This is a genomic window from Phenylobacterium sp. (assembly GCF_024508875.1).
In the GTDB taxonomy this organism is placed as follows: Bacteria; Pseudomonadota; Alphaproteobacteria; order Caulobacterales; family Caulobacteraceae; genus Phenylobacterium.
In genome coordinates, this window is record NZ_JANINU010000071.1 from 1 (window position 1) to 46,831 (window position 46,831).

The window sequence follows — 46,831 nt, forward strand, 5'->3', positions numbered from 1 at the left end:
ATCCAGCCGGCCGTCAGGCTGCTCATCTGCACGCCGACCAGGACCATCTGCCCGCCGCCGGTCATGTCGATGACGGTGTCGGCGCCGACCTGGCTCACCGTGTATTGGGTGCCCGGGTCGAGCTGCACGCGGTCGCCCTGGGCCAGACTGAAGTCGAGAACCCGGTCGACGCCCGCGTCGCCGAAGGTGTGGAAGATGTCGGCCCCCGCGCCGCCGGTGACGGTGTCCGAGCCCTTGTCGCCCGAGACGTAGTCGTCGCCCGCCCCGCCGTTCAGGACGTCGTTGTCCTGCCCGCCGCGGACGATGTCGGTCCCGTCCCCGCCCTCGCAGGTGTCGTTCCCGAGGTTGCCGTAGACCAGGTTCTGGCCCGCCGAGCCCACCAGGCTGTCGTTGTCCCGGCCGCCGACCACCCAGTCGTCCCCGCCACCCGACACGCAGGTGTCGTTGCCGGCGTTGCCGTTGATGTCGTCGAAGCCTGACCCGCCGGTGATGCTGTCGTCGCCCTCGTCGCCGCGCAGGTAGTTGGTTCCGTCGCCGCCCGTCATGGTGTCGTTGCCGGCATAGCCGCGCAGGTTGTCGGCCGCGGCCGAGCCCCGGATCGTGTCGGCCCCGCCCAGGATCGTGCTGCGAGCGGCCTCGTTGTCGTTCGTGTTCGCCCAGTTCACGAACGTCGCGACCGGGACCGAGAAGCCCGACACCTCGAAGACGACGTTCCCCTTGAAGCTCTCCTTCCAGCCCGTGACCGTCCCCCCGGCCAGCTCATTGCCGGCGTAGGTGAACTGGCCCTGGAACTCCTCCAGCCAGTCCCCGTCCTTGAGGGTGAAGGCGCTGGAGGTCGCGACGGTCGCGGTCCCCAGCAGAAGGTCGTCGATCTTGAGCGTGTCGACGCTGATGCCGGCGGCGCCGGCGACGAGCAAAGCCATGACTGTAAGCCCCCATACGCAACTTTCGCGGGAGGCTAGGGGCGGCGTCGGCGTGCTGCCTCCCCAATCTGGGGGAGGCCTTCGGCTATTTTTTCGCCAACCTTAACAAAGGTTTATTCGTCGGATTCGGGAATTCCGGGCCGCGTTTGCAGGAGGGACGCCAGTTGCGCCTGTCGCGTTCGGCCGGTCTTGGCGAAGACGGCCTTCACATGGGTGCGGATCGTGCTCTCGGCCACGCCCAGGTCGGCTGAGCAGTCGGCCACGGTGGCGCCGTCGATGAGCCGCAGCGCCACCCGCGCCTCCTGCGCGCTGAGGCCCCAGGCGTCGCGAAGCTGCCGCGCCCTCTGCCCCTCGGCCTGGGTCATGGCGGCCTGCATCGACTGCACCAGGGCGCGCAGACCGGGGTTTCCCGCCTCCAGCGCCGCCTTCAGGCGCGGCAGGATGCTGGGGTACAGCCGGCTGTAGGCCTCGGCCTGTCGCAGGAGACGGTGGTCCAAGGCGTCGTCGTCGCTCATGATTTCCATCGTAGCGTGCGAGTCGGTGCCAGTATGAGTCTAGTGGGAAGTCTCGGCGAGGCCAGCGTGGGCCGCGCCCAGGTGGTGGAGATGGACCGGCCGGCGCCGGTATGGCGCGGCTGGCTGCGCCGGCTGGCCAACCGCGCCATGCAGCGGATCGTCACCGCCTCCATGCGCGCCTGCCTCCGCGCCGAGGCTAAGGGCCCCGAGGCGCTGGCCCGCTACACCGCCCGGCAGCGCCGGATCCACATGCGCTTCGACGCGCCGGTCATGGCGCGGGTCGAGGCCGAGGCGATCCGCCAGGCGGGCCCCGGCGCGGGCCTCTCGTCGCCGCCCTCGCCGTCGGAGTGGTTCGCCCCGAAGGCCGCCGAGCCGCGCGGCTTCGTCTTCTACGTCCACGGCGGCTCGTTCATCGCCGAGCGCTCGCCGCGGATCACCCAGCTCGTGGCGCGGTTCGCCGCCTCGGCCCAGGCGCGGGTCTTCGCCCCCAGCTACCGCCTCGCCCCCGAACACCCCTGCCCCGCCGCGGTCGAGGACATCCTGGCCGCCTGGACCTGGTTCCAGGAGACGTGGCCGGAAGAGCCCGTCGTCGCGATGGCCGAATCCGCCGGCGCTGCGATCCTCCTTTCGGCCCTGCAGCAGGCGCGCAGCCGCGGCATGACCCTGCCCTGCGGCGTGGTGCTGCTGTCGCCCTGGGCCGACCTGTCGCTGCAGAGCTGGTCCGTCACCGCCGCCTCGCTGCTCGGCACCACGCCCTACACCATGGAGAGCCTGGCGCTGGTGGCGCGGTTCTACCTGGACGGACGACCCGCCACCGACCCGCTGGCCTCGCCGATGTTCGGCGGGTTCGACGGCTTCCCGCCCGTGCTGATCCACGCCAGCAAGGGCGACATCCTCTACGACGACGCCGTGCGCCTGGCCGACGCCGTGCGCGAGGCGGGCGGGGACCTGACCGTCCGGCTCTGGTCGGAAGAGACCCACGTCTGGGAGCGGATGGGCACGCCAAAGGCCCGACAGTCGATCAAGCTGGCGGCCGACTTCATCCGCCGGCGGCTGGACGAGGGCGCCCCCCACCGGGGCTGACGCTACGTCCGATTGCTGCGGCGCCGCAGGACGGCTAAGCCCGTACCCATTCTTCAGGGTCCCTCTTCGGGAGATTTCATGAGCATCAAGGGCCAGGCCTATCTGATGGGGGCCTTCGAGCACCCCACCCGCGACGCCCCCGACAAGACCACCGCCCAGCTCCACACCGAGTGCGCCAAGGGCGCCCTTGAGGACGCGGGGCTCGGGTTCGACGACGTCGACGGCTACTTCTGCGCCGGCGACGCGCCCGGCTTCGGCGCCATGTCGATGATCGACTACATGGGCCTGAAGAACGTCCGCCACATGGACACCACCGAGACCGGCGGCTCGTCCTACATCCTGCACGTGGGCCACGCCGCCCAGGCCATCGCCGCGGGCAAGTGCAACGTGGCGCTGATCACCCTGGCCGGCCGGCCGCGCAACGGCGGCAACCGTCCCGGCGCCGGCGGCGGTCCCCGCGCCCCGCAGGGCCTGAGCGACGGCCCGCCCGAGGCCGGCTTCGAGCACATCTACGGCGGCTCCACCCACAACACCTACGGCATGTGCGCCATGCGCCACATGTACGAGTACGGCACCACCTCGGAACAGCTCGCCTGGATCAAGGTCGCCGCCAGCCACCACGCCCAATGGAACGAGCACGCCTTCCTCAAGAACGTGGTCACGGTCGAGGAGGTGGTGAACTCAAGGATGATCTCCGACCCGCTGCACCTGCTGGACTGCTGCGTGGTCACCGACGGCGGCGGCGCCCTGATCGTCGTCTCGCCCGAGATCGCCAAGTCGCTGAAGCGCCCCAAGGTGCGCGTCCTGGGCGCCGGCGAGGCCCCCAAGGTGCAGCAGGGCGGCAAGCTCGACCTCACCTATTCCGGCGCGGTCTGGTCCGGTCCGCGGGCGTTCGAGGAGGCGGGCGTCACGCCGGCCGACATCAAGTACGCCTCGATCTACGACAGCTTCACCATCACGGTGCTGATGCAGCTCGAGGACCTGGGCTTCTGCAAGAAGGGCGAGGGCGGCAAGTTCGTCGCCGACGGCAACCTGATCTCCGGCGTCGGCAAGCTGCCGTTCAACACCGACGGCGGCGGCCTCTGCAACAACCACCCCACCAACCGCGGCGGCATCACCAAGGTGATCGAGGCGGTGCGCCAGCTCCGCGGCGAGGCCCACCCCAAGGTCCAGGTGCCGAACTGCGACCTCGCCCTGGCCCACGGCACCGGCGGCTCGCTGGGCGTGCGCCACGGCGCCGCGACGCTCATCATGGAACGGGAGGCCTGAAGATGTCCGAACTGATGACCCGGCCGGTCCCCGCGCCCCCCGTCACCGTCGAGAGCAAGCCGTTCTTCGACGCCGCCGAGCAGGGCAAGTTCCTGATCAAGCGCTGCACCGCCTGCGGCGAGGCCCACTGGTACCCGCGCTCCATGTGCCCCTTCTGCCACTCGGACCAGACGGTCTGGGAGGAGAGCCCCGGCGAGGGCGTGGTCTACAGCTTCTCGATCATGCGCAAGTCGCCCACCGGCCCCTACGCCCTGGCCTACGTGACCCTGAACGAGGGCCCGAACGTGCTGACCAACGTCGTCGACGTGGCGCCCGACGACCTTAAGATCGGCATGAAGGTGAAGGTGAAGCTCCAGCCCACCGAAGGCGGCCCGCCGGTCCCAGTGTTCACGCCGGCGTAGGTTGCGGCGGGTCTTCGCCGAACAGGTGTCGGTATACGGCGGCGACCCTGGCCCGCTCGATTGGGCTGATCTTATTCGGAGCGCCGGAGAGCAGGCTTCGGGCTTCGTCAACCCGTCCCTGTTCGGCCAGGAGGATGGCGAGTTCCAGGCGCGGCGTGACCAGCGTCCACCGTTGACCGTAGTATTTCGTGAGATGGTCGATGTACGGCCCGCCGGTTCGCATCTGATCGAAGTACGGCAGCAGATGCCCTTGGATAAGGCTCCGGATTGCGGGAGGCCCATCTGGATCGTCCTCGCCCCACGACAAGCTCATCGGACCAAGCAAGGAGCCGATCCGTTCGTTGATAGGGAAGTCGAGGCCAAAGTTGCCGGGACCCGTGATCTCGATGAGACGCGAGCGTGCAAGTTGATGACGGATCGAGAAATTTACCGTCCAGACGGGTTCCCAACGGAACTTCTGGAGGTCGACCTCCTCAAGGTATCCGTCACGTTCGCGGCGCCACTCCCTCCGGCTCTTGAACCGAACGAAGCCCACGGGGTGGAGCACCTCGACGATCGCTCTCTCGAGATCCTTTGCGCTCATTTTGGCGGCCGGTAGTAGACGACCCGGGTCTTGCCGAGATCCTTGTACTTCTCAAGCGCCTTCTCGCCTGCGCGACGACCGGGTGGCGTGTCGGGCTTCAGTTCAAGAAACCTCTGCTGTCCCGTCGAACGAACCGGGGCCTTCGCATCCGGAATCTTCAGCCTGCCATCCACCCTCACTCGGGGCTGAGCCTCCCACCCCGGCTTGGCTCGGACCTTCTCCCGGAACGCCATATCCTCCCGCCGACCATTGCGCGCATAGTAAGTGTCGCCCTTCTTCAGCAGAGGCGCTCGGCCAGGAAGCTGCAGCGGTTGGCCCGGCGGATTTGACGCGATCTCGCGGGCGATCGCATACGGAACCGCCTCCAGCCCGCCGACCGCCGCGATGGGAGCTAGGGCGATAGCGGCCATCCACCGGTTGTCGTGATCGAGTTGCCGCGTCACCCCCTTGAAGGCGGCCTGCTGCCGACGCAGCTCCTGCATCTCAGGGCTGAGTGCGGGAGCTGGGGTGGAAGCACGCTTCGGCGCCATGCCGAGCGCGGTCACATCGCCGGGCCGCGCCGCAGTGATGTTGCCGCCGGCCCGGGTCGATTCCGACCACAGCCTCCGCCCTGCCTCGTAGGCGCCATCGGCAATGCGGTCCAAGTGCGCAAACCGATCACCCATCCAGTCGTCAATGTCTCCGGCGCCCCGCGCGGCGCCGGCAGACTGTGTGCCCGCCATACGGCTCCTCGTTTGCTTGAACCGCCAGGCCACCCCTCCCAGCGCGATCGAGCCTCTCACAGCAGAGCTTTAGAGTTGAGAACAAAAGAAGAACATCTGGAGCCGCCTTCCCCTACGGGAAAGAACTCTTGGCTTCCGCCGTCAGCTTCGCGATCAGCGGCGCTGCCTCGCGCGGATGCGTCAGCCGGTGCTTTGACAGGTGGGCCAGGGCCGGGTCGGCCATCTCGGCGTCGATGCGCTCGCGGCGGCGCGCATAGGTGTCCCACGCCCAGCGGATCGGGTGCTCCGGGTCCAGCCACTTGGCGAAGTTCTCGGTGTTGCCCGTCCCCGGCCACAGCTCCTGGCCGGTCCACGACCGGTGGAACGAGCGGCGGAACACCCGGCTCATCACCACCCATTTCGGATAGTCCAGCCATACCGCGTGCGTCGCCCGCGCCAGCAGGATCGGCCGCACCTTCGAATAGTTGCCGCAGCTCACCCACGCGTCCTCGGCCGCCACGGCCGCGACCCGCCGCTTGAATTCCTCGGGGTCGCCCCGATGCAGGTCCTGCCAGTTCGGCTGCCAGTTGATGGCGTCGAGGTCGATGTGCCGCGCGCCGATCGCCTTCGCCAGCGTCCTGGCGAAGGTGGTCTTCCCCGACCCCGACGTTCCGCTGACCGTGACCCGCATGGCCTGTTCCCGACCTTCTCCCGGCGCGCGTCCTCGCGGAACCGGGCGGCCGGGTCAACCTTGGCCCTGCCTTCGCGAGCGCTCCCTTGCTCCGGACGGATCCTCCTTCAAGACTGGGGCGTGGGTCGGGTCGACGGTCGCCATCCGTCCGCCCGGCGGCGGAGCAGGGGGCCTCGGTGACGGGCGGCGTACCTTATCTCACCTTCGACAGCGAGGAGGTCCCCGCAGGTGAAGCCAGGGCGCGCTGGGCGGCCCTGATCGGCGCCTACGACGTCGACCTGCCGGAGGGCGAGGCCGAGGAGGAGTTCGCCGTATCCTCGGAATCCTGGCTGGTGGGCGACCTGCTGGTCACGCACGGGCGCCTCACGCCGGTCGAGCTGCACCGTTCCCGGTCGCGGATCGAGAACGACGGGCGCGACAGCTTCACGTTCGGCCTGGTCACGCGGGGTCACCTGGCCGGGGACTTCGACGGCCGGGCATGCGACCTGCGGCCCGGCCAGGTCTGCGCGATCGACTTCGCGCGGCCGTGGCGGGCCGATGCGGGGCCGACCGAATTCATTCTGGTGGCGGCGCCGCGGGCGGCCGTCTCCGCGATGGGACCTCATCCGGTCGACCTGCACGGGCGACGCCTGGACGGGGCCACGGCCCGCATCCTCGTCGAGCACTTCGTCGCCCTGGTGCGTCACCTGCCGGAGGCGCGGGCCGAGGATGCGGCGGTGATCCGTCGCTCCACCCTGCGGATGATCGCCGAGAGCCTTGCGTCCCTCCCGCCGGCCGAGCCGTTGGCCGACGGGCGCGTGGCGTACCGGGCCCGCCGCCACATCGAGGCGAACCTCGGATCGGCCGCGCTGACGCCCGCGGCGATCGGCGAGGCGCTCGGCGTCAGCCGCGCGACGCTCTATCGCGCCTTCCGGGGCAGCGGCGGCCTCGCCAACTACATCCAGCGCCGGCGGCTGGAGGCGGCGCACATGCTGCTGTCGGACCCGCGGGAAACGCGCAGCCTGGCCGAGCTCTCGCTCGCCTACTGCTTCTCCAGCCACGCGCACTTTAGCACCGCCTTCCGCCGGCGCTTCGGCTATTCGCCGCGGGACGCCCGGGATGGAACCCCGCTGGGCGGCGCCGGCCCGGAGTTTCGAAGCTGGGTGCTCAGCTTGGCGGGCGGCGGCGCCTGAGACGCGGTCCAGCCGGCTTCCCTTCACGTCAAAAGCGGACGCACATGCCGGCGTGAAAGCTTGCGCTCAGCCGCCCTATGTGTTCCCTTTTTGTTCATGTCCATCTCGCCCGACATGGCCGAACGGCACGCGCGCACCCTGGCTCGGCTGGCCGAGCTGGGCCTGGCGCTGGCCGAGCAGACGTTCGCCGACGCGGACGCCGCGGCGACGCCGGCCGAGCGGAACGACGCCGTGAAGGCTTTCCATACGGTATCGCGCTCGGTGCGCCAGTGCGTGGCGCTGGAGGCTCGGCTGGTCCGCCAGCAGGCGCTCGACGCCCGCGAGGCCGCACGGGCGAAGGCGGGCGAGCCGCCGCGCAAGCCCGGCGGCGTGGAGATTTCACGCCGGGTCTCGGCCGTGCGTGGCGCGGTGACCCGCGTCATCTGGCACGAGGCCGAGGACGACGACACCGCCGCCTGGCTGGAAGACGCCCTGAACGAAGACCTCGCCACGGCCTGCCTGCGCGACGACTTCTGCGCCGAGACCCTGGACGACCACATCGCCAATCTCTGCCAGGCCCTGGGCCTGCCCGAAGCCGCCGCCCGCCGCTGGCGCGACCTGCCCGATGCCCAGGCGCCCGACCGGCCCGAATGGGACGACGATCCGCCGGGTGCGACCAACGCGGCGGCGCCCGAACCCCCGGCTCAAAGCTCGGCGTAGCGGCCTGCCCTCGTGGCCTTCTCCCGCAAGGGGAGAAGGCCCGCCCAACTATGCCTCCGCGCCCAGTTCCCCCAGCACCTCGTCGGTGTGCTCGCCCAGCTTGGGCGGATGGCGGCGGATGTTCGACGGCGTCTTGGCGAACTTCACCGGCGGCTTCATCAGCCGATAGGTCCCGAGGTCCGGATGCTCGTACGCCTCGAAGAAGCCCACCGCCTTCAGGTGCTCATCGTCCGGCAGTTCGTCGAGCGTGTTGGTCTTCACCACCGGGATGGACAGCGGCTTCAGGATGTCGAGCCATTCCTGCGTGGTCTTGGTCGCCGCCGCCTTCTCGATCATCCCGTACAGTTCCTGGATGTGCTTGGCGCGGGTCCCGTAGTCGGCGAAGCGCGGGTCGGACTGGATCAGGTCGCCGTAGCCCGCCGCCTGGAAGAACTGGTCCCACTGTTTGTCGGTGTAGGGCAGCAGCCCGATGTAGCCGTCCTTGGTCCTGTACGGCTTGCGGTTCGGGTTGATCACCCGCTGGTAGCCCCACTGGCCGGTCGGCGGCTGGAAGGTGTGATCGTAAAGGTGCTCGACAAGCAGGAAGCTGGTCACGCACTCGAACATCGGCACCTCCACGAACTGGCCCTCGCCGGTCCGCGCCTTGTGCAGCAGCGCCGCCGTTACCGCCTGCGACAGGAAGAGGCCCGAGACCTTGTCGGCCACCAGCGTCGGCAGGATGCGCGGGGTCGGGTTTCCGTCGGTGCGGCCCAGGATGTCGGCGCAGCCGGACGCCGACTGGATCAGGTCGTCGTAGGCCGGCTCGCCCGCGTAGGGGCCGTCCGAGCCGTAGCCGGCGGCGTGGACGAAGACGATGTCCGGCTTTATCGCCGCCACCTCCTCGTAGCTGAGGCCCAGCCGCTTCATCCCCTCGTAGCGCACCGAGGAGGCCAGCACGTCGCACGACTTGATCAGCCGGCGCATGGCGCGCTTGCCGCTCTCGGACTTCATGTCGATCAGGATCGAGCGCTTGTTGCGGTTGATGGTCAGGAAGATCGGGCCCATGCCCCTTGGGCAACCCTCCGGGAGATGGCCCGCCCATCTCATGATGTCGCCGCCATCGCCGCGGCCCGAGCCCGGGTCCTCGACCTTGATCACGTCGGCGCCCTGGTCGGCCAGGATCTGGGTGCCATAGGCGCCGTTGACCACGCTGGTCAGGTCCAGGATGCGGATGCCGCTCAGCGGGCCGGTGGGCTTCTGGGCCATGGTCTTGGCGGTCATGCGTTTCCCCTACGTGTGTTCGACCCGATGGATCATGGCCTGGAGCTCCTCCACGATCGCATCCTGTTTCTCTTCCAGCCGCCCGACCCGCCCGGCGACGCCCACCGCCGCCACCCGGCCGAACGGGCCCTTGGGCAGCGCCGCCGCGATGATGCCGAGGCCCGGCGAGATGCTGTTCTTGGAGAAGGCGTATCCCCTCGCCCGCACCTCGTTGACCCGCGTCATCAGCTCCTCCCGCGACTGCATGGCGCCGTCGCCCGAGGCGTTGATCCGCCGGCGCAGACGCTCGATCTCGGCGTCCTTCTTGGCCGACAGCAGGACCAGGCCCATGCCCGAACGGGCCAGGGGCCGCAGGGTGCCGGGCGGCGCCCGGAACTGCAGCGGCTCTGCGGAATGTATGACGTGGACATACTGCGCCTGCAGGTCGCTCTGCACTGCGAGTACGACCGTCTCGCCGACCTTGCGGTGCAGTTCCTCCAGCGACGCCAGCAGCGGCCCCTCGCCGAACAGCGCGGCCGGGACCCAGCTCCCCAGCACCGCGATCCGCATGGTCGGGAAATAGGTCCGCCGCTCGCGGTCGTAGTCGAGGTAGCCCAGGGCCACGAGCGACTTCATCAGCGCCGATCCGCTGGACGTGGGATAGCCCAGCTCCTCCAGGATCTCCTTCAGCGCCAGCGGGCGCCGATGACGCGCGAAGACCTCCAGGATCTCCAGCGCCCGCTGCGCCGACTTCACCGCCCCTTCGGCCACGCGCCCTCCAAAATCGGCTTCGATTTCAGGAATGAAGCTCAACATAACACATATGTGGAAATTCAATCTACATATGGGCGAATTCAGTCAGAGCTAGTATCCGTTCGTTCGGGCCTGTTCAATGGCCGGAAAACAGGATCGGGAGGGAGGCGCGATGCATTTCGAGCTCTCGGAAGAGCACCGGATGCTCAAGGACCTGGTGCAGAAGTTCGTCCGCGACGAGCTGATGCCCCTCGAGACGGGCGTCATGGCCCGCGAGGCCGAGGGCAAGGGTCTCGGCATCTCGCCCGACGACCACGCGCGCCTGGATAAGAAGGCCCACGAGCTGGGCCTGTTCGGCCTGGACGCGCCGGAGGACGTGGGCGGGTCGGACCTGCCGATGGTCGCCATGGTGGGCGTCGAGGAGGAGATCGGCCGCTGCATCACCCCCTACACCCTGCCGCCGGACAGCCCGAACCTGCGGATGCTGATGGCCACCGTGAACGAGCGGCAGCGCGAGGCCTACCTGGCGCCCTACGTCGCTGGGAAAATCAGCTCGGCGATCGGTATTTCCGAGCCGGGCGCCGGGTCTGACCCGGCCGGTATGACCACGTCCGCCGTCCGCGACGGCGACGACTGGGTCATCAACGGCCGGAAGATCTGGATCACGCGCGCCGCGGAGTCGGACTTCACCATCCTGATGGCGGTGACCGACAAGGCGAAGGGCGCCCGCGGCGGCATGTCGGCCTTCCTGGTCGACAAGGGCACGCCGGGCTTCAACATCCTGCGCCGCATCCCGATGCTGGGCGGGCAGTACAGCTACGAGATCGCCCTGGAGGACTGCCGGGTCGAGGGCTGGAAGCTGCTGGGCCAGGAAGGCGCGGGCTTTGCGCCCATGCAGGTGCGGCTGGGCACGCGGCGGATCCAGATGGCGGCGTGGTCCATCGGCATGGCCCAGCGAGCGATGGAGATGGTGGTCGAGTACGCCCCGCAGCGGAAGACCTTCGGCTTGCCGCTCAGCGAGCGCCAGGCGATCCAGTTCTGGGTGGCCGAGGCGGCGACCAAGATCCACGCCACGCGCCTGATGGTCTACGACTGCGCCTGGAAGCTGGACAACGGCCGTGACGTCCGCTCCGAGATCAGCATGATCAAGTGGTACGCCACCGAGATGGCCTATGAGACCGTCGACCGGGCCATGCAGGCCTTCGGCGCCATGGGTATGACCAAGGAACTACCGCTGCAGCTCATGCAGGCGAAGCTGCGGACGATGCGCATCTATGACGGCCCGACCGAAGTGCATAAGTGGGTCGTGGCCAGGAACCTGTTGGGGACGAGACGATGAAAGACGCTTACGGCGACCACGTGAAGGTCGCGCTGGACGGGCATGTGGCCGTGGTCACTCTGGACCGGCCGCCGCACAACTTCGTCTCGGTCGAGTTCATGGCCGACCTGGCCGACGCCATGGAGGCGGCGGATTGCGCGAACGGCGTGCGGGCCATTGTCCTGCAGAGCGAGGGCCGCACGTTCTCGGGCGGCGCCGACTTCTCCTCCCCCACCGACAAGGTGGCCAGCGGCATGGGCGGCGTGGGCGACCTCTACACCCAGGCGGTGCGGCTGTTCTCGATCGAGAAGCCGATCGTTGCGGCGGTCCAGGGCTCGGCCGTGGGCGCGGGCCTCGGCTTGGCGCTCGTGGCCGACTTCCGCGTGGCCTCGCCCGAGGCGCGCTTCGTGGCGAACTTCGTGAAGCTGGCCTTCCACCCGGGCTTCGGCCTGACCCACACCCTGCCCCGTGTTGTCGGGCAGCAGCGGGCCAGCCTGATGTTCCTCACCGGCCGCCGCATCAAGGCTGAGGAGGCCCTGGGCTGGGGCCTCGTCGACGAGCTGGTCCCGGCCGAGGACCTGCGGGGGGCCGCCCTCGCCCTCGCCAAGGAGATCGCCGAGAACGCGCCCCTGGCCGTGGTCTCCACGCGCAAGACCCTGCGCGCCCAGCTCGCGGCCGACGTGAAGGCCCAGACCGCCATCGAGCACGAGGCCCAGTCGATCCTGCGCGCCACCGAGGACTTCCAGGAGGGCGTCCGCTCGGTGGCCGAGCGGCGGGCCGGGAACTTCCAGGGGCGCTAAAGGTGCGCGCCCTCCGGCTCGCCCTGGCGGTCGCCGCGCTCGCAGGTCCGGCGACCGCACAGGCGACGCTGGACGCGGCCGGCCGCGAGACCGTGCAGGTGCGCACGCGGCCGGACGTGGCGGGCGACGTCTATCGCTATCGCAGCGAAACGCGCTTCGTGCAGAAGGACGACCAGGGCGGCCAGAGCCAGACCAACGCCATGGTCTTCGACCTGCAGGTGCTGGGGGTCGGTCCCGAGGGGCCGCGCATGCGCTACACCCTGCGCGAAGCCAGCCTGCAGGACAGCGGCGGCGCGTCGATGGGCGCGGCCATGAACGCGGCCGTCGGCGGCAGCCTGGACTTCCGCCTCGGGCCGCAGGGCCAGGTCGTGGGCGTGGAAAACTGGCCGGCCTACCGTACGCGGCTGCTGGCGCGGGTCGACGCCGCCCTGCCTCCGTCCGACCCGGTGCGCGGCCTGATCCATGAACGGATGTCCGGCCCCCCGCTGGAGACCGCCCAGGACATGGTGCTGGGCGATGTCGTGATCATGGCGCTCATGGAGCCCCGCGGCGGTCTACCCCTCGGGCTGAGCGACCTGAAGGATCCCGACGCCGGCAAGGCGACGCTCGCCGTCAGCGTCCGCAAGCCCGGCTGCGTCGTGGCCCTGGAGCGGGAGACGAACCGCACCGCGGGCGGAGCCGTCCGGGCGGTGGTGAGCAAGGCCGAGCTGGCCGTCGGCGACGGCCGCATCCTGACCCTTGAGGAACGCCGCGTGACCCGCGCGCCCGGCGGATCGCAGGAGGAGACGGTGACCATCCGCCGCCTGGACGCCCCTTCCTGTTAGCCCTCGGCGAACCTCGCGCCGGCCGCGCCCGCGCCGGGATGCCTGTCGAGCGCCATGTCGAAGGCCAGTTCCGCGATCAGCGCGTGGCGCCCCAGCACGCCGACCACCGCAGCGCCCGGTTCGGACGGCCGCGCGGCGGCGGCCACGGTCAGCGGAGCTGGTCGGTCGGGCCGGTTACAGGCGCTCCAGTTGCTCGAGCTCGCGGGCGGCGCCCACGATGGCCGGGTAGGGATGCAGCACGAGATAGGTCGGGATGGTCGCCACGTAGTCGGCCAGCCGCCCCTTGTCCTCGAACCGCTTGCGGAAGCGGCCCGACGCCAGCCGCTCGGCGATTCGCGGGGCGATACCGCCCGAGATGAAGACGCCGCCGCGCGCCCCGAACGTCAGCGCCAGGTCGCCGGCCACCGCCCCCAGGATGCCGCCGAAGCGGTCCAGCGCCTCCCCGGCCAGCGGATCGCCCACCATGCCTTCCTTGGTGACCGCCATCTCGTCGGCAAGCGCGGCCGCCTGGCCCTTGATGTCGGCCAGCGCCGCGTAGAGGTCGTAGAGCCCCTGGCCCGACAGCAGCCGTTCGACCGAGACCCGGCCGTACCGGGCCATCATCCGCCGCAGCACCTCGATCTCGACCTCGTCGGTGGGGGCGAACGCCGCGTGGCCGCCCTCGGTGGCGATGGCGATGTCCCCGCGGTCGCTGCGGGCGAGGCCCGCCACGCCGAAACCCGTGCCCGCGCCCAGCGCCACGATCGGGCAATCGTGCGGCCCCTTCGGCAGGGCGGGACCGATCGGCCGAAGGTCGGCGCCTTCCAGCAGCGGACACGCCAGCGCCTGGGCGGCGAAATCGTTGATCAGCTCGACCGCCTCGAACTCGAAGTGCGCCAGGAGGTCGCCCTCGGACACCCGCCAGTCCAGGTTGGTGAACTCGATCTCGCCGTCCAGCACCGGACCGGCGACGGCGATCACCGCCTTGGGCGGCCGCTTCTTGCCGACGGTCGTCTCGATGTACTCGGCGACGATCGCATCGAGGCTGGGATAGTCCTTGCAGGGGAAGCTGCGCGGATTGCGGATGTGACCCTGGCTGTCCACCAGGGCGAAGCGCGCGTTGGTGCCGCCGACGTCGCCGACGAGCCCGGTCCACTGAGGCTTCATCAAGCGGCCTCGAACAGGGCGCAGGCGCCGGTGTCGGCCGGACCCGCCGCGCGGCGCATCCAGCCGAACAGCTCGCGGCCATACCCCTGGCCGGACGGCGGGCATACCGCCCGCGGCCTGCGCATCAGCTCGGCCGGGTCGACCTTGATCTCCAGCGTGCCCGCCTCCGCGTCGAGGCGGATGACGTCGCCATCACGCACGTGGGCGAGCGGGCCGCCGACCGCCGCCTCGGGCGTCACGTGGATCGCCGCCGGCACCTTCCCGCTGGCGCCGGACATGCGACCGTCCGTGACCAAGGCCACCTGGAAGCCCTTGTCCAGCAGCACGCCGAGGGTAGGGGTGAGCGAATGCAGTTCGGGCATCCCGTTGGCTTGGGGCCCCTGGAAGCGGACGACGGCGATGAAGTCGCGGCTGAGTTCGCCGCGCTTGTGGGCGGCCAGCAGCTCCTCCTGGTCCTCGAACACGATGGCGGGGGCTTCGACGATTCGATGCTGCGGCTTCACGGCCGACGTCTTGATCACCGCGCGGCCGAGCCCGCCGGTCAGGACGCGGATGCCGCCCTCGCTCTCGAACGGATCGTCGGCGGGACGCAAGAGGTCGCGGTTCAGGCTGGCCGCGGGGCCTTCGCGCCAGACCAGCCGCCCGCCGTCCAGGAACGGCTCCTGCTGATAGCGGCGCAGGCCCTCGCCGGCGACGGTGCGCACGTCCTCGTGCGCCAGGCCGTGGTCCAGCAGGGTGCGGGTGACGAAGGCCATGCCGCCCGCGGCGTGGAACGCGTTCACGTCCTCCGACCCGTTGGGATAGACGCGCGCGATGAGCGGCGTGACCCGCGAAAGGTCGTGGAAATCCTCCCACGTGACCAGCACGCCCGCCGCCCGCGCCATGGCCAGGATGTGCAGGGTGTGGTTGGTCGAGCCGCCGGTGGCCAGCAGGCCCGCCATCGCATTGACGAGGCTCTTCTCGTCGATCACCGCCGAGAACGGCGTGTAGGCGTTGCCGCCGTCGCGGATCTCCACCGCACGCTTCGGCGCATGGGCCGTCAGGGCGTCGCGCAGCGGCGTGTTGGGGCTGATGAAGGCCGCGCCGGGCAGGTGCAGGCCGGTCATCTCCATCATCATCTGGTTGGAATTGGCGGTGCCGTAGAAGGTGCAGGTGCCCGGTCCGTGATAGCTCTTCATCTCGGACGTAAGCAGCTCGTCGCGGGTGGCCTTGCCCTCGGCGTACAGCGCGCGCACCCGGGCCTTCTCCGAGTTGGAGATGCCCGAGGTCATCGGGCCACCGGGCACGAAGATGGTCGGCAGATGCCCGAAGGCGGCCGCGCCGATGAACAGGCCCGGCACGATCTTGTCGCAGATGCCCAGCATCAGGGCCGCGTCGAAGGCGTCGTGGGTCAGCGCCACGGCGGTCGACATGGCGATCACGTCGCGGCTGAACAGCGACAGCTCCATGCCAGGCCGCCCCTGGGTGACGCCGTCGCACATGGCAGGCACGCCGCCGGCGAACTGGGCCGTCGCCTGAACCTCGTGCGCCGCCTTGCGGATGATATCGGGGAACCGTTCGTACGGCTGATGGGCCGAGAGCATGTCGTTGTACGCCGAGACGATGGCGACGTTGGGCGCTGTAGGATCGCGCATCCGCTGCTTGTCGCCGTCCGGGCTGGCGGCGAACGCGTGGGCCCAGTTGGCGCAGGACAGCTTGCCGCGCCCGGGCCCGGACTGACGGGCGGCCTCCATGCGGGAGAGATAGTCGGCGCGGGTCTCGCGGCTTCGCTCGACGATCCGCTGGGTGACCTCGGCGGTGACTGGATGAATCTGTGCCATGGGGGCTCAACCTCCGTCCGGGGTCCACAAGATGCGTATCCGCGGCCGGCATCGCGAGAGCAGCCGGCCGACCGGCAGGTCCTCGCCCGCCAGCGCGCGCTCTATGACCCCGCGCTTAGCCTCCCCCGCGATCAGAAGGAAGATGGCCCGCGCATCGGCGAGCGCGGAAAGGGTTAGGGTCACCCGCGCGACCGGCGGCTTGCCGAGGCCGGCGGGCGCCGGACGCAGCAGGTCGGCGGTGGTCAGCGCGTCCTCCAGGTCCGGATCGCCGGGAATCAGCGACGCCACGTGGCCGTCCTCCCCCATGCCCAACATGACCACATCGAACGGCTGCAGCCCCGCAAGGGCCGCCGGCTCGGGCGTCGGCCAGAGGGAGAGCAGGTGCGCCTTGGCCGCCGGCCCGGTGAGCAACCGCTCGCGCACCGCCTTGGCATTGCTGGCGGGATCGTCGGGAGGCACGCACCGTTCGTCCGACAACGTCACGACGACGCGGCTCCAATCGACCGCGGTCGAACGCGCGAGCCGGTCGAAGACGGGGCCCGGCGAGCGGCCACCGGTGGCCACCAGACTGGCGCGGCCGTGCGTCCGGAGGGCGGCCGCCAGTTCGGCTTCCATCGCCAAGGCCGCGACGTCGGCGAGGACGCCCCCGGTTGGATAGGTCTCGATCATGCCTGCCTCATAACGCGCCTGGACCGCCGGCGGCGCCAGCCAGCGGCGCCATTTCGCACATCGCATGGAACCGCATAGGGCCCGACTGCGTCCTAGTCACCGGATGCCGGGCGTCGCGGCGGAAGACGACGCCGAGGGAGTTTCTGCATGCGTATCGCCCAGGTGGCCCCCCTGTATGAAGCCGTGCCGCCCCGGCTCTACGGCGGGACGGAGCGCGTGGTTGCGCACCTCACCGACGCTTTGGTGACCCTGGGCCACGACGTCACCCTGTTCAGCAGCGCCGACGCGAAGACCCTCGGGCGGCTCGCCCCGGTCCGCGACCAGGCGATACGGCTGGATCCAGCGCCGTTGAAATCCGACCTCGCCGCGCATCTCAGCCAGCTCGCGGAGGTGCGTCGCAGAGCCGACGAGTTCGACGTAATCCACTTCCATACCGACATGGTCCAGTTTCCGATGTTCGAGGACATGGCGGAGCGCACCCTGACCACGCTGCACGGTCGGCTGGACCTGAAAGACCTCGCCGGAGTCTACAGGCGGTGGCCGCAATTCCCGCTGGTGTCGATCAGCGACGACCAGCGCCGTCCGCTGCCGTTCGCGAACTGGGCGGCGACTGTCCACCACGGCATGTCGCAGGACCTCTACGCGTTCACCCCGCAAAGTCATGGATACCTCGCCTTCCTGGGCCGCATCTCTCCCGAGAAGCGGCCAGACCGGGCCATCGCCATCGCCAAGGCCTCGGGCCGGCGGCTGAAGATCGCGGCCAAGGTGGACGCGGCCGACCGCGCCTACTTCGAGGACGTCGTCGCGCCGCTGATGGAGCATCCGCTGGTGGAATTCGTGGGCGAGATCGGCGACGGCGAGAAGTCCGCCTTCCTCGGCGGCGCGGACGCGCTCTTGTTCCCCATCGACTGGCCCGAGCCGTTCGGCCTGGTGATGATCGAAGCCATGGCCTGCGGCACGCCGGTCATAGCGTGGGGAAACGGCTCGGTGCCCGAGGTGGTCGAGGATGGCCTCACCGGCCTGATCGTGAGTTCGGAGGCGGAGGCGTGCGCCGCCGTGGTCAGCCTGGCCCGGCTGGATCGGGCGGCGGTGCGGGCGCGGTTCGAGGAGCGCTTCTCGGCCTTGGCCATGGCCCGCCGCTATCTCGATATCTACGCCAAGCTCCCCCAGGGCTCGTCGCTGACGGAGGCCGCCTGACGGGAAACAACGCTGCGGGGAAGCCATGAACGACCTTGCGCCGTCGCATACGACGCCCGTCGAGTGGGGCGAGATCGAGGAACCGCGGGTTCCCCAGCGGCTCTTCGCGCTCAAGGACCGCGACACCTTCATGGTCGCCGACAGCCATGGCGACATCGCCGGCGCGGCCGACGGCCTCTTCCATGACGACACGCGGATCCTATCGCGCTGGGAAGTCACGTTGGGCGACCGCTCACCCACCCTGCTGTCCGGTGCGGTGAGCCAGGACAACGTCTACTTCACCTCTCACGGCCTGAACCGGGCGATCCCGGTGCCGAGCGGCCCCGTCGCCCCCCCGGGCGTGGTGCATTTGGAGCGCAAGCGGTTCCTTTGGAACGAGCGGCTCTACGAGCGGATTCGGCTGACCAACTACAGCCCCAACGCGATGGAGCTCCCGCTGGTGCTCCGGTTCGCCGCCGACTTCCGGGACATGTTCGAGGTGCGGGGCGCCATTCGCCCGGCCCGAGGCCGGCTCGCGCCGCCCGAGATCGGCGCGCAGGAGGTGCGGTTCGGCTACGAGGGCCTCGACGGCGTGCCGCGCGCGAGCATCGTCGGCTTCTCGGCCGCACCCGACGCCCTAACGGCCGACGAGGCCCGGTTCAACGTCCTGCTGCAGACCGACGCGCGCTGGGAAGTCTATGTGGAGGTCTGCGGAACACAGGAGGAAGCTCCGGGCCGCGAGCGGTTCCGGGCCGCCGCAGCGCGGGCTCGCTTCGCCATGCGGGAGCGCCGGCGCCGCGGGGCGCGCCTTTCGACCAACGGGCGGCTCTTCAACGGCTGGATCGACAAGTCGCGCGCCGACCTAGCGCTGCTCACCACGCCCATGCGGACCGGCCCCTACCCTTACGCCGGCATCCCCTGGTTCTCGACCGCGTTCGGCCGCGACGGGATCATCACCGCCTGGCAGATCCTGTGGTTCGAGCCCGGGCTGGCGAAGGGGGTGCTCTCATACCTGGCCGAACACCAGGCGCAGGAGACCTCCGCCTTCCGCGACAGCGACCCCGGCAAGATCATGCACGAGACCCGGCGGGGCGAAATGTCGGCGCTCGGGGAGGTGCCCTTCGGGCGCTATTACGGCGGAGTCGATACCACACCGCTGTTTGTCGCCCTGGCCGGCGCCTATGCCGCGAGGACCGGCGACTACGCCCAGCTCGACCGCTGGTGGCCTGCGCTGGAGAAGGCGGCCGGGTGGATCGTGGCCAAGGCCGCCCAGCATCCTCTCGGACTGATCTCCTACGCCCGCGCCATGGACGGCGGCCTCACCAACCAGGGCTGGAAAGATTCCGGCGATTCCATCTTCCATTTGGACGGACGGTTTCCCGAGGGGCCCGTGGCTCTGGTCGAGGTGCAGGGATACGCCTATGCCGCCTATCGGACGATGGCCGAACTGACAGCGCGGCGCGGCGACTCCTCGGCCGCCGAGCGCTGGAGCGGCCGGGCGGCGGCGCTCCGCAAGGTGGTGGAAGAACGCTTCTGGATGCCTGAGGAGGGCTTCTACGGGATCGCGCTCGACGGCCAGGGCGAGCTGTGCCGCGTCGTGGCGTCGAACCCGGGGCACCTGCTGTTCACGGGCCTGCCGCGTGCGGACCGGGCGCAGAAGGTGGCCCAGCGCCTGTTTTCCAGCGACTTTTTCTCGGGGTGGGGCCTGCGCACGCTGGCCGACGGCGAACCGCGCTTCAATCCGATGTCGTACCACAACGGCTCGATCTGGCCGCACGACACGGCCCTGGCGGCCCTGGGCCTGTCCTACTACGGCGAGCGCGCCGGCGTGGTGAAGCTGACCGCGGCCATGTTCGAGGCGGCGTCCCAGCTCGAAATGCGCCTGCCCGAGCTGTTCTGCGGCTTCCCCCGGGCGGCGGGCGAGCCGCCGGTGGCCTACCCGGTCGCCTGCCTGCCGCAGGCTTGGGCCGCCGGATCGGTGTTCATGCTGCTGCAGGCGTGCCTCGGGCTTTCGATACAGGGCGAGACGGCCGAGGTGGAAATCCGCGATCCGGCCCTGCCGATCGGCATCGATCGGCTGAGCGTGGCGGGGCTGGAGATCGGCGATGGCTCGATCGACCTGACGTTCGAGCGCCAGGGCAGCCGGGTAGCCGTGCATTCCAACAGCCGGGGGCCGCGCCTGCGCGTGCGCTACGGCTGCTAGCGGCGCGATCGGGAGCCAATTCGTCCGCGCCGAGTTTTGAACGTCGGGAAGCAGACCGAGGGGCCTGCTCGAAAGTCATGCGCATTATCGGAATGGAGGGAACTTGAGCCAGAACTTGGACCTGTTCCCCATCGGAAACTGCGCCGCCAGCGCGCTCATCGACCGCCAAGGCCGCTTCGTCTGGGCCTGCGCCCCCCGCGTGGACGGCGACCCGTTTTTCTGCGGCCTGCTGACGGGCCAGGACGCCGGTGCGCCGGACGCGTGCGGCGTGTGGGCGATAGAGGTGGAGGGCGCTGTCGAGACCACCCAGGCGTATCTTCGCAATACGCCAATCCTGCGCACCGAGATCCGCAACGGCGAAGGCGCGGGGATCGAGATCATCGACTTTTCGCCGCGCTACAAGCACCTGGGGCGCCAGTATCGGCCCCTGGCCTTCTGCCGGATCGTGCGGCCGTTGGCGGGCGCCCCGCGCGTGCGGATCCGGGTGCGGCCAATGATGAACTACGGCGAGCGGCCCTGCTACCTGACGTCCGGCTCGAACCACGTGCGCTACGTGGGCGCCGTGGCGACGCTCCGACTGACGACGGACGCCCCGGTCAGCCACATCGTCGAGGAGCGGGTCTTCCGGCTGGAGGAACCCATCAGCTTGTTCCTCGGACCGGACGAGGGCTTCGACGCCGAGGTCGCCACCACGGCGGCGCGGATGCTGCGCGAGACCACCGACTACTGGCGCGGCTGGGTGCGGACACTCTCGGTGCCGCTGGAATGGCAGGAGGCGGTCATCCGCGCGGCGATCACGCTGAAGCTGTGCGCCTACGAGGAGACCGGCGCCATCGTAGCGGCTCTGACGACGTCGCTGCCCGAACACGCCGCCGAGGCCGGCGCCGGCCGCAACTGGGACTACCGGTACTGCTGGCTGCGGGACGCTTATTACGTGGTCCAGGCGCTCAACCGCCTGGGCGCGGCCGACATGCTGGAGAACTACCTGGTCTATCTGCGGAACCTGGTGGACCAGGCCAGCCGCGGCGACATGGCCCCGTCTGGCGCACCGGTCGCCCAGCGCGAACTGCCGGGCTTCGAGCACGGCCACACGCCGAACGGCAAGGCCGGACACGTTCAGCCGGTGTACGGCGTGGGGCTGGAGCCGGTGCTAACTGAATGGATCGCTCCGCATCTGCCGGGCTATCGCGGGATCGGGCCCGTCCGGGTTGGCAACCAGGCGCACGAACACCTGCAGCACGACGTCTACGGCCAGATCGTGCTGTCCACGGTGCAGGCCTTCTTCGACGAGCGGCTGCTGCGACCGGCGACCATCGCCGACTTCAAGGCGCTGGAGCCGATCGGCGAGCGAGCCTTCGAACTGCACGACAAGCCGGATGCGAGCCTCTGGGAGTTCCGCGGGCGCGAGGCGACGCACACCTATTCGTCCGTGATGTGCTGGGCGGCCTGCGACCGGCTGGGCAACGCGGCGGCCCGCCTGGGTCTCGGCGACCGCGCCGACTACTGGAACGGCAAGGCCGCGCAAATCCGCAAGACCATCGAGACGCGCGCCTGGAACGAGGCCGAGGGCCGGTTCGCGGCGACCTTCGGCGGCGACGAGCTGGACGCCAGCCTGCTGCAGATGGTGGACGTCCGGTTCCTGCCTGCCGACGACCCGCGGATGCAGGCGACGATGGCGGCGGTTGAGCAGGGCCTGCGTCGCGGGCCCTACATGCTGCGCTACGCCATTCCCGACGACTTCGGCCTGCCGGAAACGGCGTTCAACTTCTGCACCTTCTGGCTGATCGAGGCGCTGCACCTGTCGGGACGCACCGACGAAGCCCGTCAGCTCTTCGAGGAGATGCTGGGCCGACGGACCGCCGCCGGTCTGCTCTCGGAGGACATCACCTTCGACGGCGGCGAGCTCTGGGGGAACTACCCGCAGACCTACTCCCTGGTCGGCCTGATCAACTGCGCGAACCTGCTGTCCAAGAGCTGGCAGAGCATCCGGTAGATCGGGTTTAGTCCGACCAGTCGCGGCCGAAGCGCTCGATGAGGGCGAAGGCGCCGGAGGGGCCCCAGCTCCCGGCGGCGTAGGGCTTGGGGGCCTGGCCGGCCTCGGCCCAGGCGTCCGCGACGCCGTCCACCCAGCGCCAGGCCTCCTCGACCTCGTCACGGCGGACGAACAGGGTGGCGTCGCCGTGGATAACATCGAGCAGCAGCCGTTCGTAGGCGATACGACGCCGCCCGCCCGCGCCCTCGTAGGTCCGCAGGAGGCTGAGCGAGAGGGGAAGCGACTGCAGCCGCATGCCGCCCTGGCTGAGCCCCGGGGCCTTGTTCATCAGGGAAAGCTTGATGTCCTCGTCGGGCTGCAGGTCGATGACCAGCCGGTTCGGGGTCAGGTCCGCCGTGGACGCCTGGCCGAAGATCGAGTGCGGCACCGGCTTGAACTGGATGGCGATCTGGGTGCGCTTCTCGGGCATCCGCTTGCCGGTGCGCAGGAAGAACGGCACGCCGGCCCAGCGCCAGTTGTCGATATCGACCCGCAGGGCCGTGAAGGTCTCGGTGCCGGTCTTCTGGCCGCGCTCGGCCTCGTAGCCCTCGACGGACTTTCCGGCGACGACGCCCGGCGTGTACTGGCCCCGCACCGACTTGTCGGCCACGTCCTGGCGGCTGAAGCGGCGCAGGGAGCGCAGCACCTTCACCTTCTCGTTGCGGACGGAGTCGGGCTCCATGTCGGCTGGCGGCTCCATGGCCACCAGGCAGAGCAGTTGCAGCATGTGGTTCTGCAGCATGTCCCGCAGCGCGCCGTATTCGTCGTAATACGGCCAGCGCGAGCCGACCCCCTCGGTCTCGGCCACCGTGATCTGCACGTGATCGATGGTGAGGTTGTTCCACAGCGGCTCGAACAGGGTGTTCGCGAAGCGCAGCGCCAGCAGGTTCTGAACCGTCTCCTTCCCGAGGTAGTGGTCGATCCGGTAGATCTGGCCCTCGTCGAACACCACGCCCAGCGAGGTGTTGATGTGGCGAGAGGTCTCCAGGTCGCGGCCGATCGGCTTCTCGAGCACGATCCGCGTGTCGTCGGTCGCCAGGCCCGCCGCGGCCAGCGAGACACAGACCTTCTCGTAGAGGCTGGGCGAGATCGCTAGGTAGAAGAACGGCGCACGGCACCCCTCCAGGGCCGGACATAGCTTCAGCGCGCCCTCGGCCGTCGTGGCGTCCGCGCCGACATAGTTCAGGCGGGCGGCAAACCGGCTCCAGACCGCTTCGTCGACGCCCTCAGGCCGGGCCGTCAGCGTCTCATGCGTCTGCTGCAGGAACTGCTCGCGGGTGAGCTCGGCGCGGGCGGTGGCCACGATGCGGAAGCCCTTCGGCAGGAACCCGTCGGCGTCGAGGAAGTAGAGCGAGGCCAGCAGCATCCGCTTGGCGAGATCGCCGGTGGCGCCGAACAGAACGATCGCGTCGGCCTGGGACGGAGCGGGCATGGGCTCTCCTTGTCGAAGGGGCGGACACCACCGCGCGTCTCGCCCGGGGTCAAGGGGAACACCCGAGGCCTGTTCACATTTGTGCGTTGCGGGATCGAATGCCGGGCAGAGGTGTTTTCCTATCCGACGGGTGGGAGAGACATGCCAGTGGATACCCTGACCGTGAATCTGCCTGCGCCGGCGCCCCTGCGCCTGGCGGACGCGGCCCTGTTCCTCGATCTCGACGGCACGTTGGCGCCGATCGCCGCACGGCCACAGGATGTGGGTCCGGATCCGCGCCGGACGCGCCTGGTGGAACGCCTCAGCGCCGCGCTGGACGGGCGGCTCGCGGTCGTGAGCGGTCGCGCGCTCGAAGATATCGACCGCATCCTGGAGGGGCGTATCGCCTGCGTATCGGCCGTGCACGGGCTGGTCCGCCGAGACTGCGATGGCAGCCTGCACGCCCCGGAGCCGCACCCCGGCCTCCCGCACGCCCTTGAGGCGTTGCAGGCGTTCGCGAAATCCGATTCCGGGTTAATCGTGGAGGACAAGGGCGCCAGCGTCGCCCTGCATTTCCGGCTGGCCAGGCCGCGAGCGCTGGAGGCCCGCGCCCTCGCCCGCCGGCTGGCCGCCGAGACCGGCCTCGCCCTGCAAGAGGGCGACATGGTCGAGGAGCTGCGCACCCCCGGCCCCTCCAAGGGCGACTCGATCCGCGACTTCATGGAGACGTCCGCTTTCCAGGGCGCGGTCCCGATCTTCGCTGGCGACGATGCGACCGACGAGCACGGCTTCGCAGAGGTCGCCCGCCTGGGCGGCTTCGGCATCCTCGTCGGCCAACCGCGGACGACCCAGGCGAGGTTCGGGCTGCGCAACGTCGAGGACGTGCTCGCCTGGCTGGAGGCGGCCCGATGAGCGGCCGGCTGATCGTCGTCTCCAACCGGGTGAACCCGCCATCCGGGGATGGGGAGGAGAGCGTAGGCGGCCTCGCCATGGCGCTGGCCGCCGCGCTGAAGGAGTATTCGGGGATCTGGTTCGGGTGGTCGGGCAAGACGACCGAGACCTTCACCGGCGAACTGAACGTCCAGAAGGTCGGCGGCGTCACGGCCGCCACCGTCGACCTCGAGGAGATCGATCTCGAGGAGTACTACAACGGGTACGCCAACAAGACGCTCTGGCCGCTGTTCCACTACCGTAACGACCTGGCCGCCTTCGATCGGGCGTTCGACAAGGGCTACATGCGGGTGAACTGCCGGTTCGCCGAGACGCTGGCGCCCCTGATCCGTCCCGACGACATCGTGTGGGTCCACGATTACCACCTGATCCCGCTGGCCAAGGAGCTGCGGGCGCTGGGAATCAAGAACCGGATCGGCTTCTTCCTGCACATCCCATGGCCTGCGCACCAGGTGATGGTGAACCTGCCGCGCCACCGCCAGCTCGTGGAATCGATGTTCGACTACGACCTCGTGGGCTTCCAGACCGCGGAATACCAACAGGCCTTCGAGGAGTACGTCCTGAACGAGGCCGAAGGCGCGCTGGTGCGGCCGGGACTGCTGATGGGGTTCGGACGGCGGCTGGAGGTCGGCGCGTTCCCGATCGGCATCGACGCCGCCGACTTCGCCCGGATGAAGACCAGCGCGCGCGCCCGCCGAATGCGCGACCTGATGATGGCCTGCACGGTCTTCCGTCACCTGATCGTCGGCGTGGATCGGCTCGACTATTCCAAGGGCCTCGAAGAGCGGTTCCTCGGCTTCGAAGCCTTCCTCCAGCGAAACCCCGACATGCGACGGGAGGTGCTGATGCTGCAGATCGCCCCCGTCAGCCGGGAGGCGGTCGAGGCCTACCAAGAGATCCGGGGTCGGCTGGACGCTCTCTCCGGCCGAATCAACGGTGAGTTCGCCGACGTCGACTGGGCGCCGTTCCGGTGGGTGAACCGCAACTATCGGCGGGACGAACTGGCCGGCATCTACGCTGCGGCCCGCGTCGGGCTGGTCACGCCGCTACGCGACGGGATGAACCTCGTGGCCAAGGAGTATGTGGCCGCCCAGGATCCGGACGACCCGGGCGTGCTGATCCTGTCGCGCTTCGCCGGCGCCGCCCTACAGATGCAAGATGCTCTGCTGGTGAACCCCAACAGCCCCGAAGAAATCGCCGACGCGCTGAAGCGGGCGCTGGCGATGGAGAAGGCCGAACGGGTTCGGCGCTGGCGGGCGCTGTTCGAGACGGTCTCCCGCGAGGACGTCAGCGCGTGGCGCGATGCGTTCGTCAAGGCGCTGGAAGGGAACGCCGAAAGCCGGCGGCCCGCCCTGGTGGTCTAGATGGCCGACAAGCTTGCCCGCTACCGCGCGATGCGGGACTTCTCCAGGACCGCAGAGCCCGACAGCGCCGCCGGGACGACGCCGTCGAAGCGCCTGCGGTTCGTGATCCAGAAGCACGCAGCCACGCGCCTCCACTACGATTTCCGCCTGGAATTGGACGGCGTCTTCCTGTCGTGGGCGGTCACGCGAGGTCCTTCGCTGGATCCCGCCGACCGGCGGCTCGCGGTGCAGACCGAGGACCACCCGCTCGACTACGGCGACTTCGAAGGGACCATCCCCAAGGGCGAATACGGCGGCGGCACGGTCATGCTTTGGGACCGTGGCTATTGGGAGCCGGAGGGCGATCCCAGGGCGATGCTCAGCAAGGGCGACCTGAAGTTCAACCTCGACGGCGAGCGGCTGAAAGGTTCCTGGGTTCTGGTGCGCATGAAGCGTCGCGAGCGGGAGAAGCGCGACAACTGGCTGCTGATCAAGCATCACGACGGCTGGTCCGTCGAGGAGGACGGGGGCGCGCTGGTGAACGAGGAGACCACATCCGTCGCCTCGGGCCGCGGCATGGAGGAGATTGCCGCGGGCAAGGGCCGCGGGCCGACGAAGTTCATGACCGGCAAGGGTCGCGCCAAGGCCGGCGATGTTTGGCGCTCGAACCGCGGGAGCGCGGACGACCCGGGCGCCGCGACCGAGCCCACGGCGCGCAAGCCCGCGCCCCTGAAGACAGCCGCGAGTCCGAAGTTGAGGGCGGTCGCCCTGCCTGGCTTCGTGCCGCCGCAACTGGCCAAGTCGGTCGATCGCCCCCCGCCCGGCGCGGGCTGGGGTCACGAGATCAAGTTCGACGGCTATCGGCTCCAGCTTCGGGTCGAGAAGGGCCGCGCGACGCTTAAGACCCGCAAGGGCCTCGACTGGACCCACAAGTTCCGCGCGATCGCCCGCGACGCCGCGGCCCTGCCCGACGGGTTGTACGACGGAGAGGCCTGCGCGCTCGACGCCCACGGGTCCCCCGACTTCCCGGCGCTGCAGGCGGCGCTGGCGGACGACAGGACCGACGACCTGATCTTCTTCGTGTTCGACGCGCTGTTCCTAGCCGGCGAAGACCTTCGGAGCCTGCCGCTGGCCGAGCGCAAGCTGCGCCTGGCGGCCGTGGTGAAAGCCGCTGGCAAGGCTTTGGAGCGGCGCATCCGCTACGTGCAGCACTTCGAGACAGCCGGCGACGCCGTGCTGCAGTCGGCGTGCCGCATGTCGCTGGAGGGTATTGTCTCGAAGCGGCTGGACGCCCCCTATCGCTCGGAGCGCGGTGACGCTTGGGTCAAGTCCAAGTGCCGCGCGGGTCACGAGGTGGTGATCGGCGGCTGGACGGGCGACGCGGGTCAGTTGCGCTCGCTGCTCGTCGGCGTGAACCGCGACGGGAAGCTCATCTATACGGGCAGGGTCGGCACGGGCTTCGGCCGTGACAAGGTGGCCCGCGTGCTCCCGAGGCTGGAAGCGATCGAGAGCAAGTCGAGCCCGTTCTCGGGCCCCGGCGCGCCGCGCAAGGCGGCGGGCGTCCACTGGGCGAAGCCGGCGCTCGTCGCCGAAATCGAGTTCGCAGGCTTCACCGGCTCGGGCATGGTGCGCCAGGGCGCGTTCAAGGGGCTGCGCGAGGACAAGCCCGCGCGCGAGGTGGAGGCCGAGACGCCGGAACCGGTCGACAAGGCGGAACTGGCTGTTCCAAGGCCGGCGCGGAGGCCTAATGTTAAGGCGGGGCCGCCCGTCGTCATGGGCGTGACCTTGTCCAATCCGGACAAGGCCCTGTGGCCGGACGATGGGGCGGGCGCGCCAATCACGAAGCTGGAGCTGGCCCAATATCTCGAGGCGGTGGGCCCCTGGATGATGGAGCACATCCGTGGGCGGCCCTGTTCGATCATCCGGACCCCAGACGGGATCGGCGGCGAGCGCTTTTTCCAGCGCCATGCCGGCAAGGGGTCATCGGCGCTGCTGACCGAAGTGAAGGTCTTCGGTGACCACAAGCCCTACCTGCAGGTCGACCGCGTCGAGGCGCTGGCGGCCCTCGCGCAGATCGCGGCGGTGGAGTTCCACCCGTGGAACTGCCAGCCTGACCAGCCCGAGGTCCCCGGCCGGTTGGTGTTCGACCTCGACCCCGACGAGGACATTCCGTTCGACCGGGTAATCGAGGCCGCCAGGGAGGTGAAGGAACGGCTGGAGGCTATCGGTCTCGTCGCCTTCTGCAAGACGACAGGCGGCAAGGGGCTGCACGTCGTGACACCGCTCAAGGACGGCAAGGGAAAGGTCGACTGGCCCACGGCCAAGACGTTCGCGCAGAACGTCTGCCTCGCCATCGCGGCGGATTCGCCGGACCGCTACGTGGTCAACATGGCCAAGGCCAAGCGCGTCGGGCGGATCTTCCTCGACTATCTGCGCAACGATCGCATGTCGACGGCGGTGGCCCCGCTCTCGCCTCGCGCCCGGCCACTCGCGCCCGTGAGCTTCCCGCTGAACTGGACCCAGGTGAAGAAGGGCCTCGATCCCAAGGCTTGGACCATCCGGACCGCTCCTGCGCTCCTCAAGAAGACCAAGGCGTGGGCGGACTACTGCGACGCCGAGCGGCCTCTGGCCGACGCCATCAAGCGGCTGGCAAAGCGCTAGAGACGCCCTACCGGCTGGCCACCCGCGACCGCTTCTTGCCCAGCGGATCGGACACGCACGCGCGGCGGACGCGTTCGTTGAGCGCCTCGCGCTCGTCGTCCTTCATCTTGCTCATGGCGAGCGCTGCCGCGCTCCCGGCGAACGGGACGACGAGATTGCCGGCGATGGCGATGACGGCGCGGCCGTCCTTGTTGTCGTCATAGCGCGCGACGGCCGCGCGCGCCTGGCGGCAGTCGCGGCTCGCGTATTCCGGGTCGCGCTTGTTGAGGTCCTGGACGGTCTGGCGCGGCGAGGTCGCACAGCCGGCGGCGACGAGGCCGATGGCCCCGAGGATCAGAAGGCGTCGCAACGTCCGTCTCTCCAGCGCATCCCGGAGAGGCGAACCGCGAAGCGCGGCGAAGGTTCCCTCAGCCGTCGTAGCCGTCGACGATGTAGACCCGGCTGGTGGAGGTGGCCTCGCGGATCGGCAGGATGGCCAGGTACTCCGGCGAGTTGCGCCACGCGCGCGCCGCCTCGCGGCTCTCGAACCGCAGTACGACCAGCTTGTCAGGCGGCGATGTGCCATCCACCCGCTCGGGCGCCCCACCGCGTATCACATAGCGGCCGCCGTACTTCGCCAGGATCGCGGGCACCTGGTCGGCGTAGGTCTGGAACCGCTCGGGCTCGGTGACGACGATCTCGTTGACGACATAGACGGCCATGCCGCGAGGCTACGCCGCGCCGTCCGCCGCTCCAAACCCGGACACAATCGCGCAACAGCGAGTGGCTAAGCACACCGAAAATTCGAATTTCGGGGGAAGCCATGATCCATCGTCTGCTCGCCGCCGGCGCCGTCGCGCTAGGCCTCGCCGCCCTGCCTGTCGCGGCTGCCGCCCAGGCTCCCGCCGACGCGTTCGTCGCGGATCAGGCCCAGGTGGTGAAGATCAGGCAGGGGGCGCTGAAAGGCACGGTGAAGGACGGCGTCGCCTATACGCTGGGCGTCCCTTACGCCGCGCCGCCCGTCGGCGACCTGCGCTGGAGGCCGCCGGCCGCCGCCCCGACCTGGACCGGCGAGCGCGACGCCTCCAAGGCCGGCGCGCGCTGCCAAGACGTCGAGGACTGCCTGACCATCAACGTCGTCCGCCCGGCCGGCGCCAAGCCCGGACAGAAGCTGCCGGTGATGGTGTGGATTCACGGCGGCGCCTACGTCGTCGGGACCAGCATGGGCGCCTTCGGCGGCGACACCGAGGGCACGAACTTCGCCAAGAAGGGCATCGTCCACGTCAGCCTGAACTACCGCCTGGGCCGCGCCGGCTGGTTCGCGCACCCGGCGCTGACCAAGGAAGGCCCGACCGGCAACTACGGGATGATGGACCAGATCGCCGCGCTGAAGTGGGTGCAGGCGAACATCGCCCAGTTCGGCGGCGACCCGAAGAACGTGACCATCTACGGCGAGAGCGCCGGCGGCATCTCGGTGCTGTACCTGATGCTGTCGCCCGACGCGCAGGGTCTGTTCTCGAGGGCGATCGGCGAGTCGAGCTTCGCCCGCCATCAGCCCACGCCGCTGAAGACCGCGGAGGCCCAGGGCCTGAAGGCGGCCCAGGACGCCGGCGTGCAGGGCGACGACGCCGCGGCCGCCGCCGCGCTGCGCAAGCTGCCGCTCTCGGCCATGCCCTACACCGGCGGCCTGATCGGCCGCGCCGGCCCGATCCTCGACGGCAAGTACATCACCGGCGGCATCGCCCAGGGCTTCGCCACGGGCCGGCAGGCCAAGGTCCCGCTGCTGATCGGCGGCAACTCCAACGAGGCCAGCCTGGTTCGGCCGCAGCCGGCGCAACTCGACGCGATCCCGGACGGCCCGAAGGCGGCGATCCTCAAGGCCTTCGATCCTGGGAACACCGGCGACAAGGCCCGCATCATCAACGACGTCACCACCGCCCAGCTCATCACCGAGCCCGACCGCAACGCCGCGCGCCTGCACACCAAGGCGGGGCAGCCGGTCTATCTCTACTACTTCAGCCGCGTGGCCCCGGCGGCCAAGGCGCGCAAGCCGTTCGGCGCGGGTCACACCGACGAGATCCGCTACGTCTTCGGCGCGCCGACGGCGCCGGCGACCTTCGACGCCGACGACAACGCGCTGTCCGACGCCATGTCGACCTACTGGGCCAACTTCGCCAAGACCGGCCATCCGGGCACGGCCGGCGGCGTCGCCTGGCCGAAGTTCGACGCGGCCAAGGAAGGCCAGGTCCAGTTCGGCGACGACGGCGTGAAGGCCCGCGAACACCTGCTGAAGGACCGGCTAGATGTCATCGAGGCGGGCGCGAAGTAGCTAGCGCGTCCCTCCCTCGTTCACGGGGGAGGTATGTTGAACTCTAGGCGCGCTTCTTGGCGGGAGCCTTCCTCGCGGCCGGCTTCTTCGCCGGCTCGGCCGCCTTCCGCGCTGGGGCCTTCCGCCGCTCGCCGCCGCCAAGGCTGCGCTTGAGGGCCTCCATCAGGTCGATGACCTCGGCCTCCTTAGGCTCCTCGACCTTCTTCACGCCGTGGCCCTTCTCCTTTTCCTTTATCAGGGCGCGGAGCGCGTCCTCGTAGCGGTCGTTGAACTTCGAGGGGTCGAAGGGACCCGACTGCTGGTCGATGATCTTGGCTGCGATGTCGACCATCGCGGGCGGCGCCTTGTGGGCCGGAATGCGGTCGAACACGTCGGCTGCGTCCCTAACCTCGCGGTTCGAACGCAGGGAATAGGCCAGGATGCCCTTCCCCCGCGGCTCCAGCGCCATGAGCCGTTCGCGCTGGTGCATGACGAGGCGGCCGAGCGCGATCTTCCCCGCCTTTTCCATCGCCTGGCGGATCACGGTGAAGGCCTCGACCGCCATGTCCCCATCGGGCGTGAGGAAGTAGGGGTCGTTCCAGTAGAGCCGGTCGATCTCGTCCTCGTCCACGAACCGCTCGATGTCGAGGGTGCGCGTGGTCTCCAGCCGGACGTTCTTGATCTCCTCGTCGGTGACGACGACGTAGTGGCCCTTGTCGATCTCGTAGCCCTTGACGATGTCCGCCCGCTCCACCGGCCCGGTCTCGGGATCGGTGGGGATCATCCGGATCCGGTTCATGGTCTCCTTGTGGAGCATGTTGAAGCTGACGTCGCTCGTGCGCTGGGTCGCGGTGTAGAGCGCCACGGGGCAGCTCACGAGGCTGAGGCGCAGGTAGCCCTGCCAGGTCGGACGGGTGGCCATGGGGTGACTCCGGATTCGGCGAGTCAACGCAGCTATGGCCGAGTCAGTTCGAGCCTATTTCGCAAGTCCCAGGGTCGGCAGCATGTGGGCCTGCTGAGCGTCGAGCTGGATCTTGCGGAAGTTGGTGCGCACGCCGCTGGACGAGCCGAACTCCAGGAGCTGGTCTGTCTTGGGGTCGTACGCCGGCCAGGCCTGGCCGCTGCAGGCCGGCGCACCGGTCTTGGCGAAGCCCACCCAGCAACTGTGCATGAGGGCGGCGACGGCCTTGTCCTCGTCGCTGACCACGCTCATCGGCGTGCGCCGGCCCCAGTATTCGAACACGTACGGGATCTCGGCCGCATGGAAGGCGCGGGCGATCCCCGGCCGCATGCGGGTGGCGACGTACGAGAAATGATAGAGCCACGCCGGCTTGCCGGTCGAGGCGCCGGCGGCGATCCAGCGGGCCGGGCCGCCGAAGACGCGGTCGTTGAAGATGGCGCGGGCCAGGATGTCGTCGCCCGCCGCGGACTCGTCCTTGTAGATCGTGCGGACGCTCTCGGGCAGCGCCCCCATCCTTCCGCCGGCATTGCCGAACCCCAACAGCGAGTCCTCGCCCGAGTTGAAGCCGATGATCAGCGGCACATCGGCGAAGCGGCCCGCGGCCATGGCCTGGGTCGCCGTCTCGGTCATCAGCTTGCCGTCGGTGAAGGGGCCGTACTCGCCGGGCACGGCGTCGATCTTCTCCCAGGGGACCGCCCGCAGCTCCTCGGCGGTCGCGGCCGTGATCCCGCTTTTCTCCAGCGCCGCCACATACTGCTGCTCCTTCGCGGCCAGGGTGGACGGCTGGAACCAGCCGAGGCCCGACTCGACGATGGCCTTGCTGTAGAGCCCCCTGGCCGAGGGCGTCGCGAGGATGGCCAGCGTGCTCATGCCGCCCGCGGACTCGCCGAAGACCGTGACGTTCTTCGGATCGCCCCCGAACGCGGCGATGTTCTTCTGCACCCACTTCAGCGCGGCGATCTGGTCCATCAGGCCGAAGTTGCCGGTCGGGTTCGCGCCGGCGTCCTTGGTCAGCGCGGGATGGGCGAAGTAGCCGAGCGGACCCAGGCGATAGTTGATCGTCACCACGACCACGCCGTCGCGGGCGAAGTTCTGGCCGTCGTAGATCCATCCGGCCCCGGTGCGATGGCCCCCGCCATGCAGCCAGACCATTACCGGCGCGGCCTTGGCGCCCTTGGGCGCGAAGACGTTGAGCTGCAGGCAGTCCTCGCTCATCCGTCCGTTGGCGCCGCCGCTGTTGGGCGTGCCGTCGACGTTCATCGGCTGCGGGCACGAGGGGCCATTCTTCGTGGCGTCGCGCTCGCCGCTCCATTTCGCGGCCGGCTGCGGCGGCGCCCAGCGCAGCTTGCCGACCGGCGGCGCGGCGAAGGGTACGTTGCGGAAGATGTTGGCCCGGTCGGTGGCCTCGCCCACGAGGACGCCGCTCTCCACCTTGGCCTTCACCGGCGCCTGGGCATGCGCCGCGCCCGCCAGACCCAACGCCGCGAGGATCGCCGCCCAACGCATCCCAAGCCTCCCTCGTTTCCGCGCCGGATTAGCCCAGGCTTTCGACGGGACGACAACACCGGCATCGTTTCCGCCCTGACAAGCTTCGCCACAAAGTTGCCCACAGGCGCGCCTCACACTTGGACTTGCGCTGCGGGGGCAGCGTGTCGGGGGACATCCTTTGCGCCAGCGCACCTTGTGGCTCGCCGCGACGGCGTGCGCCGCCGTGGCCGGGCCCGCTCTCGCCCAGACGCCCGCAAAGCCGCCGCCGGCCAAGCCGTCCGCCGAGAAGGCCAGCGGTACGGTCGGGGAGATCGTGGTGGAGGGCGCGCCGCCGCCGGTGCGCGTGGACGCCGAGAAGAAGAGCTACAGCGTCTCGGGGGACCTGCAGGCCACGACGGGCTCGATCGCCGACGCCTTGCGGAACGTGCCCTCCGTCGAGGTGGACGTGCAGGGCAACCTGGCGATCCGGGGCGATTCCAACGTCACCATCATGATCGACGGCAAGCCGACCGGCATGTTCAGGGGGGACGGCCGCGCCCAGGCTCTGCAGAGCCTGCCCGCCGACCAGATCGATCGGGTGGAGGTGGTCACCAACCCGTCCGCGGCCTACAGCCCGGAAGGCACGGGCGGCATCATCAACCTGGTGACCAAGAAGACCGCCAAGCCCGGCGTGAATGGCAGCGCGCGGCTGAACCTGGGCTCGGAGCGTCGCAAGAACGGCGGCGTGAACGTCAGCTACCGGAACGGCCGCTTCACCTACACCGCCGACGCCTCGGCCCGCCGGGACGTCTTCGGCCAGCACTACACCGTCGACCGCGAATTCTTCGACGCCTCCGGGGCGACCACCGCGAACGAGCGCCGCGCCTCGGTCGGTGGCGGCATCGGCGAGATGCAGAGCGCGCGCACCGGGCTCGACTTCGACCTGGACGCCGACACGCGGATAACCGGCGGCCTGCGCTACCAGAACATCGACTTCCGGGCGCGCAACTTCGAGACCCTGGACCGGGTGTCGGCCGGCGGACTCCCGTTGCTGGCGTACGACACGACCGCGGACAATCGCCAGGGCCGGCGCAGCGTCGAGGCCAGCCTCAACGGATCGCACAAGTTCGGTGAGGGCCACGAGCTGTCAGTGGCCTTTACCAATGAGCGGATGGACGAGGATCGCAGCCGCGTCCTGCTGCGCAACGCGCGCGCTCCGGCGGGCCCCACCTTCCTGGACGACAACGAGACGCGCAACCGCGTGGGCCGCACCCAGCTCAAGGTCGACTATACCCGGCCGCTCGGCGACGGCGTGAAGCTGAAGCTGGGCTACGAGTTCAACGGCGACGACAACGACTATCGGGTCGTGTTCGGCCGCAGCGCCGCTAGCGCGCCGGCGGTCATCGACCCGACGCGATCCAACCTCTTCCGCTTCGACCAGCAGATCCACGCCGTCTACGGAACCTACGAGCGGCCTGTTGGAGACCTAACGGTGTTGGGGGGCCTGCGGGTCGAGTCCACGCAGATCGACCTCGACCAGGTGACCCAGGGCCGGCGCGACGAGAACGACTATGTGCGGCTCTACCCCAGCCTGCACCTGGGCTACCGCCTGGACGACACCCAGCAAGTCAGCGCCAGCTACAGCCGTCGGGTACAGCGGCCGCAGCCCACCGACTACAACGCCTTCGCGGTCTATTTCGACCCGCAAAACCTGTTCCGCGGCAATCCCGACCTGAAGCCGCAGACCACCGACTCGTTCGAGCTGGGCTACCAGTACCGGAAGAAGGGTCAGACCTATCTCGCCACCGCCTACTACCGGCGCGGGCGCGACGCGGTGAACGACGTCTTCCAGGACATCGGCGACGGCGTGATCCTGCAGACCCGGGACAACATCGGCAGGTTCCAGGCGGCGGGGCTGGAGCTGGTGGCCAATGGGCGGCTGCCGGGCAAGGTCACCTACAACGTCAGCGCCAACCTGGGCTGGAACGAGATCGATGCGCGGCCGCTGGGCTTCGGCTCGACCCAGCGCTCTGCCTGGTCGCTGGGCGGACGGGGCACGCTGAGCTGGCAGGCCACAGACAAGGACTTCCTTCAACTGCAGGGCTACGTCTTCGGCAAGCGGCTGCTCTCGCAGGGCGTCAGCGAGCCGCAGAAGATCCTGAACCTGGGCTATCGCCACAAGTTCTCGGACCGCCTCTCCGGGGTCGTGACAGCGCAGGACTTTCTCGACCTGTCGGGTTTCGAGTCCCGGGTGGTGTCGCCGACGTTCCGGGAGCATAGCAAGGGCGCGCCCAAGAACCGGACCGTCTACGTCGGCTTCACCTACACCTTCGGCGGCGGCAAGGCTCGGGACCAGGCCTTCGACTTCGGCTCCGGCAACGACTGAACGTCAGGGTTGCGCCAAAGGATTACCCGTGTAATCTGCCTAGATTACATGTGTATCCTGGGGTTGGCGATGGGTCGGGTTCTTCATGTCTGCGCGCCGCTCTTCGTGTTCGCGAGCTCGGCCGTGGCGGCGCCGGCGGAGAAGCCCCCAGCCAAGTCGGAGCCGGGGAAGACGGTGCAGGAGGTGACCGTCACGGGCCCGTCCCGCGACGGCCTTCGCGTCGAGACCGATCGACGGAGCTACGGCATCACGGGCGACCTCCAGGCGACGACCGGCTCGATCGGCGACGCGCTGCGCAATGTTCCGTCGGTCAGCGTGGACGTTCAGGGCAACATCAGCCTGCGGGGCGACTCGAACGTCACGATCATGGTCGATGGAAAGCCCTCGGGTCAGTTCCGGGGCGAGGGCCGGGCGGCAGCGCTGCAGAACCTGCCGGCGGATCAGTTCGAACGGGTGGAGGTGATCACCACGCCATCGGCGGAGTTCCGCCCGGACGGCGCGGGGATCATCAACCTGATCAGCAAGAAGGTGCGCAAGCCGGGCTATTCGGGCACGGCGCGGGCGACCTACGGCAGCGAGGGCCGCTACACGGCCGGCCTGAGTGGCGGATACAACTCGGGCAAGCTGTCGTTCTCGGGCGACGCCAGCGTCCGCCACGACCCGCAGAAGTTCCGCTTCAAGGAGACTCGGGAGGGGCTGGATCCCAGCAGCGGACCCGCAAGACTCGTCGATCGCGCCGGCACGCGTGGACAGGGGCATATCTTCAGCGGACGTGCGGCGGTCGACTACGACCTGGATGAGCGGACGCGGCTGAGCGGCGAACTGCGGGCCACGCAGATGCGGATCCGCAACACCAACTACGAGCAGGAGATCGGAGACGGCGCGACCGGCGCGACCACGCGCCTCCTGGACCGCACGCAGAACGTGGCGTTCACGCGCACCAACAGGTCGGCGAACGCGAGCGCCCGGCGCAAGTTCGCCGATGACGGCGAGCTGACCGTCAGCCTTCGGCTGGACCGCACCGACTTCGACAACCGAAACCGGGGGACACAGGTCACGCGCCTGCCGACGCCGGACGCCTTCTACGAAGACACCCGGCTGGATAACCGGCAGGACGAGCAGGAGCTGAAGGCCGATTATGTCCGGCCGTTCGCCAGCGGGGCGAAGCTGAAGTTCGGCCTGGAGCTGGGCCTGCAGGACTATCGCGCCGATTTCCTGGGCCTGCGCGGGCCCGACTCCGGGTCGGCTGTCCCGCGGCCGGGCTTCAGCAACCGGTTCCGATACGAGTTCGCCAGTCCCGGGGGCTACGTCACCTACGAGCGGCCGTTCGGCGACCTGACGGTGCTGGCCGGCCTGCGCCTCCAGAGCGTGGACATCGACCTCAAGCAGCTTTCGACCGGGGAGCGGTTCGGACAAGACCGGCTGAACGCCTATCCGAGCCTGCACCTGGCCTACAAGCTGAGCGAAACGCAGCAGGTCACGTTCGCCTACAGCCGGCGCATCCAGCGGTCGAACCCCGACGACCTGAATCCCTTTCGCATCTATATCGACGCGTCGAACCTGCGGCAGGGCAATCCCGACCTGAAGCCGCTCAAGACCGACTCCTTCGAGACGGCATGGCAGCTTCGCAAGGGCTCCACCTACTATCTCGCGACCCTGTTCTACCGCGACAGCCGGGACGTCCCGACCGATGTCTTTACCGACCTGGGCGGCGGGGTTCTGCTGCGCAGCCGGGCCAACATCGGTGAGCGCCGGAGTGGAGGGCTCGAGCTGGTGGCGAACGGCAAGGTGACACCCAAGCTCAGCTACAACGTCAGTGGCAGCGCGATCTGGAACCGGATCGACGCCGGCAACCTGGGCTTTTTTGGCGGCCGTTCGGACGTGGCGTTCAGCGGCCGGGGGAACCTGAGCTGGCAGGCGACGGCGAAGGATTTCCTGCAGGCCAGCGGCAACGCCTACGGCGAGCAGTTGACTGCGCAGGGCCGGATCAAGGCGTACGGCTTCCTGAATCTGGGCTACCGGCACAAGTTCAACGACGACCTGTCGCTCGTGGTGACGGCGCAGGACGTCCTGAAATCGGCGCCCTATGTGGTCACCGTCGATACGCCGGCCCTGCGGTTGCGGCGGCGGAACGAGGGCAACATGCAGGCGGTGTTCGTCGGGCTGACCTGGGGCTTCGGCGGCAAGGCGAAGCGGCGCGATCCCGGGTTCGACTTCGGCGGGCCTCCGGGAAATTGAACGCCCCGTTGAACGGCCGACCGATTCCCGCCGCTTGACTCCCCGGCTCCGAAGTTCCAGAACAAAAATGGAACAAAAGGAGTCCCAAAACCATGTCCGATTTTCGCGCCAAGCGGATCGCCGCCCTGGCCGCGAAGATCGCCGCGATCGAAAGCGGCGCGCGGCCCGAACTCGGCGTCCTGCCCTTCGGCGACCCGCGAATGGACGAGCGGCTGGCCGGGGGCGGACTTCCACTGGGACGCTGGCATGAGATCGCCGGCGCGGGGATCGAGGTCGAAACCTCGGCGGCGCCGGCGGCCTTCGCGGCCCTGATGGCGGCTCCCCTGGCGCGCCGGGGTGAGGCGGTGTGGGTCCTGCGCCGCGACGACCTCTGGGCGCCGGGACTGGCCGGCCTGGGTTTCCCGCCTGAGCGGCTGATCCAGGTGTGCGTCCGCGACGAGGCCGAGGCCTTGGCGGTGATGGAGGACGCGCTCTCGACGGTGGGCGTCTCGGCCGTCTTCGCCGAAGTGGAAGCCGTGGACCTGACCGCCGGGCGCCGGCTGCAACTGGCCTGCGAGCGGAGGGGCGGCACAGGCTTCGTCCTCAAGCGCCGGCCCTTCGGTGGGACGGCGAAGGTCGAGGCCGCGGGGTCGGTCTCGACCACCCGCTGGCGCGTGGGCAGCGCGCCGTCCGAGCCGCTGGCCGGCGAGTTCGGTCTTGGCGCGCCGCGCTTCCACGTGGCGCTCGAACGCAGCCGGGGCGGACGTTCCGGCGAATGGATCCTCGAGGCCCAAGGGGCCTATTCCTGGGAGGCGGGCGATGTCGCGCATCCTCTGCGCCTGGTCGCCGACCTGGGCGATCGCGAACTGGCGCCGGCGAGCGAACGCCACGAACGTCGCGCCGCCTGAAGGTCCGCCCGCCCCCTTCGCGCTCATCGAAACCGTCCGCCAGGTGCGGCGGCTGGCGGCGGTCAGCGCCGAGGCGGCGAAGCTGGGGCTGCATGTCGGGCAGAAGGCGACCGACGCCATGGCCCTGGTCCCGGAGCTCCAGACCGCCGACGCCGAGCCCGAGGCGGACGCCCAGGCCCTGACGGCGCTGGTCGACTGGTGCGTGCGCTTCTCGCCGGCGGTTGCGGCCGACCGGCCCGACGGCCTGTTCCTGGATATCTCGGGCGTAGCTCACCTCTGGGGCGGCGAGACCGAGATGATGGCCGACTTCCGGAATCGGCTATCCGGAAGCGGTCTGGAATTCCGCCTGGCCATCGCCGACACGCCGGGCGCAGCCTGGGCGCTGGCGCACTACGGCCGCGACGGGACCCTCGCGCCGCCGAACGGCCAAGCCGAGCTCCTGAAGCCCCTGCCGCCGCCGGCCCTCCGGCTCGATCCCGAGGCCGCCGCGCAGATCGAACGCCTGGGACTGCGTCGGTTGGACCAGCTCATGGACATCCCGCGCGCCCCGCTGGGCCGGCGGTTCGGCGCCTCGACGCTGGAGCGGCTTGACCAGGCGCTGGGCCGCTCGGCCGAGGCGCTGGCGTTCCGCCGCCCGCCCACGCCCTGGGTGACGCGGCTGGCCTTCTTCGAGCCGATCAGCGCCCCCGAGGACATGGCCCGGGTGACGCAGGACGTCACCGCCAAGCTCTGCGCGCGGCTGGAGGCCGAGGGCCGGGGCGGGCGGCGCTTCGAGGTCGCCTTCCACCGGGTGGACGGCAAGGCGCCCAGCGTCGCCGTGGGCCTCTCCCTGCCCGGCCGCGACGCCGTCCGGATCGCCCGCCTGTTCCAGCCGAAGCTGGAGACGGTCGATCCGGGCTTCGGCGTCGAAAGCGTGACCATCGCCGCCTATGCCGTCGAGCCGGTCTCGGGGCGCCAGGTGCGCCTGGAGGCCGGCCTGGACGCGGCTGTGGAGGACGGCCTGGTCCCATTGATCGATCGTCTGACCAATCGCCTGGGGCCCTGCGCCGTCTGGCGCGCGACCCCCTTCGAGAGTCACGTCCCCGAACTGGCCGTCGCTCGCGAGCCGCCCATCCTCCCTCGCGCCGAAGCGCGCGGGGGAGGAGAACCGCGGAACGCGGTGGAGGGGGCGTGGGGCGTGGGGGAAACGTCGGCCCGGCCCTGGGATCGCGAGGCGCCCCGCCCCGTACGGCTCTTCCGCCGGCCCGAGCCTCTGGAGCAGGTGGTGGCGCTGCTGCCCGACGATCCGCCCGTGCAGTTCCGCTGGCGCGGCCGCGTCCACCGCGTGCAACGCGCCGAGGGGCCGGAGCGCATCGGCGAGGAATGGTGGAAGGGCGACATCGGCGACGTCTCGGTCGGCCACGTCCGCGACTACTACCGCGTCGAGGACGCCGAAGGCGGCCGTTTCTGGCTGTTCCGCGCCGGCCTCTACAACGGCGAGGGTCCGCCGAAGTGGTGGCTGCACGGGCTGTTCGCATGACCCGCTACGCCGAGCTTCAGGCCACCACCAACTTCACGTTCCTGCGCGGGGCCTCGCATCCGTGGGAGCTGGTCGTGGGGGCCGACGCCCTGGGGTTGGAAGCCATCGGGATTTGCGACCGCAACAGCCTGGCCGGGGTGGTCCGGGCCTGGCGGCAGATGCAGGACCTGAAGGCGCAGGGATCGTCGGTCCGCGCCTTGACCGGCTGCCGCCTGGACTTCGCCGATGGAACGCCCAGCCTGCTGGTCTACCCCTCGGACCGCGAAGCCTACGGGCGGCTGACCCGCCTGCTGACGGCGGGACAGCGGCGGTCCGAAAAGGGCGAATGCGAGCTGCACTGGGAGGATTTCCTGGGCCACGCCGAGGGCCAGCTCGTCCTGGTCGTCCCCCCTGACCGGCTGGACCAGATGTTCGAGGGCGACCTGCGCCGCATCCGGGGCGAACTGCCGGACGTCTGGCTGGCGGCGGCCCGTCGCTATGGCCCCCGGGACCTGCAGCGCCTCACCCACCTGGACGCCCTGGCCCAGGCCGCGGCCATCCCGATGGTCGCCACGAACGACGTCCTCTACCACGGCCCCGAGCGGCGGCCGTTGCAGGACGTGCTCACCTGCATCCGCGAGGCCTGCTCCATTCAGGAGGCTGGCCTTCGCCTGCAGGCCAACGCCGAGCGCCACCTGAAACCCGGGCAGGAGATGGCCAGGCTGTTCGCCCGGTTTCCGGGGGTCGTGGAGCGCAGCGTGGAGATCGCCGAGCGCATCCGGTTCGACCTGGACGACCTGCGCTACGAATACCCCGACGAACCGGTGCCCCCCGGCAAGACCGCCATCCAGCACCTGCACGACCTGTCCTGGGCCGGAGCGAAATGGCGCTATCCCGACGGCGTCCCCGAGAAGGTCGCGAAGCTGGTCGCCCACGAGCTCGAGCTGATCAAGAAGCTCGACTACCCGAACTATTTCCTCACCGTGCACGACATCGTCCAATGGGCCCGCTCCCAGGACATCCTCTGTCAGGGGCGCGGTTCGGCCGCCAATTCCTGCGTCTGCTTCTGTCTGGGGATCACGTCGGTGGATCCGACCAAACCGGGGCAGGACCTGCTCTTCTCCCGCTTCATCTCGGAGAACCGTAACGAGCCGCCCGACATCGACGTCGACTTCGAGCACGAGCGCCGCGAGGAGGTGATGCAGTACGTCTACGAACGTTATGGCCGCCACCGCGCCGCCATCGTCGCCACCGTGATCCACTACCGGCCGCGCATGGCGATCCGCCAGGTGGGCAAGGCGCTGGGCCTGACCGAGGACATCACCGCCGCGCTCGCGAACACCGTCTGGGGCAGTTACGGCGACGACGTTCCGGACGAGCACATCCGCCAGGCGGGCCTGAACCCCGACGCCCCGGAGATCCGTCGCGCCACGGCGCTGGCCCAGGAACTGCTGGGCTTCCCCCGCCACCTGTCGCAGCACGTCGGCGGCTATGTCCTCACCAAGCGCCGCCTGGACGAGACGGTCCCCATCGGCAACGCCGCCATGGAGGACCGCACCTTCATCGAGTGGGACAAGGACGACATCGACGCCCTGAAGCTGATGAAGGTCGATGTGCTGGCGCTGGGGATGCTCACGGCGCTGAAGCGCAGCTTCGACCTGCTGCCGCCCCTGCCCGACGGAACCCGGATCACCGACGTCGCCCACATCCCGCAAGAGGACCCCGAGGTCTACGAGATGCTGTGCCACGCCGATTCCATCGGCGTGTTCCAGGTGGAAAGCCGCGCGCAGATGTCGATGCTGCCTCGGCTGAAGCCACGGAAGTTCTACGACCTCGTTATCGAGGTGGCGATCGTCCGGCCCGGACCGATCCAGGGCGACATGGTCCACCCCTACCTGAAGCGCCGGGACGGCATCGAGGAGGTGACCTATCCGCGGCCCAGCCTGGACTACCCGCAGGACGAGATGGAAGCGATCCTGGGCAAGACCATGGGTGTGCCGCTCTTCCAAGAGCAGGCCATGCGGGTGGCGATCGTCGGCGCCGAGTTCTCGGACAACGACGCCGACGGCCTGCGCCGCTCGATGGCGACGTTCCGCAACATGGGCACCGTGGGCGACTACGGCCACAAGTTCGTCGAGGGGATGGTCCGCCGCGGCTACGACGCCGAGTTCGCCGAGAGGTGCTTCAAGCAGATCGAGGGCTTCGGCTCGTACGGCTTCCCCGAGAGCCACGCGATCAGCTTCGCGATCCTGGTCTACGCGTCGGCCTGGGTGAAACGGCATCACCCCGACGCGTTCCTCGTCTCGCTGCTGAACAGCCAGCCGATGGGATTCTATCAGCCGGCGCAACTGGTGCGGGACGCCCGGGAGCATGGCGTGGAGGTGCGGCCGCCCGACGTGATGTTCAGCGACTGGGACTGCACGCTGGAGGAAAAGGACGATCCGCGCGCCGACAAGTATCGGCCCGTCCGCCTGGGGCTGCGGCAGATCAAGGGGTTCAAGGACAAGGACGCCGAGGCGCTCGTCGAGGCCCGCAAGGCCGGAGCCGACAGCATCGAGGCCTTCGCCCGCCAGGCGGGGCTGACACGGCGCGCGCTTGAGCTGCTCGCCGAGGCCGACGCGTTCCGCAGCCTGGGCTTCCCGCGGCGCGAGGCGCTGTGGGCGGTGAAGGGGCTAGCCGGTGAATGGGGGGCCGAAAAGCACGCGCCGCTGCTGCTTCGCCAGAGCCTGCAGGAGGCCCAGGTCCAGTTGCCTTTCATGAGCCAGCCGCAGCACGTGGCCGAGGACTACCGCACCACCAGCCTGTCCCTGAAGGACCACCCGGTGCGCTTCTTCCGCGAGGATCTGGCGCGGCGAAACGTCATGCCCTGCTCGGTGCTGAAGACCGCGCGCGACCGGCGACGGCTGTCGGTGGGCGGTCTGGTGCTGGTGCGCCAGCGTCCCGGCACCGCAAAGGGGGTCGTGTTCATGACGCTGGAAGACGAAACCGGCATCGCCAACATCGTCGTCTGGCGCGACGCGTTCGAGGCGAACCGTCGGCTGGTGATGACCTCGGCCTTCCTGATCGTCCACGGCCAGGTGCAGAAGGAAGGCGAGGTGGTCCACCTGGTGGCCGAGGGCTTCACCGACCTCTCGGGCCGCCTGTCCGAACTGCGCGAGGACAAGGGCGAGATCGCCGCGCACTCCAAGGTCACCGGCCGCCTGATCCGCAGCCGCGACTTCCACTGAGCACGCCGAGGTTTCGTCCGGCGCATTCGTCGGCGTAGGCTCCTGCCGCACGTCCTTGGGTGGGAGGTTCCCGATGACGCAAGCGATCCAACTGCTCGTGGGCACCCGCAAGGGCGCCTGGATCTACCGCAGCGACGAGGCGCGAGCCGCCTGGGCGGCGGAGGGCCCGCTCTTCCTGGGTCAGATCGTCAACCACTTCGTCCGTGATCCGCGCGACGGCCGGACCCTGCTGATGGCGGCGTCGACCGGCCATCTGGGTCCAACGATACTGCGCTCCACCGACGGCGGAGCCACCTGGGCCGAGGCGAAGCGCCCGCCCGCATTCCCGAAAGGCGATCCGCACGGCCGCTCGGTGGACCACTCGTTCTGGCTCGAGCCGGGGCACGCCTCCGAACCTGGCGTGTGGTGGGCCGGCGCCTCGCCGCCGGGTCTGTTCCGCAGCGCCGACGGCGGCGACACCTGGGAGAGCGTCGAGGGGCTGAACCTGCACCCGCAGGTGACGGACTGGTTTCCGCCCGAAGGCGGCACGCCCGACGGGGCCATCCTGAACCAGATCGTCGTCGATCCTCGCGACGCCCGGCACATGTACCTGGCCACCTGCTCGGCCGGAGTGCTGGAGACCACGGACCAGGGCGCGACCTGGCGGCCCCTGAACCGGAACGTGCGATGCGATTTCCTGCCCGACCCGTATCCGGAGTTCGGTCAGGATAGCCACTACCTCGCCCTCGCGCCCACCGACCCCGACCGCCTCTGGCAGCAGAACCACTGCGGGATCTATCGCCTCGACCGCCCCGGCGAGCGATGGGAGCGGATCGGCGAGGCCATGCCTCGGGAGATCGGCGACATCGGCTTCACCATCGTGCCCCACGTCCGCGACAGGGACACGGCCTGGGTTTGGCCGATGGACGGCACGGAAGCCTGGCCGCGCACCAGCCCGGGCGGACGTCCCGCCGCCTACCGCACACGCGACGGCGGCGCGTCGTGGGAACGGCAGGATCGCGGCTTTCCGACCGAACAGGGCTGGTTCACCGTCAAGCGGCAGGCGTTCTGCGCCGACGCTTGCGATCCGCTGGGCCTCTACATCGGCACGACGGGCGGCGAGATCTGGATGAGCGGTGACGAGGGCGAAAGCTGGCGCCAGATCGCCGCGCACCTGCCCGAGATCTATTCGGTGGTCGCGGTCCCGGCCGCATGATCCGCGTGTCCATCCCCTCGCAGCTAATCGCCTACACCGACGGCGCGACGCGGGTGGAGGCCGAGGGCGCCAGCGTGGGCGCCGTGCTGGACGACCTGGACCGTCGTCATCCCGGCCTGAAGTTCCGGGTGGTGGACGAACAGGACCGCATCCGCCGGCACGTGCGGATCTTCATCGGCCAGGAAGAGGCGCGCGCGACGAACGAGCCCGTGCCGCCTGGCGGCGAGTTGCTGATCTTCGGCGCGCTGTCCGGCGGCTAGAGGCCAAGCCGGCGTGCCCGGCCGGCGACGGTGAGCGCCAGGCGCTCGGCGATCAGGCGGTCGGGCGAGCCGGCGGTCTTGCACGCGCGGTCGGCGGCCAGCACCTCGGGCTGAATCCGGTCGAGCTCCTCCAGCGACCAGGCGCGCGCCTGGCGCAGGAACTCGCGCTCCTGCTTCCAGAAGACCCCCGACGCCTTCGCCGCCTCCTGCAGTCCGGCGCCGTTCTTGGCCAGGGTGAGCACGCGGCGCAGCTTGCCCAGGTGCATCCCGATGGCGCGGACGGCCGCGGGCCCGGTCTCCCCTTCCTGCGCCGCGCGGCGAAGGCCGGCCTGCGCCTCGCCCAGCTTGCCGCCGAAGGCGTCCGCCGCGGCGTCGAACAGGGAGGACTCGGGCTCGACGCCCAGGAAAGGCTCGAGATCGGCGGGAGTCGCGGTCGCGCCGCTGCCCGGACCGAGGTACAGCGCCAGCCGCTCGATCTCCTGGCGCGCGACGCCGCGCTCCTTGGGCAGCCGTTGGACAAAGACCTGCAGGGCGTCGACGTTCAGGGCGACCTGATCCTTGGCCAGCAGTTCGCGCACCAGCCGGGCCACGTCGCCGGGTTCGTCCTCGTAGCAGGGGATGGCGGCGGCGGCGTTCGCCTTCTCGGCCGCCTTCCGCAGCGCCGACTCACGGCCGAGATTGCCGGCCTCGATCAGGAGGAAGGCGTCGGGGTTGAGTTCGCCCTTCGCGTGGCGGTCCAGGGCCTCGGCTGCGGCCTTGTCGGCAGAGGGCTTCTCGCCGGCGAGGCGCAGGCGCACCAGGCGGCGCCCGCCCATCAGCGACTGGGCCGCGAGTTCGCCCTCCAGCCGGCCGCCGTCGTCGCTGAGATCCTGCTCGGTCAGCAGCGCCACGTCGAAGGGATCATCCGGATTGTCGACCACCTTGGCGGCGAGCTGGTGGCCGCGGTCGCGCACCACGCCGAGGTCGCGCCCGTAGATCAGGGCCGCACGGATGGCCGGATCGGGTCGGCCGAGGAAGCGCTCGATGTCCGGCCGCTTCGAGAGGATCATCTACTTCGCGGCGACCTTGGCCCCGTTGGCGAGCCAGACCGCGAGCTCCATCTCGATCCGCCTCGCCGCCTGTTCGGCCGCCCGGTCCTGGGCGTCCTGCTGGGCACTGATCGACGCGTAGGGCTGGTCGGCGGAGTCGTAGGTGAGCTCCACCCGGACCTGGCCCTGTTTCGCCACCGCGCGCGTCTTCACGTCGCGCAGCACGTAGGAGGCGGTCAGCACGTATTCGTAGCGCGTGGCCACATTGTCGATCCGCACGCCGCGCGGATACCGCGCCTCGCCGAGGCCGAGCTCCATGGTGTAGGCCGGCGCCGCCGAGTGGTCCTTGGCAAAGGCGTCGTCCAGGTGCTGGCGTATGAGGTAGCCGGTTCGCCCGCTCGGCGCCTCGACCTGGATGGCGGCCAGGTTCTTCGTCACCTCGGTCTGGGCGTAGAGCGGCTGGAACCCGGCGCAGCCCGAAAGCAGCAGGGCGGACGCGGCCGCGGCAAGGATCAGGATCCGGCTCATGCCGCCACGATATTCACGATCCGGTCCTTGACCACAATGATCTTGCGGATCGTCAGGCCTTCCAGCTTGGCGGCGATGTCCGGGTCGGACTTCAGGATCGCCTCGACGTCGGCCTGTTCGGCTCCCGCCGGCGCGACGATCTCGCCGCGGCGTTTGCCGTTCACCTGCACGGGCAGGACCTTGGTCGCATCCTCGGTCAGGGCCGGGTCGAACTGCGGCCAGGGGGCGGCCACGACCATCCCCTCCCCGCCGATCCTGGCCCAGCACTCCTCGGCCAGGTGCGGCGTGAACGGGGCGATGAGGCGGGCAAAGGCGCTCAGCGCCTCCTGGCGCGCCGCCAGGACCGCAGGCGTTGCGCCCTTGGCCGGGTTGGCCTTCAGCAGGTTCAGGAACTCGTACAGGCGCGCGATGCCCGAATTGAAGCGGAAGCTGTCGATGGCCTCGGTCACCTGCTTCACCAGCTTGTGGGTGGCGCGGCGCAGCTCG

Annotated in this window: 41 protein-coding genes; 22 read left to right on the forward strand and 19 right to left on the reverse strand. The window is 69.7% G+C overall.

Annotated features, from left to right (window positions below; translation table 11 throughout):
- Positions 1-923, reverse strand: a 923-nt coding sequence (locus Q0L11_RS06530; RefSeq protein WP_296596175.1) for a calcium-binding protein, incomplete at its 3' end; no start/stop codon positions are given.
- Positions 924-1,036: 113 nt separating this feature from the next.
- Positions 1,037-1,438 (reverse strand): LuxR C-terminal-related transcriptional regulator, encoded by a 402-nt coding sequence (locus tag Q0L11_RS06535; protein ID WP_296596176.1) that lies wholly within the window; start codon positions 1,436-1,438, stop codon positions 1,037-1,039.
- A 33-nt stretch (positions 1,439-1,471) separates the two neighbouring features.
- Between Q0L11_RS06535 and Q0L11_RS06540 the strand changes: the two genes are divergently transcribed.
- The 3 genes from Q0L11_RS06540 (at position 1,472) to Q0L11_RS06550 (ending at position 4,191) form a co-directional block, all read left to right on the forward strand.
- Entirely contained in the window at positions 1,472-2,521 is a 1,050-nt protein-coding gene (locus tag Q0L11_RS06540; RefSeq protein WP_296596177.1) for an alpha/beta hydrolase, read from the forward strand.
- A 78-nt stretch (positions 2,522-2,599) separates the two neighbouring features.
- A complete protein-coding gene (locus Q0L11_RS06545; protein WP_296596178.1) occupies positions 2,600-3,790 on the forward strand; it encodes a thiolase domain-containing protein in 1,191 nt (396 codons plus the stop codon).
- A gap of 2 nt (positions 3,791-3,792) precedes the next feature.
- On the forward strand, positions 3,793-4,191 hold the full coding sequence (locus Q0L11_RS06550) for a Zn-ribbon domain-containing OB-fold protein (protein ID WP_296596179.1): 399 nt from the start codon (positions 3,793-3,795) through the stop codon (positions 4,189-4,191).
- On the opposite strand, the gene Q0L11_RS06555 is transcribed toward Q0L11_RS06550, so the two are convergent.
- The 3 genes from Q0L11_RS06555 to Q0L11_RS06565 form a co-directional block, all read right to left on the reverse strand.
- Positions 4,178-4,774 carry a DUF4304 domain-containing protein gene (locus Q0L11_RS06555; RefSeq protein ID WP_296596180.1) on the reverse strand — a complete coding sequence of 199 codons (597 nt, stop codon included), beginning with the start codon at positions 4,772-4,774 and terminating at the stop codon, positions 4,178-4,180. The genes Q0L11_RS06550 and Q0L11_RS06555 overlap by 14 nt on opposite strands.
- The gene (locus Q0L11_RS06560; protein ID WP_296596181.1) at positions 4,771-5,496 is read right to left on the reverse strand and encodes a hypothetical protein; all 726 of its coding nucleotides are present in this window, start codon (positions 5,494-5,496) and stop codon (positions 4,771-4,773) included. The genes Q0L11_RS06555 and Q0L11_RS06560 overlap by 4 nt, the downstream gene beginning before the upstream one ends.
- A 112-nt stretch (positions 5,497-5,608) precedes the next feature.
- Positions 5,609-6,166 carry a hypothetical protein gene (locus Q0L11_RS06565; RefSeq protein ID WP_296596182.1) on the reverse strand — a complete coding sequence of 186 codons (558 nt, stop codon included), beginning with the start codon at positions 6,164-6,166 and terminating at the stop codon, positions 5,609-5,611.
- 176 nt (positions 6,167-6,342) lie between these two features.
- On the opposite strand from Q0L11_RS06565, the gene Q0L11_RS06570 reads away from it, so the two are divergent.
- Positions 6,343-7,338, forward strand: coding sequence for a helix-turn-helix domain-containing protein (locus tag Q0L11_RS06570; protein WP_296596183.1), 996 nt, complete (start codon positions 6,343-6,345; stop codon positions 7,336-7,338).
- A gap of 96 nt (positions 7,339-7,434) precedes the next feature.
- Positions 7,435-8,037, forward strand: coding sequence for a hypothetical protein (locus tag Q0L11_RS06575; RefSeq protein WP_296596184.1), 603 nt, complete (start codon positions 7,435-7,437; stop codon positions 8,035-8,037).
- A 48-nt stretch (positions 8,038-8,085) separates the two neighbouring features.
- On the opposite strand, the gene Q0L11_RS06580 is transcribed toward Q0L11_RS06575, so the two are convergent.
- The gene (locus Q0L11_RS06580; protein ID WP_296596185.1) at positions 8,086-9,297 is read right to left on the reverse strand and encodes a CoA transferase; all 1,212 of its coding nucleotides are present in this window, start codon (positions 9,295-9,297) and stop codon (positions 8,086-8,088) included.
- Between the two features lie 9 nt (positions 9,298-9,306).
- Positions 9,307-10,047 carry an IclR family transcriptional regulator gene (locus Q0L11_RS06585; protein WP_296596186.1) on the reverse strand — a complete coding sequence of 247 codons (741 nt, stop codon included), beginning with the start codon at positions 10,045-10,047 and terminating at the stop codon, positions 9,307-9,309.
- Between the two features lie 154 nt (positions 10,048-10,201).
- Here Q0L11_RS06585 and Q0L11_RS06590 point away from each other — a divergent pair, with 154 nt between their 5' ends.
- The 3 genes from Q0L11_RS06590 to Q0L11_RS06600 are packed head-to-tail and all read left to right on the forward strand — an operon-like array spanning position 10,202 to position 12,971.
- Positions 10,202-11,368, forward strand: coding sequence for an acyl-CoA dehydrogenase family protein (locus tag Q0L11_RS06590; protein ID WP_296596187.1), 1,167 nt, complete (start codon positions 10,202-10,204; stop codon positions 11,366-11,368).
- Positions 11,365-12,147 (forward strand): enoyl-CoA hydratase/isomerase family protein, encoded by a 783-nt coding sequence (locus Q0L11_RS06595; RefSeq protein WP_296596188.1) that lies wholly within the window; start codon positions 11,365-11,367, stop codon positions 12,145-12,147. The genes Q0L11_RS06590 and Q0L11_RS06595 overlap by 4 nt, the downstream gene beginning before the upstream one ends.
- A gap of 2 nt (positions 12,148-12,149) precedes the next feature.
- Positions 12,150-12,971, forward strand: a complete 822-nt coding sequence (locus tag Q0L11_RS06600; RefSeq protein WP_296596189.1) for a hypothetical protein — start codon at positions 12,150-12,152, stop codon at positions 12,969-12,971.
- Here Q0L11_RS06600 and Q0L11_RS06605 read toward each other — a convergent pair.
- The 4 genes from Q0L11_RS06605 to pgl are packed head-to-tail and all read right to left on the reverse strand — an operon-like array spanning position 12,968 to position 16,606.
- Entirely contained in the window at positions 12,968-13,117 is a 150-nt protein-coding gene (locus Q0L11_RS06605) for a hypothetical protein (protein WP_296596190.1), read from the reverse strand. The genes Q0L11_RS06600 and Q0L11_RS06605 overlap by 4 nt on opposite strands.
- 28 nt (positions 13,118-13,145) lie before the next feature.
- Positions 13,146-14,117, reverse strand: coding sequence for a glucokinase (gene glk, locus Q0L11_RS06610; protein ID WP_296596191.1), 972 nt, complete (start codon positions 14,115-14,117; stop codon positions 13,146-13,148).
- Positions 14,117-15,928, reverse strand: a complete 1,812-nt coding sequence (gene edd, locus Q0L11_RS06615) for a phosphogluconate dehydratase (RefSeq protein ID WP_367183360.1) — start codon at positions 15,926-15,928, stop codon at positions 14,117-14,119. The genes glk and edd overlap by 1 nt, the downstream gene beginning before the upstream one ends.
- 15 nt (positions 15,929-15,943) lie before the next feature.
- Positions 15,944-16,606, reverse strand: coding sequence for a 6-phosphogluconolactonase (gene pgl / locus Q0L11_RS06620; RefSeq protein WP_296596193.1), 663 nt, complete (start codon positions 16,604-16,606; stop codon positions 15,944-15,946).
- Between the two features lie 147 nt (positions 16,607-16,753).
- Here pgl and Q0L11_RS06625 point away from each other — a divergent pair, with 147 nt between their 5' ends.
- The 3 genes from Q0L11_RS06625 to Q0L11_RS06635 all read left to right on the forward strand — a co-directional run bounded on the left by Q0L11_RS06625 (position 16,754) and on the right by Q0L11_RS06635 (position 21,978).
- Positions 16,754-17,803, forward strand: coding sequence for a glycosyltransferase family 4 protein (locus Q0L11_RS06625; RefSeq protein WP_296596194.1), 1,050 nt, complete (start codon positions 16,754-16,756; stop codon positions 17,801-17,803).
- 25 nt (positions 17,804-17,828) lie between these two features.
- Positions 17,829-19,985 (forward strand): amylo-alpha-1,6-glucosidase, encoded by a 2,157-nt coding sequence (locus Q0L11_RS06630; protein ID WP_296596195.1) that lies wholly within the window; start codon positions 17,829-17,831, stop codon positions 19,983-19,985.
- A 103-nt stretch (positions 19,986-20,088) separates the two neighbouring features.
- Positions 20,089-21,978 (forward strand): glycoside hydrolase family 15 protein, encoded by a 1,890-nt coding sequence (locus Q0L11_RS06635; RefSeq protein WP_296596196.1) that lies wholly within the window; start codon positions 20,089-20,091, stop codon positions 21,976-21,978.
- Positions 21,979-21,985: 7 nt separating this feature from the next.
- Here the strand turns inward: Q0L11_RS06635 and zwf are convergent, their stop codons facing one another.
- Entirely contained in the window at positions 21,986-23,449 is a 1,464-nt protein-coding gene (gene zwf, locus Q0L11_RS06640) for a glucose-6-phosphate dehydrogenase (protein WP_296596197.1), read from the reverse strand.
- A 141-nt stretch (positions 23,450-23,590) separates the two neighbouring features.
- Between zwf and otsB the strand changes: the two genes are divergently transcribed.
- The 3 genes from otsB to ligD are packed head-to-tail and all read left to right on the forward strand — an operon-like array spanning position 23,591 to position 28,383.
- On the forward strand, positions 23,591-24,340 hold the full coding sequence (gene otsB / locus Q0L11_RS06645; RefSeq protein ID WP_296596198.1) for a trehalose-phosphatase: 750 nt from the start codon (positions 23,591-23,593) through the stop codon (positions 24,338-24,340).
- The gene (locus Q0L11_RS06650) at positions 24,337-25,743 is read left to right on the forward strand and encodes a trehalose-6-phosphate synthase (protein WP_296596199.1); all 1,407 of its coding nucleotides are present in this window, start codon (positions 24,337-24,339) and stop codon (positions 25,741-25,743) included. The genes otsB and Q0L11_RS06650 overlap by 4 nt, the downstream gene beginning before the upstream one ends.
- Complete coding sequence (ligD, locus tag Q0L11_RS06655) at positions 25,744-28,383, forward strand: DNA ligase D (RefSeq protein WP_296596201.1); 2,640 nt, start codon at positions 25,744-25,746, stop codon at positions 28,381-28,383.
- Positions 28,384-28,390: 7 nt separating this feature from the next.
- Here ligD and Q0L11_RS06660 read toward each other — a convergent pair whose 3' ends face one another.
- Both Q0L11_RS06660 and Q0L11_RS06665 read right to left on the reverse strand, forming a co-directional pair.
- Positions 28,391-28,732, reverse strand: a complete 342-nt coding sequence (locus Q0L11_RS06660; RefSeq protein WP_296596202.1) for a hypothetical protein — start codon at positions 28,730-28,732, stop codon at positions 28,391-28,393.
- Between the two features lie 58 nt (positions 28,733-28,790).
- Positions 28,791-29,084, reverse strand: coding sequence for a DUF1330 domain-containing protein (locus tag Q0L11_RS06665; RefSeq protein ID WP_296596203.1), 294 nt, complete (start codon positions 29,082-29,084; stop codon positions 28,791-28,793).
- A gap of 101 nt (positions 29,085-29,185) precedes the next feature.
- On the opposite strand from Q0L11_RS06665, the gene Q0L11_RS06670 reads away from it, so the two are divergent.
- On the forward strand, positions 29,186-30,691 hold the full coding sequence (locus Q0L11_RS06670; RefSeq protein WP_296596204.1) for a carboxylesterase family protein: 1,506 nt from the start codon (positions 29,186-29,188) through the stop codon (positions 30,689-30,691).
- Positions 30,692-30,734: 43 nt separating this feature from the next.
- Here the strand turns inward: Q0L11_RS06670 and Q0L11_RS06675 are convergent, their stop codons facing one another.
- Both Q0L11_RS06675 and Q0L11_RS06680 read right to left on the reverse strand, forming a co-directional pair.
- Positions 30,735-31,592 (reverse strand): Ku protein, encoded by an 858-nt coding sequence (locus tag Q0L11_RS06675; RefSeq protein WP_296596206.1) that lies wholly within the window; start codon positions 31,590-31,592, stop codon positions 30,735-30,737.
- Between the two features lie 54 nt (positions 31,593-31,646).
- A complete protein-coding gene (locus tag Q0L11_RS06680) occupies positions 31,647-33,137 on the reverse strand; it encodes a carboxylesterase family protein (protein ID WP_296596208.1) in 1,491 nt (496 codons plus the stop codon).
- A gap of 160 nt (positions 33,138-33,297) precedes the next feature.
- Here Q0L11_RS06680 and Q0L11_RS06685 point away from each other — a divergent pair, with 160 nt between their 5' ends.
- The 7 genes from Q0L11_RS06685 to Q0L11_RS06715 all read left to right on the forward strand — a co-directional run bounded on the left by Q0L11_RS06685 (position 33,298) and on the right by Q0L11_RS06715 (position 44,789).
- Positions 33,298-35,484, forward strand: a complete 2,187-nt coding sequence (locus Q0L11_RS06685) for a TonB-dependent receptor (protein ID WP_296596209.1) — start codon at positions 33,298-33,300, stop codon at positions 35,482-35,484.
- Between the two features lie 69 nt (positions 35,485-35,553).
- Positions 35,554-37,722, forward strand: coding sequence for a TonB-dependent receptor (locus tag Q0L11_RS06690; protein ID WP_296596211.1), 2,169 nt, complete (start codon positions 35,554-35,556; stop codon positions 37,720-37,722).
- Positions 37,723-37,814: 92 nt separating this feature from the next.
- Entirely contained in the window at positions 37,815-38,609 is a 795-nt protein-coding gene (locus Q0L11_RS06695) for a protein imuA (RefSeq protein ID WP_296596212.1), read from the forward strand.
- Positions 38,521-40,128, forward strand: coding sequence for a DNA polymerase Y family protein (locus Q0L11_RS06700; RefSeq protein WP_296596214.1), 1,608 nt, complete (start codon positions 38,521-38,523; stop codon positions 40,126-40,128). Before Q0L11_RS06695 ends, Q0L11_RS06700 begins: the two co-directional genes overlap by 89 nt.
- Positions 40,125-43,334 (forward strand): error-prone DNA polymerase, encoded by a 3,210-nt coding sequence (locus tag Q0L11_RS06705; RefSeq protein WP_296596215.1) that lies wholly within the window; start codon positions 40,125-40,127, stop codon positions 43,332-43,334. The genes Q0L11_RS06700 and Q0L11_RS06705 overlap by 4 nt, the downstream gene beginning before the upstream one ends.
- 73 nt (positions 43,335-43,407) lie before the next feature.
- Entirely contained in the window at positions 43,408-44,529 is a 1,122-nt protein-coding gene (locus Q0L11_RS06710) for a glycosyl hydrolase (RefSeq protein ID WP_296596216.1), read from the forward strand.
- Positions 44,526-44,789, forward strand: coding sequence for a MoaD/ThiS family protein (locus Q0L11_RS06715; protein ID WP_296596217.1), 264 nt, complete (start codon positions 44,526-44,528; stop codon positions 44,787-44,789). Before Q0L11_RS06710 ends, Q0L11_RS06715 begins: the two co-directional genes overlap by 4 nt.
- On the opposite strand, the gene holA is transcribed toward Q0L11_RS06715, so the two are convergent.
- The 3 genes from holA to Q0L11_RS06730 form a co-directional block, all read right to left on the reverse strand.
- Positions 44,786-45,838, reverse strand: coding sequence for a DNA polymerase III subunit delta (gene holA / locus Q0L11_RS06720; RefSeq protein WP_296596219.1), 1,053 nt, complete (start codon positions 45,836-45,838; stop codon positions 44,786-44,788). The genes Q0L11_RS06715 and holA overlap by 4 nt on opposite strands.
- A complete protein-coding gene (lptE, locus tag Q0L11_RS06725) occupies positions 45,839-46,345 on the reverse strand; it encodes an LPS assembly lipoprotein LptE (protein WP_296596221.1) in 507 nt (168 codons plus the stop codon).
- Positions 46,342-46,831, reverse strand: a 490-nt coding sequence (locus tag Q0L11_RS06730; protein WP_296596222.1) for a class I tRNA ligase family protein, incomplete at its 5' end; no start/stop codon positions are given. The genes Q0L11_RS06730 and lptE, both read right to left, overlap by 4 nt.

Coding starts and splice junctions, on each gene's coding strand:
- Q0L11_RS06550 (WP_296596179.1), top strand. CDS start 3,793: ATGTCCGAACTGATGACCCGGCCGGTCCCCGCGCCCCCCGTCACCGTC.
- pgl (WP_296596193.1), bottom strand. CDS start 16,606: ATGATCGAGACCTATCCAACCGGGGGCGTCCTCGCCGACGTCGCGGCC.
- Q0L11_RS06710 (WP_296596216.1), top strand. CDS start 43,408: ATGACGCAAGCGATCCAACTGCTCGTGGGCACCCGCAAGGGCGCCTGG.
- Q0L11_RS06535 (WP_296596176.1), bottom strand. CDS start 1,438: ATGAGCGACGACGACGCCTTGGACCACCGTCTCCTGCGACAGGCCGAG.
- Q0L11_RS06630 (WP_296596195.1), top strand. CDS start 17,829: ATGAACGACCTTGCGCCGTCGCATACGACGCCCGTCGAGTGGGGCGAG.
- Q0L11_RS06695 (WP_296596212.1), top strand. CDS start 37,815: ATGTCCGATTTTCGCGCCAAGCGGATCGCCGCCCTGGCCGCGAAGATC.
- Q0L11_RS06675 (WP_296596206.1), bottom strand. CDS start 31,592: ATGGCCACCCGTCCGACCTGGCAGGGCTACCTGCGCCTCAGCCTCGTG.
- Q0L11_RS06715 (WP_296596217.1), top strand. CDS start 44,526: ATGATCCGCGTGTCCATCCCCTCGCAGCTAATCGCCTACACCGACGGC.
- otsB (WP_296596198.1), top strand. CDS start 23,591: ATGCCAGTGGATACCCTGACCGTGAATCTGCCTGCGCCGGCGCCCCTG.
- Q0L11_RS06625 (WP_296596194.1), top strand. CDS start 16,754: ATGCGTATCGCCCAGGTGGCCCCCCTGTATGAAGCCGTGCCGCCCCGG.
- Q0L11_RS06575 (WP_296596184.1), top strand. CDS start 7,435: ATGTCCATCTCGCCCGACATGGCCGAACGGCACGCGCGCACCCTGGCT.
- Q0L11_RS06555 (WP_296596180.1), bottom strand. CDS start 4,774: ATGAGCGCAAAGGATCTCGAGAGAGCGATCGTCGAGGTGCTCCACCCC.
- Q0L11_RS06590 (WP_296596187.1), top strand. CDS start 10,202: ATGCATTTCGAGCTCTCGGAAGAGCACCGGATGCTCAAGGACCTGGTG.
- Q0L11_RS06700 (WP_296596214.1), top strand. CDS start 38,521: ATGTCGCGCATCCTCTGCGCCTGGTCGCCGACCTGGGCGATCGCGAAC.
- Q0L11_RS06540 (WP_296596177.1), top strand. CDS start 1,472: ATGAGTCTAGTGGGAAGTCTCGGCGAGGCCAGCGTGGGCCGCGCCCAG.
- Q0L11_RS06580 (WP_296596185.1), bottom strand. CDS start 9,297: ATGACCGCCAAGACCATGGCCCAGAAGCCCACCGGCCCGCTGAGCGGC.
- Q0L11_RS06650 (WP_296596199.1), top strand. CDS start 24,337: ATGAGCGGCCGGCTGATCGTCGTCTCCAACCGGGTGAACCCGCCATCC.
- ligD (WP_296596201.1), top strand. CDS start 25,744: ATGGCCGACAAGCTTGCCCGCTACCGCGCGATGCGGGACTTCTCCAGG.
- Q0L11_RS06690 (WP_296596211.1), top strand. CDS start 35,554: ATGGGTCGGGTTCTTCATGTCTGCGCGCCGCTCTTCGTGTTCGCGAGC.
- holA (WP_296596219.1), bottom strand. CDS start 45,838: ATGATCCTCTCGAAGCGGCCGGACATCGAGCGCTTCCTCGGCCGACCC.
- lptE (WP_296596221.1), bottom strand. CDS start 46,345: ATGAGCCGGATCCTGATCCTTGCCGCGGCCGCGTCCGCCCTGCTGCTT.
- zwf (WP_296596197.1), bottom strand. CDS start 23,449: ATGCCCGCTCCGTCCCAGGCCGACGCGATCGTTCTGTTCGGCGCCACC.
- Q0L11_RS06665 (WP_296596203.1), bottom strand. CDS start 29,084: ATGGCCGTCTATGTCGTCAACGAGATCGTCGTCACCGAGCCCGAGCGG.
- Q0L11_RS06565 (WP_296596182.1), bottom strand. CDS start 6,166: ATGCGGGTCACGGTCAGCGGAACGTCGGGGTCGGGGAAGACCACCTTC.
- Q0L11_RS06595 (WP_296596188.1), top strand. CDS start 11,365: ATGAAAGACGCTTACGGCGACCACGTGAAGGTCGCGCTGGACGGGCAT.
- Q0L11_RS06680 (WP_296596208.1), bottom strand. CDS start 33,137: ATGCGTTGGGCGGCGATCCTCGCGGCGTTGGGTCTGGCGGGCGCGGCG.
- glk (WP_296596191.1), bottom strand. CDS start 14,117: ATGAAGCCTCAGTGGACCGGGCTCGTCGGCGACGTCGGCGGCACCAAC.
- Q0L11_RS06670 (WP_296596204.1), top strand. CDS start 29,186: ATGATCCATCGTCTGCTCGCCGCCGGCGCCGTCGCGCTAGGCCTCGCC.
- Q0L11_RS06545 (WP_296596178.1), top strand. CDS start 2,600: ATGAGCATCAAGGGCCAGGCCTATCTGATGGGGGCCTTCGAGCACCCC.
- Q0L11_RS06705 (WP_296596215.1), top strand. CDS start 40,125: ATGACCCGCTACGCCGAGCTTCAGGCCACCACCAACTTCACGTTCCTG.
- Q0L11_RS06560 (WP_296596181.1), bottom strand. CDS start 5,496: ATGGCGGGCACACAGTCTGCCGGCGCCGCGCGGGGCGCCGGAGACATT.